The 57,671-nt window shown below is 46.2% G+C and carries 50 protein-coding genes and 1 tRNA gene (2 of these 51 cut by a window edge); 11 read left to right on the top strand and 40 right to left on the bottom strand.

From position 1 onward, the window contains the following. The 22 genes from NYE35_RS06985 to NYE35_RS06880 form a co-directional block, all read right to left on the bottom strand. A protein-coding gene (locus NYE35_RS06985; RefSeq protein ID WP_036680123.1) for an IDEAL domain-containing protein crosses the window boundary here: on the bottom strand, positions 1–28 show its beginning. It extends 425 nt beyond the left edge of the window; 28 of the gene's 453 nt are visible here — the first part of the coding sequence; it begins with the start codon at positions 26–28; its stop codon lies beyond the left edge, outside the window. Positions 29–386: 358 nt separating this feature from the next. Further along, on the bottom strand, positions 387–2,204 hold the full coding sequence (locus NYE35_RS06980) for an adenine deaminase (RefSeq protein ID WP_341122427.1): 1,818 nt from the start codon (positions 2,202–2,204) through the stop codon (positions 387–389). 234 nt (positions 2,205–2,438) lie between these two features. Next, the gene (locus NYE35_RS06975; protein ID WP_036680013.1) at positions 2,439–3,671 is read right to left on the bottom strand and encodes a pyridoxal-phosphate-dependent aminotransferase family protein; all 1,233 of its coding nucleotides are present in this window, start codon (positions 3,669–3,671) and stop codon (positions 2,439–2,441) included. Between the two features lie 34 nt (positions 3,672–3,705). Next, on the bottom strand, positions 3,706–4,962 hold the full coding sequence (locus tag NYE35_RS06970) for a Zn-dependent hydrolase (protein ID WP_341120490.1): 1,257 nt from the start codon (positions 4,960–4,962) through the stop codon (positions 3,706–3,708). Then, positions 4,959–6,353 carry an allantoinase gene (locus tag NYE35_RS06965; RefSeq protein WP_341120489.1) on the bottom strand — a complete coding sequence of 465 codons (1,395 nt, stop codon included), beginning with the start codon at positions 6,351–6,353 and terminating at the stop codon, positions 4,959–4,961. The genes NYE35_RS06970 and NYE35_RS06965 overlap by 4 nt, the downstream gene beginning before the upstream one ends. Positions 6,354–6,386: 33 nt before the next feature. After that, entirely contained in the window at positions 6,387–6,791 is a 405-nt protein-coding gene (gene uraH / locus NYE35_RS06960) for a hydroxyisourate hydrolase (protein WP_076107235.1), read from the bottom strand. Continuing rightward, complete coding sequence (gene pucL / locus NYE35_RS06955; RefSeq protein ID WP_076316704.1) at positions 6,791–7,741, bottom strand: factor-independent urate hydroxylase; 951 nt, start codon at positions 7,739–7,741, stop codon at positions 6,791–6,793. Before pucL ends, uraH begins: the two co-directional genes overlap by 1 nt. 39 nt (positions 7,742–7,780) lie before the next feature. Continuing rightward, positions 7,781–8,293: a 2-oxo-4-hydroxy-4-carboxy-5-ureidoimidazoline decarboxylase gene (gene uraD / locus NYE35_RS06950; RefSeq protein ID WP_341120487.1), complete on the bottom strand. Its 513-nt coding sequence runs from the start codon at positions 8,291–8,293 to the stop codon at positions 7,781–7,783. A 4-nt stretch (positions 8,294–8,297) separates the two neighbouring features. After that, on the bottom strand, positions 8,298–8,834 hold the full coding sequence (locus NYE35_RS06945; protein WP_341120484.1) for a (2Fe-2S)-binding protein: 537 nt from the start codon (positions 8,832–8,834) through the stop codon (positions 8,298–8,300). Continuing rightward, entirely contained in the window at positions 8,821–11,115 is a 2,295-nt protein-coding gene (gene pucD, locus NYE35_RS06940) for a xanthine dehydrogenase subunit D (RefSeq protein ID WP_341120482.1), read from the bottom strand. The genes NYE35_RS06945 and pucD overlap by 14 nt, the downstream gene beginning before the upstream one ends. After that, positions 11,102–12,049 (bottom strand): FAD binding domain-containing protein, encoded by a 948-nt coding sequence (locus NYE35_RS06935; protein ID WP_341120480.1) that lies wholly within the window; start codon positions 12,047–12,049, stop codon positions 11,102–11,104. The genes pucD and NYE35_RS06935 overlap by 14 nt, the downstream gene beginning before the upstream one ends. A 57-nt stretch (positions 12,050–12,106) precedes the next feature. After that, positions 12,107–13,036 carry an ABC transporter permease gene (locus NYE35_RS06930; RefSeq protein WP_341120479.1) on the bottom strand — a complete coding sequence of 310 codons (930 nt, stop codon included), beginning with the start codon at positions 13,034–13,036 and terminating at the stop codon, positions 12,107–12,109. Between the two features lie 3 nt (positions 13,037–13,039). Beyond that, entirely contained in the window at positions 13,040–14,182 is a 1,143-nt protein-coding gene (locus NYE35_RS06925) for an ABC transporter permease (RefSeq protein ID WP_341120477.1), read from the bottom strand. Beyond that, positions 14,179–15,711, bottom strand: coding sequence for an ABC transporter ATP-binding protein (locus NYE35_RS06920; RefSeq protein WP_341120475.1), 1,533 nt, complete (start codon positions 15,709–15,711; stop codon positions 14,179–14,181). The genes NYE35_RS06925 and NYE35_RS06920 overlap by 4 nt, the downstream gene beginning before the upstream one ends. Positions 15,712–15,820: 109 nt before the next feature. Then, positions 15,821–16,981: a BMP family ABC transporter substrate-binding protein gene (locus NYE35_RS06915; RefSeq protein WP_341120473.1), complete on the bottom strand. Its 1,161-nt coding sequence runs from the start codon at positions 16,979–16,981 to the stop codon at positions 15,821–15,823. A 242-nt stretch (positions 16,982–17,223) separates the two neighbouring features. Then, positions 17,224–17,796, bottom strand: coding sequence for an NTP transferase domain-containing protein (locus NYE35_RS06910; protein ID WP_341120471.1), 573 nt, complete (start codon positions 17,794–17,796; stop codon positions 17,224–17,226). Beyond that, a complete protein-coding gene (locus tag NYE35_RS06905) occupies positions 17,738–18,862 on the bottom strand; it encodes an XdhC family protein (RefSeq protein WP_341120469.1) in 1,125 nt (374 codons plus the stop codon). Before NYE35_RS06905 ends, NYE35_RS06910 begins: the two co-directional genes overlap by 59 nt. A gap of 67 nt (positions 18,863–18,929) precedes the next feature. Next, a complete protein-coding gene (locus tag NYE35_RS06900) occupies positions 18,930–20,504 on the bottom strand; it encodes a PucR family transcriptional regulator (RefSeq protein ID WP_036680042.1) in 1,575 nt (524 codons plus the stop codon). A gap of 372 nt (positions 20,505–20,876) precedes the next feature. Then, the gene (locus NYE35_RS06895) at positions 20,877–21,536 is read right to left on the bottom strand and encodes a hypothetical protein (RefSeq protein ID WP_341120466.1); all 660 of its coding nucleotides are present in this window, start codon (positions 21,534–21,536) and stop codon (positions 20,877–20,879) included. Between the two features lie 703 nt (positions 21,537–22,239). Further along, a complete protein-coding gene (locus NYE35_RS06890) occupies positions 22,240–23,670 on the bottom strand; it encodes an amidase family protein (RefSeq protein ID WP_425311688.1) in 1,431 nt (476 codons plus the stop codon). 324 nt (positions 23,671–23,994) lie between these two features. Beyond that, entirely contained in the window at positions 23,995–25,572 is a 1,578-nt protein-coding gene (gene ggt / locus NYE35_RS06885) for a gamma-glutamyltransferase (protein WP_341120465.1), read from the bottom strand. Between the two features lie 689 nt (positions 25,573–26,261). Further along, positions 26,262–26,639 (bottom strand): PH domain-containing protein, encoded by a 378-nt coding sequence (locus NYE35_RS06880; protein WP_036680049.1) that lies wholly within the window; start codon positions 26,637–26,639, stop codon positions 26,262–26,264. A gap of 466 nt (positions 26,640–27,105) precedes the next feature. Here NYE35_RS06880 and NYE35_RS06875 point away from each other — a divergent pair, with 466 nt between their 5' ends. Both NYE35_RS06875 and NYE35_RS06870 read left to right on the top strand, forming a co-directional pair. Beyond that, a complete protein-coding gene (locus NYE35_RS06875) occupies positions 27,106–29,067 on the top strand; it encodes an ABC-F family ATP-binding cassette domain-containing protein (protein WP_038569239.1) in 1,962 nt (653 codons plus the stop codon). A 29-nt stretch (positions 29,068–29,096) separates the two neighbouring features. After that, positions 29,097–29,564, top strand: coding sequence for an ASCH domain-containing protein (locus NYE35_RS06870; protein WP_038569238.1), 468 nt, complete (start codon positions 29,097–29,099; stop codon positions 29,562–29,564). A 101-nt stretch (positions 29,565–29,665) separates the two neighbouring features. Here NYE35_RS06870 and NYE35_RS06865 read toward each other — a convergent pair whose 3' ends face one another. From NYE35_RS06865 to NYE35_RS06850, 4 genes are all read right to left on the bottom strand, one after another. Beyond that, positions 29,666–29,818, bottom strand: coding sequence for a hypothetical protein (locus tag NYE35_RS06865; protein ID WP_155288093.1), 153 nt, complete (start codon positions 29,816–29,818; stop codon positions 29,666–29,668). 202 nt (positions 29,819–30,020) lie between these two features. Further along, on the bottom strand, positions 30,021–30,638 hold the full coding sequence (locus NYE35_RS06860) for an NUDIX hydrolase (RefSeq protein WP_036680055.1): 618 nt from the start codon (positions 30,636–30,638) through the stop codon (positions 30,021–30,023). Positions 30,639–30,671: 33 nt separating this feature from the next. Then, entirely contained in the window at positions 30,672–31,625 is a 954-nt protein-coding gene (locus NYE35_RS06855) for a TRM11 family SAM-dependent methyltransferase (protein ID WP_076107259.1), read from the bottom strand. Between the two features lie 42 nt (positions 31,626–31,667). After that, complete coding sequence (locus NYE35_RS06850) at positions 31,668–32,063, bottom strand: winged helix-turn-helix transcriptional regulator (RefSeq protein WP_244886429.1); 396 nt, start codon at positions 32,061–32,063, stop codon at positions 31,668–31,670. 115 nt (positions 32,064–32,178) lie between these two features. On the opposite strand from NYE35_RS06850, the gene NYE35_RS06845 reads away from it, so the two are divergent. Together NYE35_RS06845 and NYE35_RS06840 are read left to right on the top strand one after the other, a co-directional pair. Next, positions 32,179–32,862, top strand: a complete 684-nt coding sequence (locus NYE35_RS06845; protein ID WP_038569235.1) for an SDR family NAD(P)-dependent oxidoreductase — start codon at positions 32,179–32,181, stop codon at positions 32,860–32,862. A 158-nt stretch (positions 32,863–33,020) separates the two neighbouring features. After that, positions 33,021–34,376, top strand: a complete 1,356-nt coding sequence (locus NYE35_RS06840) for a dipeptidase (RefSeq protein WP_036680069.1) — start codon at positions 33,021–33,023, stop codon at positions 34,374–34,376. Between the two features lie 302 nt (positions 34,377–34,678). Here the strand turns inward: NYE35_RS06840 and NYE35_RS06835 are convergent, their stop codons facing one another. The 4 genes from NYE35_RS06835 to NYE35_RS06820 form a co-directional block, all read right to left on the bottom strand. Continuing rightward, positions 34,679–35,569, bottom strand: coding sequence for a cation diffusion facilitator family transporter (locus NYE35_RS06835; RefSeq protein WP_038569233.1), 891 nt, complete (start codon positions 35,567–35,569; stop codon positions 34,679–34,681). Between the two features lie 148 nt (positions 35,570–35,717). Next, a tRNA-Gly gene (locus NYE35_RS06830) sits at positions 35,718–35,791 on the bottom strand. Between the two features lie 64 nt (positions 35,792–35,855). After that, positions 35,856–37,982 (bottom strand): putative bifunctional diguanylate cyclase/phosphodiesterase, encoded by a 2,127-nt coding sequence (locus tag NYE35_RS06825; RefSeq protein WP_340900364.1) that lies wholly within the window; start codon positions 37,980–37,982, stop codon positions 35,856–35,858. Positions 37,983–38,226: 244 nt separating this feature from the next. Further along, positions 38,227–39,186 (bottom strand): aldolase catalytic domain-containing protein, encoded by a 960-nt coding sequence (locus NYE35_RS06820; RefSeq protein WP_170914180.1) that lies wholly within the window; start codon positions 39,184–39,186, stop codon positions 38,227–38,229. Positions 39,187–39,424: 238 nt separating this feature from the next. Between NYE35_RS06820 and NYE35_RS06815 the strand changes: the two genes are divergently transcribed. From NYE35_RS06815 to NYE35_RS06800, 4 genes are all read left to right on the top strand, one after another. Continuing rightward, on the top strand, positions 39,425–39,667 hold the full coding sequence (locus NYE35_RS06815) for a FeoA family protein (RefSeq protein WP_036680093.1): 243 nt from the start codon (positions 39,425–39,427) through the stop codon (positions 39,665–39,667). Next, complete coding sequence (gene feoB, locus NYE35_RS06810; RefSeq protein ID WP_036680095.1) at positions 39,664–41,676, top strand: ferrous iron transport protein B; 2,013 nt, start codon at positions 39,664–39,666, stop codon at positions 41,674–41,676. The genes NYE35_RS06815 and feoB overlap by 4 nt, the downstream gene beginning before the upstream one ends. A 44-nt stretch (positions 41,677–41,720) precedes the next feature. After that, positions 41,721–41,900, top strand: a complete 180-nt coding sequence (locus NYE35_RS06805) for a FeoB-associated Cys-rich membrane protein (RefSeq protein ID WP_038569228.1) — start codon at positions 41,721–41,723, stop codon at positions 41,898–41,900. A 103-nt stretch (positions 41,901–42,003) separates the two neighbouring features. Next, complete coding sequence (locus NYE35_RS06800) at positions 42,004–42,150, top strand: hypothetical protein (RefSeq protein ID WP_169744741.1); 147 nt, start codon at positions 42,004–42,006, stop codon at positions 42,148–42,150. A 98-nt stretch (positions 42,151–42,248) separates the two neighbouring features. Here NYE35_RS06800 and NYE35_RS06795 read toward each other — a convergent pair whose 3' ends face one another. From NYE35_RS06795 to leuB, 5 genes are all read right to left on the bottom strand, one after another. After that, the gene (locus NYE35_RS06795; RefSeq protein WP_340900363.1) at positions 42,249–43,754 is read right to left on the bottom strand and encodes a leucyl aminopeptidase; all 1,506 of its coding nucleotides are present in this window, start codon (positions 43,752–43,754) and stop codon (positions 42,249–42,251) included. A 106-nt stretch (positions 43,755–43,860) separates the two neighbouring features. After that, positions 43,861–44,964, bottom strand: a complete 1,104-nt coding sequence (locus tag NYE35_RS06790) for an ATP-binding protein (RefSeq protein ID WP_076100434.1) — start codon at positions 44,962–44,964, stop codon at positions 43,861–43,863. A gap of 391 nt (positions 44,965–45,355) precedes the next feature. Next, complete coding sequence (locus NYE35_RS06785) at positions 45,356–45,763, bottom strand: hypothetical protein (protein ID WP_036680100.1); 408 nt, start codon at positions 45,761–45,763, stop codon at positions 45,356–45,358. Positions 45,764–45,988: 225 nt separating this feature from the next. Continuing rightward, complete coding sequence (locus tag NYE35_RS06780; protein ID WP_076136214.1) at positions 45,989–46,528, bottom strand: peroxiredoxin; 540 nt, start codon at positions 46,526–46,528, stop codon at positions 45,989–45,991. Positions 46,529–46,699: 171 nt separating this feature from the next. Beyond that, positions 46,700–47,782, bottom strand: coding sequence for a 3-isopropylmalate dehydrogenase (gene leuB / locus NYE35_RS06775; RefSeq protein WP_036680106.1), 1,083 nt, complete (start codon positions 47,780–47,782; stop codon positions 46,700–46,702). A gap of 226 nt (positions 47,783–48,008) precedes the next feature. Here leuB and NYE35_RS06770 point away from each other — a divergent pair, with 226 nt between their 5' ends. Then, positions 48,009–48,989: an aldo/keto reductase gene (locus NYE35_RS06770; protein ID WP_036680109.1), complete on the top strand. Its 981-nt coding sequence runs from the start codon at positions 48,009–48,011 to the stop codon at positions 48,987–48,989. Between the two features lie 74 nt (positions 48,990–49,063). On the opposite strand, the gene NYE35_RS06765 is transcribed toward NYE35_RS06770, so the two are convergent. The 4 genes from NYE35_RS06765 to NYE35_RS06750 all read right to left on the bottom strand — a co-directional run bounded on the left by NYE35_RS06765 (position 49,064) and on the right by NYE35_RS06750 (position 51,761). Then, positions 49,064–50,155 (bottom strand): DUF4097 family beta strand repeat-containing protein, encoded by a 1,092-nt coding sequence (locus NYE35_RS06765; protein ID WP_036680112.1) that lies wholly within the window; start codon positions 50,153–50,155, stop codon positions 49,064–49,066. Positions 50,156–50,172: 17 nt separating this feature from the next. Then, positions 50,173–50,670, bottom strand: coding sequence for a hypothetical protein (locus NYE35_RS06760; protein ID WP_036680114.1), 498 nt, complete (start codon positions 50,668–50,670; stop codon positions 50,173–50,175). Positions 50,671–50,745: 75 nt separating this feature from the next. Next, positions 50,746–51,198 (bottom strand): anti-sigma factor family protein, encoded by a 453-nt coding sequence (locus tag NYE35_RS06755; RefSeq protein WP_038569222.1) that lies wholly within the window; start codon positions 51,196–51,198, stop codon positions 50,746–50,748. Next, positions 51,195–51,761: an RNA polymerase sigma factor gene (locus NYE35_RS06750; protein WP_051491104.1), complete on the bottom strand. Its 567-nt coding sequence runs from the start codon at positions 51,759–51,761 to the stop codon at positions 51,195–51,197. The genes NYE35_RS06755 and NYE35_RS06750 overlap by 4 nt, the downstream gene beginning before the upstream one ends. A 118-nt stretch (positions 51,762–51,879) precedes the next feature. On the opposite strand from NYE35_RS06750, the gene NYE35_RS06745 reads away from it, so the two are divergent. Both NYE35_RS06745 and NYE35_RS06740 read left to right on the top strand, forming a co-directional pair. Continuing rightward, a complete protein-coding gene (locus NYE35_RS06745) occupies positions 51,880–54,984 on the top strand; it encodes a hybrid sensor histidine kinase/response regulator (protein ID WP_341120460.1) in 3,105 nt (1,034 codons plus the stop codon). A gap of 84 nt (positions 54,985–55,068) precedes the next feature. Then, entirely contained in the window at positions 55,069–56,214 is a 1,146-nt protein-coding gene (locus tag NYE35_RS06740; RefSeq protein ID WP_051491105.1) for a response regulator, read from the top strand. Between the two features lie 67 nt (positions 56,215–56,281). On the opposite strand, the gene NYE35_RS06735 is transcribed toward NYE35_RS06740, so the two are convergent. Further along, positions 56,282–57,671: the end of a collagen binding domain-containing protein gene (locus tag NYE35_RS06735; RefSeq protein WP_341120458.1), read on the bottom strand. Its footprint extends 2,591 nt past the window's final position; only the last 1,390 of its 3,981 coding nucleotides appear in the window; its start codon lies beyond the right edge, outside the window; it ends in the stop codon at positions 56,282–56,284.

The raw sequence follows: 57,671 nt of genomic DNA, 5'->3' as shown, positions 1-57,671 counted from the left end.
AAATATCTTGCGTTTCTAGTCTGATCATCTCTCCATGCACCTCGTCCCTCTTAGTTGGGTTATTCGAAACCTGCCATTATCTATAATTCTTTATATGCCATTATTGTAAAATTAACTCCATTAATTCACTTTAATTTTATCTAATTTAACATTATTATCGTCACCTGACTATGCTTTATTTATATTTTTTTAGGATTTCGCTCAGAAAAATGTTTCATTCTCTAAAAATCTGTTTAATATTATTGTTCATTACAATAAGATGTATAAAGATTACGCATCATGTGAAGCTTTTGCTTTCTTATATTTAAACAAAAAAAACTGTTCTGAATGGTCATTACGACCTCAGAACAGTTTTTCGCATTAGGATTATACTTCGGTTAATTTACTTAAACAAACAGTGGCACTAACTGTATTCCCTCAGGTGAAATCCGCACGAGTCCTTTATCGGTGATACGTAACGTTGGGATAACCGCCAGAGCAAGCAGCGATAAAGTCATAAACGCGTAATTCAAAGTACAGCCGGCATCATACAACGCTTTGCTGATCGCAGCTGATTTCTCAGCAGCAATTTCAAATGGCTCTGTAGACATTAGGCCTGCAATGGCCAACGGGAATAACGTTTCTCCACTAGAAGTAATTACGGCAACCCCACCTTGAGCGTCCGCCACCGCATTCGCAGCTTTGGCCATTAACTCATTATCATTGCCGATGACGAGTACATTATGACTATCATGAGCAACAGTCATTGCGATAGCAGCCGGCTCTTTAAAACCGATGCCTTCCACAACAGCCACTGATTTATTTCCTGTTTCTTTATGCCGTTCGAGCACAGCGATTTTACACAGACCCTCCACAGCATTTACATCCAGCTGCCCTGCCACTACAGGTACCGAAACTATACGTTCAATGGTCTCTACATGATTTTCTCTTACTTTAATAACTCTTGCAGTAAGTTCACCTGTTTCAATTGGAGCCGCGATTATGAAATCTTCGGCGGTAGGACGCTGTGGCAAATGAACCGAAGCCAAAACTTCCTCTGGATAAGTGAATTTAGCAAGCTCTGCCGTCATCACACCATTTTCGGCAACTACCACACCCGCGGCAATCGTAAGTACCACACGAACATCGGCCAAATTCCCGTCCAGCAGAATAATATCCGCAAAAGAACCTGGAGTAATAGATCCGATATCCTGAGACAACCCAAAACGCTCTGCTGTATTAATAGTTGCCATTTGGAAGGCTGTTACTGGTTTCACGCCTTGAGCAATCGCATGGCGAACAACGAAATCCATATGACCTTCATCGCGTAAAGATTCCGAGCTGCGGTCGTCAGTTACCAGCATCATGCGGCGCGGATCAAGTCCACGCTCTGTATGAGCGGTGATGGTCTTGGCAACATCATGCCAAGCCGAGCCCCGGCGCATTTTGGCATACATCCCCAGTCGAACGCGCTCAATCACATCGTCTGCTGTAACACACTCATGATCACCAGTTACCCCTGCCGCAGCATACACTGGCAGTCTCCAGTCGCTGGAAGGCCATGTGAAATGACCGTCAACAAATCTGCCTGCCCGCAGCGTAGCTTGAATCTCTCCAAGCATTTTCTCATCGCCGTAAACAACGCCAGGGAAATTCATCACTTCGCCCAGAGCAATCACATCTTTGCCCCAAGTAAAAGCTTCGGCAACTTCTTCAGGACCCATTGAGGCACCCGTTGTCTCGAATTCCGCACCTGCCGCAGGCACACAAGAAGCCACCTGCATGTAAGCAGCTAACGGCGTACCCCGCATCTCATCCAGCATCAATTGAATACCCTTCAGCCCGAATACATTAGCAATCTCATGCGCATCAAAGAAACCACCTGTTGTGCCAAGCGGCAGAACAGCGCGGGAAAATTCAGTAACGGTTAGCTGGGTGCTCTCAATATGGCAGTGGCCATCGAGCAATCCCGGAGCTATATACTTGCCGTTCGCATCAATAACTTGCGTTCCTTCGCCAATCATATGTGTCACATCTTTACCAACATAAGCAATTCGTCCACCTTGAACACCAACAGACATTCCTTCTAGAATTTCACCAGAGCATACGTTGACCAGCTTTCCACCTGTAATTACCAGTGTTGCCGGTTTATCGCCTCTTGCCGTAGCCACAAGCTCAGGTACACAATCTGCTAAAGGCTTTCTTGTAAAAGTTGTCATCTTCATCTCTCCCCCGTTAGTATCCAAGTGTTGTCTTGATGTAGTGAATAGATCCGTAATCATAGAGGATTGCCTAACTATTAAGCCTAGGATAATATAGTTGCGCAGGTCTGTATTTGTAAGAAAAAACGGCTCAATCATCCCTGTAGATAATAGCCGTTTACTTATCCCCAAAGATTGTCCAAACCATCCGGACATGCCCCTGTTTTTACTCTCCCGCCATCCGCTCTATTCCAACGATTATCTTACTTTTGCCTCATATACGTCAAGTGCTGCCTGAACCCCAAACCCGCAGGGCCCCTTAAATCCATGACGCTGTAATGCGGCTTCCAGCGCTCCAAGCAGCCGCAACACGTTATTCTCACGACAGCTAAAACCCATCGTACCGATGCGCCAGATCCTTCCCTTTAACGGTCCAAAAGAACTGGCAATTTCAATTCCGAACCGCCCCAGCAGCAGCGAACGGACAGCTTCCCCATCTATCCCCTCAGGGATCAGCACACAGGTAACAACAGTAAGCTTGCAGGAAGGATCCCCGTATAGTTCTAAACCCATAGCTGTTAATCCAGCTACAAGTGCTTTTTCATGGAGGATATGTCTGGCGAATCTGGCATCCAGCCCTTCTTCAAGGGTAAGCCGCAAGCCCTCCCGCAGTGCATAAAGCATTGAGGTCATCTCTGTATGATGATTGAGACGTTGTGGACTCCAGTAATCCTGAAGCATGCCGAGATCGAAATAATTGCTGCGGACAAAAGATAAGTCACCTGGCTGGACATCACTTGTTCTAATCCCGCGTTCTACTCGTTTTCGGGTCATGAGCTTAGCTTCAGCACGATCATTATACGTTATCGGTGCCATTCCGGAAGGGACGGCCAGGCATTTCTGTGTACCGCCAACGACGGCATCCAACATCCAAGCATCTGTCTCGACAGGAAGGCCCCCAATGGTTGCAACTGCATCAACTATGAATAAAGCATCCATCCCGCGGCAAGCTCTACCGATTTCCGCGAGTGGCTGCACACGTCCTGTAGAGGTCTCCCCATGAACCATTGCCACCACATGTGGCTTAAAAGTCTCCATAGCTGCTATCACTTCATCCGGCTCAAACACACTCCCCCATGGCTTTTCCAGCACGAACACCTCAGCGCCACATCTTTCAGCAATCTCATGCAATAGATGTCCGAAGCGGCCAAAGATCGGAATCAGCACACGCTCACCCGGCAGGATCAAACTAACCATCACGGCTTCAATTCCAGAACGGGAGGTACCATCGATAGGGTAAGCCCATGAATTACGAGTAGCGAACAGCTCCCGCAGCATTTCCATCGTTTCATTCATAATAGAGGTGAACTCTGGATCAAACTGACCCAGCACCGGAAAAGACATCGCCCGCAGTACACGCGGATCTACCTCGACCGGACCCGGAGTCATAATACAGCGTTGGGACGGCGACAAATCTTCGTAACGCTTCATGATGATCCTCCCTTAAAAGTTCGGCGAACTCTTTTTAATAAGCTAACTCATATAACATCGCAGTCAGAACCTCAAGCCCAGCCGCGAGCTGCTCAGGGGAGGTATACTCTTCCGGAGAATGGCTGATGCCAGCTCGGCTTGGCACAAATATCATCGCAGTAGGGCAACGCGGCGCCAATAGCTGGGCATCATGTCCCGCTCCACTTACCATCGTGCGGTACGTCTTCCCCTGTAGGCGGCAGATATTTTCCAGCATTGCAGATAGCTTCATATCCATAGGCGCAGGGACTGTGTGGAGCACGGATGTAGCCTCCAGAGTTACCCCACGTTTAACGGCAATTTCATTACATTCCGCAAGAAGCTTCTCACAGAAACGTTCCAATTCGTCCTCTTCACTATGGCGGATATCTAATGTAAAAAGAACCTCACCCGGGATCACATTTGGCGTATTCGGATACACCTCAAGCTTACCCGAGGTTGCTACAAGAGGTTCACCAGCCGTTTTAGCAGAACTTTCAAGCACGTACAGCATTTCAACCGCACTAGCCAGTGCATCCTGCCGCATAAACATCGGTGTCGTGCCCGCATGATTAGCAATACCCCTGACCTTGACCACATATCGTCTCTGGCCAACAATCCCCTGAACAACGCCTATCTGAGTGTCTGTTTTCTCCAGAATAATCCCCTGCTCGATGTGCAGTTCTACAAAAGCACCAATATCATTTCTGACACCATTCCGCTTAGAAGCTTTCTCCTCCGTTATGTCCTGTAAGAAGCTGGATTGTGCCATTGCTGCTTTTAACGTCACGCCCTCTGCATCCATACAGGTCTCGGCCTCGCTTCCGTCATACCTTTCCGTGACATGGCCCGAACCCCAATAAGCAAGCGGAAATCGGCTCCCCTCTTCTTCACAAAAAGATACGACCTCAAGCGTCCGCTGAGGCTGGCCAAAGTTCTTCTGCAACTCTTGAAGCGCAATCATAGCCGCAGCGATCCCATAGGCACCATCATATTTTCCGCCATTGACTACAGTATCGATATGCGATCCGGTTAAAATAACCTTTTGCTGCGGATTGCATCCACTCAATCGTCCATATACATTGCCAACCTTGTCTATGGAAACTTCTAAGCCGAGCCCAGCCATTTTTTCCTGCAAAAAAATCTGCGCCCGGCTCCATTCCTCCGTATATAGCAGTCTAGTAACTCCTGGCCCAGCTGTGCTGAATGCCGCCAGCTCCTCCAGCAGGTCCAGCAGTTTCTGAGTCGATGCTTCAACTCTGGAATCATTCATAGGCTGTACTGCTCCTTCCTAATTCGCAGCCACTGTCCACCTCCCTCACTGATCACTCCTTCTTCAGAGGTATAGACCACATTCCCGCGGCAGATCGTAGCAACTACCTTGCAGGATAAAGTTCTTCCGATGTAGGGGCTGTGCTTGTGGCGATACAATAAATCCTCCGCAGTCAGCGTATAGGTTGTGCTTGGATTAAGCAGAACTAGATCGGCATCTAGACCTAGAGCTATAGCGCCTTTGCGATGCTCTATTCCAAAACGTTTTGCGGGTTGCCCTGCGAGTAGACTAGAAATTAATGTAACAGCCAACCCCCGCACATTCACGCCTTCATGGAACATAAGCTCCAGACTGCTCTGCGCACCCGAGATCCCACCCCACGCTGCAAAAAAAGACAAGTCCGGCTTCACCTTCAATTCCGTTGGACAGGGGGAATGATCCGAAGCAATCAAATCGATTTTGCCTTGGGCCAGCATCTCCCATAACTTCTCCTGCTCCACCGCACTTCGCAGCGGAGGCGCACACTTCGCCACAGGACCTAAAGCCTTCATATCATTTTCAGTGAGGACCAGATAATGTGGACAGGTTTCTGCCGAAACGTCCAGACCTCGAAGCTTAGCTTCATAGATTTTCTCAATGGCGGCGGCCGTGCTGATATGAACAAAATGCAACCGGCAGCCCGTTCGTTCACTGTACAGCAGCGCCCTGGACACTGCCTCCAGCTCTGCTTCAGCAGGGCGGCAAGCCGCAAAATCACTTGCGCTGGTTCTGCCATTTCGCACTGCATCTGCGGTCAACACCGCCGTGATAGCCTCACTTTCTGCATGCAGCGCCAAAATCCCGCCCAGAGAAGCGATTCGCAGCATCCCTTGATAGAGTGTATCCTCATCCACTTCACGGAATCTGCCTTCGCCCTCCCCTCCAGGATTGGAGAGAAAGGCTTTAAACCCAGTGACACCAGAGGCTGCCAAAACTTCTAAATCATCCAGATTGCCAGGAACGAGCCCACCCCACAGCACATAATCAACGGCAGAGTTTCCAGCCGCAGCATCCACCTTTTGACGAAGTGCAGCCTCGTTCACAGTAGGTGGATTGCCGTTAAGCGGCATATCTGCATAGGTTGTGCAGCCGCCAGCTGCCAGCGCCGCAGAACCGCTGCGAAAGCCTTCCCAACGTCCAAACGTTGGTTCATTAAAGTGGACATGCATATCAATCATACCGGGGAGCACATAAAACCCATCTGCGTCGATGACTTTGGTTAGCGGCGCAAGCGAAAGTTCCTCTCCAAGTTCGACAATCTTACCCTCTGATACTGCAATATCCAGCTTGAGTACCTGATCGGGCAGCACTACATTCCCGTTCTTAATCACAAGTTCATAGGATTCCTTCATGAGCTGCCACCTCCTCCGGTCGTCAACTTTCTCTTAACTTCCCCGATACGTACTATATCCACCAGGAGCTACTAGCAAAGGTACATGGTAGTGTTGCATGGAGCTCTCTATATGAAAGCGAATAGGTATCTGTTCTAGAAAAAAAGACATCTCACGTTGAGTGTCTACTGCGCTTTTTGTTACTCCTATGTCAGCTGCTGACGCTTTGGCATCAGCTCTACGGTAGTAATCGCCAACCATAAACAGCAGCTCGTAACATCCAGCCTCCATTTCGTTTCCCTCCAGCAGCGGAGCATCCAGCCTCCCGTCACTATTCGTGACTTCTTCACACAGAAGCTTGCTCATCCCATCCGTAAGCTTCCAGAGCTGAAGCGTCAGACCTGTAGCAGGAATCCCCCGCGACAGATCCAGCACATGGGTGGTAAGACGCCCGCTCATTACGCTGTCTCTCCGGCCAGATCTGCACGGCTGACAGAAAAGCCCTGAAAACCATAGGGTGGACGAGGTTCGGTGAAGACTCCACCTTTAGTTTCTTCAGGCTCAACAATGGTTTCCCAAGTCCGGTTATTGGACTCAAATGAAACGGTAGCCAGCTGTGGAAAACGGGACAATACGCGCAGCCCAATTTGATAAATCAACGATTGGATTGATGGACTGTTCAGCTCATGAAAAGCGCTATGGGCGATATCGCGAACCTGCTCCGCAGCCACATATTGGCCTAGATCTCCATCCAGAGCATGCTCAACACCACTGTAGGTCCAGTTAATATTCAGAAAAATATAAAGCGGACGGTCAAAGCTCTCGGGCAATGTTGTGTACTCATCACGGACAAATCCATAAAACGAGCTTCCACTCACTTTTATCAGCTGTAAATCCTTCAATCGGCATTCATGAGCGATAACCTCAGTCCCATTCTCTCCACGTTTTATAGTTAACGAAGCCGAATAAGATTCATTATTGGAGTGACGCAGTACTAAATGACTCTGTTTAAGCCCGTCAACCCCGGGCACCATCACCTGTTCAAAAGGTAACCGGTCTGCGGAAACTGAAACTGCGGTGACATGATCGTATTTATCGAGAAAACGGCTGCTTAGAAGCTGCAGTAGCCCCTCCGTTGTGCTTCCAGTGTAGTCCGCGGTATTGCGCAGGATAAAATTTTTCATAGAATCGGTAGCAACGACCATGGAATTATCCCCCTCTGAAAAAGAAGGAAGAAACGCTTCGCCCGTGACTGCGAATGTAATATTATGTGCGAATATAATGTTGTCGCAGCCCGTGAAGGAAGATTCGGGAACGGGGGTAACGGCCAGCGGTTTAGCGTAGGTACGATAAGTTAGCACATCACTTTTTCCATAAAACATTGTACGTCCGTTAATTGGTTCCAGCATGGCTGACACCCTCCCCGTTTATGATGAATGAATGAATAATTAAATAACTAAATCACTTAGGCGAAATCTCGTAATTGTACCGACTTCAGAAAAGGCTTGAACCCATTCCTCCTGAGGGGAACGCTCTACTCGCACTCCAATGGCGCTGATGATGTCATCTTTGTTTTTGCCACGAACAGCTAGAATAAAAGGAAAATGAAATTTGTCCGTATACTTTCGATTCAGATCATTTAATAGATTGAACTCTTCCGTTGTTAGCCGATCCAGTCCAGCTCCCTGCTGCTCCGAGGCAGACAAAGCCGTAACTTGAAGCCTAGTCGCCAAATCTGGGTGAGCTTTTAATAGTCCCTCCATTCGGCTCCGGTCAGCACTCAGTACGGTCTGCATCATTGTGCTATGCAAATGCTCTAAAGAATGGAACGGAATCTGCTTATAAATCTCCTCTGCTACCCACGGTGAATGTTCAAAAATGCCGCCTAGATGCTTCACAAAATCCGTTATACTCATGGCATTTATCTCTTCCAACGTAAACCTGCCTTCAGAAACGACCATCCACTCAACCTCCAATAGCTTTGTTAACAGCTCGTAAAATGCCACCGTACCCCGTACAGCGACAAATATTACCCGATAAAGCTTCTTCCACTTCAGCCGGAGTAGGATGCGGGTTCTCTTCCAGCAGAGCAACTACCGAGATAACCATCCCTGGTGTACAATAACCGCATTGGAACCCCCCCTCTTCTAAAAAAGCCCGCTGAACGGGATGTAAGCCTACTTCACTAAGACCCTCAATTGTTGTAATTTCCGCACCTGAGCATTGATAGGCCATAACCAGACATGAATTCACTGGACGTCCATCCACCAGCACCATACATGCCCCGCAGCGGCCAATCTCACAAGAACGTTTTGTGCCGGTCAGCTCCAAATCTTCACGTATGACATTTAAAAGCCGGCGGGAGGGTGGAATCTCCGTGGATATCGCTTTCCCATTAATATTGCAATTAAAGGTGAACCTCTCTTCTGCAAAAGCTTCCTCAGACGATAAGGGGTCAAGGTTATCTTCATCTAGATTGGGATCTGAATTATGGCTCGGCATGGATGTTCACCACCTTTTGTGGAATAAACGGTGTAGACTGCAGCCATTCGGGATCAATGGGCAGCTTGGTTACCCGCTTCCCTACAGCCTGAAATATGGCGGACACGACTGCCGGAGCTAAATTGACGGAACCCACCTCTCCAATGCCGCGAGGACCGTACGTGTCATGATCCGGTAAATCCTCTATCGGCTGCACCTGAATGCTGCCATTCATGTCGGCAATGGTCGGCACCAAATAGGTGTCTAAATTTTTGGTGACATAGCTGCCGCCTGACATCACAGCATCCTCTGACAAAGTGAAGCCGACCGCCATACTGCTGCCACCTTCGATCTGCCCGAGATAACCTTGCGGATTAGCCACCGGTCCCGCCGCTACCGCATGATATTGGTCCAGTACACGGACACGTCCAGTAAGCAGATTAACTTCCACGCGGACTGCGATTGCAGAATAGGTGTATAGGAAATGTGCCCCCACTCTTTTAAAGGGTGTGGTTGGATAAGTAAACTTTGTATTACAGACAATGGGTTCTGAAATACGCTGTGCCAAGTCCTTGTAAGTCAGAAGCAGACCGCCGTCTTTTAGCCAAATGCCGCCAGGGCCGAGCTTCATTTCATAGTTATCCAGCTCTGGCTTTATCATCGCAGCTGCCTGCAGCACTCGAGCGGTGAAGTCTGGACGCAGCCGTTTCAAGGCCATCCACATCATGCTGGTTGATCGGGAAGCCGTACTAGATCCGCTATCAGGCACAACATCCGTATCGCCAATGACGATGCTTAGATCCTCTGCCGCCAAGCCAAACTGTTCAATCAGCATTTGTTCCATTGTTGCGATTAACCCCTGACCAAACTCCTCGTAACCAAACACCGCCTCAATCTTGCCCTCTAGCGTCAAAGAGAGCCTGCCACCCGCCGGATCGGGAATACCATAACCAAGTCCTGCACCATGCATAGCTATAGCAGCACCCGTTCCAGTTACGATCCAAGGTTCCACAACACCTGAATCACTGTCTGTAGATGCGGCCTCAGTCATAAGAGGCGAACCCGCCAGCGCTTCCCACACCTGAAAGGCACCATCGGTCTGAGCAATTTCCTGACCCAGTGGCCCCAGATCTCCATATTTACGCAAATTGCGGCGGCGCATTTCCCACGGATCGATCTGCAATCGCTCAGCCAACCGATCGATTTGTCCCTCCAAAGCGAAAATCGCCTGATTGCCGCCAAACCCGCGAAATTCACCAGATACACCGTTATTGGTATATACAGCAAAACCCTTCACATCCACATGATCGATGATATAGGGGCCCATCACATGTTCTGTCGCAAAGTTGAGCACCTCCGCCCCCAGTGTTGCGTAAGCTCCCGTATCCGAAATAATTCTGACCTGATGTGCCCTGATGATTCCTTCGGGGTCGCAGCCAGTCTTCATGGTGATTTTCATGGGATGGCGTTTTAGTCCTGCACGTACCGATTCAGCTCTCGAATTATGCAGTCTTACCGGACGGAGTGTCCGCAAGGCGAGCAGCGCTCCATACGGCTGTACATTCAGCTCGTCTTTTCCTCCAAAGGACCCGCCGATAGGACTCGAGATGACGCGAATATCTTCTTGAGGAATAGCCAGAATTCTGGATAGCTGCAGGCGATCCATCAACCCATGTTGTGTAGCTGAATATACGGTAAGCCGTCCGTTATCCTCTGGGATAAACAGTCCACCTTCAGTCTCCATATAGGTGTGCATTTGGCGTGGTGTATAGTAAGTCTCCTCTACCACATGACAGCAATCCGTAAATACCGTTTCCGGCTCCCCTTTCCGATATTCCGTATGATGAAGCACGTTTCCCTCGGCATGCAGCAAAATTGCGTCCTTTTTCATCGCCTCTTCCGGATTCTCCAGCAAGGGTAGAAGCTCATAATCCACTTCGATAAGAGATAAGGCGTATTCCGCAATTTCGTCCGTCTCAGCCGCAACTGCCGCAATCGCATCGCCAGTGTAACGCACACGGTCACTGCAAAATACCGGTTGATGCGGCAAAGCTATGCCAAAGCCGTTAAGTCCGGGCACATCCTCATGAGTGATTACAGCGTATATACCAGGGACTTCAACGGCCTTCTCAATGCGTATGGACAAAATACGAGCATGTGCCTGCTCACTGCGGAGCACGCGGCCGATCAACATTCCTTCTGCCCTCATGTCGGTCAAATACTGCAGCTTACCGGATACCTTGCCCTCTCCATCAGGTCGTGTACGCCAGCGGCTACCGCTGGATTCCTTATTCAGCAGCATTTCCCCTCTCTCCTTTCGTCGGGTTATTCACCTCTAAACTCCGTATATTCATAGCCTTCCACAGCTCAGATACAACCAAATTCCCAGCAGTCTTTTTCTTGTAAAGTTCTGTTGCAAAGGGATCACTATACGTCTCAAAGCTGTTCTCAACCCCTTCATATAAAGAAGCCAACAGCTCATCTGTATACCTCACACCTTCAAGCATAACTTCAGCCCTACTTAGTCGCTGTGGCCGACCAGAGCCCCCACCTGCGGCGATACGCACCTCACGGAAACGGTGTTCCTCATCGATTGATGCTGAGATTGCTACCGTTACAAGTGAAGGGGTGAACGCTTCCCTGCGGCCAACCTTACGAAAAATTTCTAGCCTATCCGTTAACGGACTCTCTAAGCGAGTAGGTGAGATGCGAATCTCAGCCACAAGATCCGCCGCAGGTTTTATCCCGCTCCAGTGATTGTTTAGCCACTCTATCAAAGGTAGTGCCGTCATAAATTTGCCGTCAAAGGAGATTAACTCCGCGTCATAGACCAGTAACGCAGGTAGAATATCTCCGAAGCCAGAAGCGATATTGCCCCCGAGCGTGGCAAGATTACGCACCGACGGAGCCGCTATGCAACGTGCAGCCTCTTGCAGCGCAGGAGCTACGGCCTGCAAATGCTCATTACTGCGGCACTGGGAGAGTGGAACAAGAGCGCCCAGAGATAAGTGAAATTCCGTTAAGGTAATGTCGCCGAGATTTGTAATTTGCCGAAGATCAATCAGTTGTTTGGGCATATGAGTCGTTCCATTTTCCCACCCTGTTCTCAGCAGTGTTCCTCCTGCGACATATCGGGCACTGTCTCCAAACGCCGTTTTTCTCTCCCAAGCTTCGTGCAGGCTGCGGGGTTGAATTACATCAGGTAGCCTTCCATCCTCTTCCCGTAAAACTCCCATACACTCCGCCTCCTTTTTGAGTACCAGATTGCTGCTTCCCTTCTCGTATAGCCTGCCTTAAAACCTTTGTTCCCGAATATAAGGAACTCCAAGCGCCTCCGGTGTGCCGGATGGTTTGTTGCGATTGCGGTACCCCAGGTACATCAGGACCAGAATGGTCACAAGGTACGGAATCATTTTGAGAAAATAGGGCGGAACTGCACTGCCCAGCAATTGAATACGGAAGCCAAGTGAATCCAATGCCCCAAAAAAGTAGGCGCAGAACAAGGCACGCAGCGGATTCCATCTGGCGAAAATCACCAGCCCTACCGCAATCCAGCCCCGGCCGGCTGTCAGCCCTTCATTCCAGGTTGACGCGTAGGCCAATACCATATCCGCTCCGGCCAGGCCGATGAGAGCAGCACCGGTGATCACATAGCTGTAGCGGATAAGCTGTACACGGATCCCCATCACATCTGCGGTAGCCGGACTGTCTCCGACTGCCCGCAAATGCAGGCCCCATGAAGTGCGGTGAATTAGCAGATGCAGAGCAAGCACTAGCAGCAGGCTGAACCAGGTTAGGTAGTCCATGTTGCCGAATATTTTTCCGATGAACGGTACATTTTCCAGCCAAGCCAGATGCAGCTTAGGGGAGGTTCCCGGCAAAGGAATGCCGCTGATCGGTTTACCAAGATAAGCGCTCAACCCACTGCCAAACAGGGTCATCGCAAGACCGGACATCGTTTGATTCGCCCGCAAGGTCACACAGAGAAAAGAATGCAGCAAACCAAGTACAGCCGTTATAGCTACGGTAGCCAACAGAGCGAGCAGCAGGTTTCCGGAGCGAATATACACGATACAAGTGATGACCGCTCCCATCAGCATCAGACCTTCAGCCCCAAGCTGTATAATGCCGGCTCGTTCATTTAGAATGCCTCCCAGCGTAGCCAGCAGCAGCGGGGTCCCTGCGGAAATAGCGGCAATAAGTAGCTGTGTTGTAAAATCCATTTCCTATCTCCCCCCTTTCAGCTGAACCCGGCTACGGCGAATGCGGAAACGATAGATCATATCGCCAGCAATCAAGAAAAACAGGATGGAGCCCTGCAGCATTTCTGATATCGATGAGGGCAGCCCGATGGTTTGAACACTATATCCGCCAACAATTAAGCCACCGAATAAAATAGAAGTAACGATTAGACCGAGTGGATTCAATTTGGCCAGCCAAGCTACAATAATGGCGGTGTATCCATAACCCGGTGAAATGCCCTGCATCAGCTTGTGTGTAACACCGGAGACCTCCGCCATGCCAGCGATCCCGGCGAGCCCCCCACTGATCAGCATGGCGATAATAATATGGCGCTTGATAGGAATCCCCGCGTATCTGGCTGCAACAGGATTGGCCCCAATCAGCCGGAGCTCGTAACCCCACTTGGTAAAACGAATCATTAAGTAATAAATCACAACGGCGATAAGTCCAAATAACAATCCAATATGCAATCTTGTACTTCCGAGAACAGGCAGCGACTGAGCCGCAGTAAACATAGGTGATCCCGGGAAATTAAATCCTTTAGGATCTTTCCAAGGTCCGAATACCACGTAATCGAGCGCCAATAGGGCAACATAATTCAGCATTAATGAAGTGATTAGCTCATTCACTCCAAAATGTGTCCGCGGAATAGCAGTCAGCAATCCCCAAAGCGCACCCGCGGCAATCCCGAACAGCAGCATTAAGCTCAGGGACCAGAATGAAGGTAAGTCAGGAAAATAAATCGTGACCGCTGTGGCCGCCATAGCCCCAACAGTTAGCTGACCTTCTGCTCCAATATTCCATACCGAAATGCGGTAAGCCACAGCAATCCCAAGCCCACATAGAAGAAGCGGGATCGCTTTAACCATCGTTTCCGTGAGCCCATACGCAGTGCCAAATGCGCCACGAAACATTTTTTCATAGACCAGCACCGGATTCATGCCATTCGCCGCAATAAATAGGGCACACAACAATAGCGCTAAAATTATAGATACAATAGGTGTCCACCAAGGAGAACGGATGCGGCTGGCATCGTATTCGAAACGTAGAGAGAATCGTTTTCCGGAGTGGGAGGGGAGGGGTTCCAGTACAGCTGCTGCGGTATTTCTTCCATTCTCCAGACTCATACGGCGCTCTCCTCTCTATTATCAATACCAGCCATTAGTAGTCCGATGCTCTCTCGATTCGCTTCCTCATGTGTACTCTCACCAATAATTGAGCCGTTATAGATCACTAGAATCCGGTCGGACAACTGAAGCAATTCATCTAAATCCTCCGAAATTAACAACACGCCACTACCTGAACCACGCAGCTCCATAAGAAGGTCGTGAACACCAGCCGTGGCACCTACATCCAGCCCTTGTGTCGGATGAACGGCGACCATCAGCTTCGGCCGATGACTGATCTCACGTGCAAAGAGCAGCTTCTGCTGATTACCACCTGACAACTGTTGTACTGGCGTCTCCAGCTCAGGTGTTTTGACATTAAAGCGCTGGACCAGCTCCTGTGACCACAAACGGTTCTTCGCGGACTTCAAGAAACCAAATTTGGAGTGCTCCTCTGAGCGGTAAGACTTAAACAAAAGATTATCCACCGATCCGAGGCGTCCAGCTAAACCGCTCTTCATCCGGTTCTCCGGCACGTGGGAGATTCCTGAATCAATTGCCCCTCTAACCGAAGCGGATTTCACCGTCTTTCCATCAAACGTGATTTCACCACTTTTCCAGCCTCTAAGACCAGTTAACACTTCAGCCAGTTCCTTTTGCCCATTGCCAGCTACCCCAGCTACGCCTACAATCTCTCCTTTACATACGTTCAGAGAGAAGTGATCCAGTGCTTTTCGCCCGTGATCGGCATATACGTCCACATCTTTCACTTCTAATAAAGAATCCCCTTCAGTGGCTTCCCGTTCTTGACGGGTGATGGTTACTTCCTTGCCCACCATCAGACGAGCCAGCTCCAGTTCATCTGTATCTGCTGTGGTCAGCGTGGCGATCATTTTTCCTTTGCGCATGACGGAAATCCGATCGGAGGACGCCATAACCTCTTTCATTTTATGAGTAGTCATAATGACCGTTTTTCCTGCCTGCTTCATGACCCGCAGCGTTTCAAATAGCTGTTCCACCTCTCCCGGGGTCAGTACAGAGGTTGGTTCATCCAGAATAATAATGTCAGCCCCGCGATACAGCGTCTTAACGATTTCAACACGCTGCTGCTCACCCACGGACAACTGCCAGATCGGGCGATCCACCGGGAAATTCAGTCCAAACCGTTCCGCTAATGCCTCGATCTCCTTGTGTTTCTTCTTCATCCACTTACGGCCGCGCCAGAAAGACGACTTTTCGCCAAGCACGATATTTTCTGCTGCTGTGAGGCTTTGCACCAGCCTAAAGTTCTGAAACACCATACCTACACCCAGCTGCGCAGCATCTTTAGGAGAACGGATCTGAGTACCTTTCCCATGAATGAAAATTTCTCCTTCGTCTGCTCTATACACCCCTGACAGCATGCTCATCACCGTGCTCTTTCCGGCCCCATTCTCCCCAAGCAACGCATGAATCTCACCCGCATTTGCCGAAAAGTCGACTTGATCACTGGCGGTTACCGAGCCGAATTTTTTCACAATCCCCCGCATTTCAACTGAAGTTCCCCGCATGGCCTGAACCCCTCCTTCCTTCAAGTTGTAGTACGGGTGGGGAAGTTTCCGCTTAACGGAACCCGCCCCACCCATAGATTGTGCACATTTTATTCCCTATTTTTAAACATTATTGCGGGATAGTTCCTTCCACACCTTTTACGAGCCAGTTCATGCCCAGCACTTCCTCCAAGGTCAGCTTCTGACCCTCCTGAACCTTCACATTCCCTTGATTATCTGAGATCGGACCTGTGAAAACCTCGAGCTCACCACTGATAATTTTGGCTTTGGCGTCTTCGACAAGCTTTTTCACATCATCTGGGATCTTGTTCCCGAAAGGAGCCAGCTCCACCATACCGTCAGCCATATCACCAGAATATTGCTCGCTCTTCCAGGTTCCATCCATAACTGCCTGCACAGCTTTTACGTAATACGGCCCCCAATTCCATACCAGGTTCGTCAAATAATTGTCCGGAGCGTATTTGCTCATATCCGAGTCATTTCCCCCGGCAAAAGCCCCTCGTTCAGCAGCAGCCTGCAGTGTTGCAGGTGAATCCTGATAGGCCAAAAGCACATCCGCACCCTTATCCAGCAAGCTGATTGCCGCTTGACGTTCAGTCGTCGGGTCATACCATGTATTCGTCCATACCACATTCACCTTTACATCAGGATTGACACTTTGCGCTCCAAGGGTAAAAGCATTCAAGTTATAGATCACTTCGCTGATCGGAAAAGCGCCCACATAACCAAGCTGATTGTTTTTGGTCATTTTTCCTGCCGCTATGCCGCTCAGATAGCTGGCCTGATAGTTTTTCCCGAAGTAGGTTCCCATGTTCTCTGCGGTTTTGTAACCTGAAGCATGCAGGAACTTCACGTTGGGGAATTTGCCCGCTACATTTAATGTAAAATCCATATATCCGAAGCTCGTTGTAAACACGATGTCGTGTGATTGTGCAAGCTCGGTGATGATTCGTTCGGCGTCAGCACTTTCAGGGACATTTTCTACAAAGTCAGCTTTAATCCCCAGCTCCTTCTCCATATACAGCCGTCCTTGATCATGTTGGTACGTGTAGCCGCCATCCCCTGGAGGTCCGATATAAACAAAAGCAACCGTCGGTTTCTTTGCAGCCGGTTCTGTTGTTGCAGTTGCCTCTGTTGCCGCTGTAGTTGTCGCTGGTGCCTCCGTTGCATTTGTAGAAGTATTATTATTGCTGCCACACCCCACCAAAGCCACCGTCATTAGAACCATTAATGCAAGACAAGATGTTATGAACTGACCCCTTTTTTTCATAATTCTCCTCCTCCAAATCATCTCTCATCATGGCTGCAACCATTAATGTACTTCTACTATACTTAGAGGTGGCCTTGGCGTAAATTTATATAACATACGTTTGTATATGAATATAAGAATCAGAACTTTTTTTGTGTGTAATGCACTAATTGGTTTTGGTATGGTGAGTTTCGTGTCATATTATATGACCAAAGGTGGAAAAGGAACACTGTTTCAGATTACTTTTCAGACTATTCTTTACTTCACTTTCCATTTCTCAGAATCCATTGCTCCTGAATCTCACCAAAATCCGCTTTTGTATCTGCGTCCATGAAATAATGGGCAGACTCAGATTCCAGAACAATCCCCTTATAATCAGGTGAACGCAATATCCCCGCCGCTCCTCGATCTCCATCTAATCCCTGTAGTGCTGGAAACAACGTCTTCGAGAACAAAGCCGGGGGCATAGCCGACCCATTGCTGACGCTAGCGACATAATCCATCTCCGGAGATTGTTCAAACGTTTGTATTAGACGGTTCACTAATGCTGTAGTAATAAATGGCTGATCCGCAAGCGCCACAACTACTGCATCGGGCTGTAAAGGTAATACCGCATTAAGGCCACAGCGCAGTGAAAAAGACAATCCTAGATGTGCGGTTAAGCAAGTTTCGGTACGTCTGGATGCTTGCGGTTCAATCGCGGGTGGCAGCCATTCCAAGTTGTCATCCGCACGCACTACCACGATTAGCGGTTCTAGATTGCAACGATCCAATTCACTAAGCGCGACGCTCCCGAGTGAGACCTCCTGCGACAATCTCAGTGAAACCTTGGACACGCCCATCCGCCTGCTCTGCCCCGCTGCCAAATATATTCCTGCTACCTTCAATACTATCCGCTCCTTTGGGCAGCTCTCGTGAGCCCACCCTTCTAATTTGAATAATTTCCGCTATAATACTGACCGCAATCTCCTCCGGACCTTCTCCTCCAATTGGCAACCCTACAGGTGCATGCAAAGATGCAGGAGCCTCAAGCCCTTCCAGTAAAAGAGATATCCGCGCCTTCGAACCGATAATCCCTATATATAGAGGAGCAAGCGGAATCACACTCTCCAGAAACTGTCTATCCCGCCCAAGTTGATGACTGCAAATCAATACATAATCCTCCCGGGCTACGCCCAATCGCTGAACAACCTCCATAGGGGAACAAATTACTTGTTCAGCTCGAGGAAACTTATTGTGCAAGCTTCCTTCACGCCAATCCGCAACCGCTACCCGAAAGCCAACTCTGTCAGCAAGTTTCGCAATAGGAACCACATCACGTCCCCCGCCAAAAATCACAAGCCGCGGTTTGGGCACGAAAGACGTATGGAATGCTGTCAATTCTGCTGGAGCGGCCATAAAGCGACCTGCCGCCAGGCTTTCTTTTGCCGAGTGGGATAATTTCGGATGTTTCTTGCTCTGCGGCAGTACAATGTCTGGATCCAGCTCCAGCTTATAGATAAAACCTTTCTCCACTGCTTCGCGGAACAAAATTAGCTTTTCTCCCCTAGCCAATCTGTCACTCGCCTGCACTAAAAGCTTGTAGAGCTGACCCTGCACGGGTTCTAGCACTACTTTGATTTTGCCTCCACAGCCGATAACCTCACCCCAGGACAGATCATCCGGAGACAGCATGTTGTATTCCACAATTTCGGGCAGCCCTCGTTCCCAGATCTCAGAAGTTCGCAGCTGCAGATCGTTTTCCAGACAACCTGGACTCAGGCTCCCAATCGTACCTTCTTCAAAAAACAACATCACCGCTCCGGCTTTACGATACGAGTGTCCCTCCACCTCTATCAGCGTTGCCAGCACCGCAGGCGCCTGATGGGTTTGAATATGCATTGCGATTTCATGTGTATTCACGAGGTTCCCCTCCTCCGTGTTTGCATTTCAACCCAGAACTTAGAACTTAGAACTTAGACCTTAGAACTTAGTCCCTTCCGAGCATCCTCCGAAACATGAATACTAACTTCAACCTCATTAGATCATTTATTTTTTTAAAATCGACGTCCAGCAGCTCACTAAGCTTCTCGATCCGGTAGGTAGCCGTGTTTCGATGAATAAACAGTTTCTTAGCCGTCTCATTAACATGACCATCGTTCTCTAGATAAACTTCCAGCGTCCGCAGCATTTCCCTGACATACTCCGGTTCTCGGTTAAGCAACCCTCTAAGACTTCCATTACAATATTTCTCCATAACCTCTGCCGGAATTTGCCCGAGTAGCAGGTTAAGCTCAAGCTGCCGGTAATGCACAACATTCCCTTTTACTCCCCCGCCCTGAAGCATTCCCATACAATCCTTTACCTCCGCAAAAGCCTCCTTCAGCCCCTCCGGCTTCGCTTTACAACTGCTTATCGCAGCTCGCGGATAATATCCCTTATCAAACTTCATGTTGTTAAAACAAACCTGGATTATATCCCGGAATTGTTCAGGACGCTGACGATCTCCCGGATATATAGACAAAAGTCCTTGATCTATGATCACATGAATTCCCTTTACTTCCCGTAGCCCGGGATGTTCAAGATATTCTTCTTTTAGTCTGAGCAGCTCACCTTGGCGTTCTTCCCCAGTCGCAGCTGTATCGGTCAATAAGAGAAAAAATGGTGATTGAAGCAGCTCAATCTCCAAGTCGAGAGCAGCCTGCGCCAAATCTGTGTAAGATAAATTACCGCTCAAACAACGTCTCAGCAATCCGCTAAACTCCCTGTGTTCTGCCTGTTCAAAATAATCTTCGTATCCTGAATGAATATGATATGAAATAAGTTCAGCTCCCTGAACGAACAAACTTTCTTCCATTGGGAGCAATAAAGGGTCGATGGCACAAAACAATAGATATCCGGAGCACTTCTCTCCTTGCAAAAGTGGTGTACGGTAGCCCACATGATCTCCAACACGAAAGCGCTGATTCCGTTTCTGCCACGGCCACCCCTCCAGCAGCTGTGAAGGATAGTATTCAGAGTTGTTGTAGATCACATCCCCCCGTGCGCTAACCACCACAAGTGAATGGCCAATCACTTCAGACACCGAATCAAACAACGGACGGCTGCGGACAGATCTTAGGGCGAATTGCATCAGCTTTTTCTGCTTCTCCATAATGTTCTGCAGAACGTGAGTGCTGCGGCTAAGCTCGGCGCGAAACAGACCATTCATCTGATCCGAAAAAGTAAACTCGAAAGGCAGCTGGATAAGCGGGAAGTTAAGACTCTCCGCTTCTGCAACCAGTTGCTCTGGTACTTCATCCCAAAATCGCCCCAGCTTAATGCCCAAGGCCGAAGATCCCCGGCGATTCAAAGTCTGCAGCAAGGCAGAGGCTTCCTCCATATTGTCCTTTATCAAATAGGCTGTCGTCAGCAGCATCTCGCCTTCTTTGATCCAATCCGAGATATCGGGGGCGTCCATCACATTAATTGACTTCACAATTCGATGTTTCCCTTTAGACCCAGCGATAAGCTTCGCCTCGGACAAAGGATAAATGGACAACGCTTCTTCAACCGTAAGATGCATGCCACCCCTCCTTATTAGGATCAATAGAACCATTTCTGATTTATAATGTTATTTTATGTAACATTATAATTAAAATGAACCGTGTTGAATAGAGGGAAGTTAAATTTTCATGATTTATATGTTAATAAACTTAACACAAAATGAACATGGAACATGAATGATGAATGATGAATGATGAATTATGAATTATGAATTATGAATTATGAATTATGAATTATTGAACTTTAGCTCATATCGTTCATGTGAACTGTATAAGGGGATTGGAAAATAGTAGGTGGAGTTGAGGGAGGGCTTTCGAGTAAAAACAAGTTTTTACGGGTTCACGCGGGAATCTGAATAGGGAGTCGGAATAGGTGGCAGGGTATTCTCAGGCTATTCGAATTGGCCATCAAGATCGAAGTCGCAGGCACACCAGCGCTGCAAGACGGGGAATTGAGCAGTGTAGAAGATCCGTACGAGCAGAGATAATACCACCCCACTATAGCTGTGGCGGAGGTACAAGCTCTTATAGATCCACTGCTGCCGGTAGAGGTGAAAGGCACTTTTGCCCTTCTTTTTGGCTATTCGGCCGGAATTGCCGGGATGAAGGGCCTTTTTTCCCTTCTTTTTGACTACATAGGCGTCTTCGCCACATTCTGCGGGATTTATACCGTTCTTTTTAGCTACTTGGGCCACTTTCCCAGATTCTGCGGGATTTATACCGTTCTTTTTAGCTACTTGAGCCATTTCCCCGGATTCTGCGGGATTTATACTGTACTTTTTAGCTGCTTGAGCCATTTCCCCGGATTCTACGGGATTTATACTGTACTTTTTAGTTACTTGAGCCATTTCCCCAGATTCTGCGGGATTTATACTGTACTTTTTAGTTACTTGAGCCATTTCCCCGGATTCTGCGGGATTTATACCGTTCTTTTTAGCTACTTGGGCCACTTTCCCAGATTCTGCGGGATTTATACCGTTCTTTTTAGCTACTTGGACCACTTTCCCAGATTCTGCGGGATTTATACCGTTCTTTTTAGCTACTTGTGCCACTTTTCTGGATTTTGCGGGAGTTATATCGTTCTTTTTAGTTACTTAAGCACTTCCCACGATTTCTGCGGGATTTATACCGTTCTTTTTAGTTACTTAAGCTATTTCCCTGATTTCTGCGGGATTTATACCGTTCTTTTTAGTTACTTAAGCCATTTCCCTGATTTCTGCGGGATTTATACCGTTCTTTTTAGTTACTTAAGCACTTCCCCCGATTTCTGTGGGATTTATACCGTTCTTTTCTCTCCAGCGACGTATTCACTTAAATCTACTGGTCTTATACCACACAATCGAGCGCTGAATTTATCTTTTTCACTCTACCACTCCACTATTGAGCCAACTTAAGCTACCTTAGTTTTTAAAGCAACTCCACTGGGCTCCCCGGTGTAAATAAAACTAAGAGTAGGCGGGAATGACATGTGTATTTCGTTAATTTGTGAATCAATAAGTGAGTGTGGCGTTAGAGTGTATTGCTAGAATGTAATCCTAGAGTGTAATCCTATAGTGTATTCCCAGAGTGAATTTCTAGAGTGTAATCCTAAAGCGTCTTCCTAGAATGTATTTCTAGAGTGTATTCCAAGAGAGTAATGGAGGAGTATCGGTTAACAGTAACTAGAAATGTAACTAGAAAAGTGTCAAGATATGTTGTTCGTAGCTACGGTCTGTTTAGTATCGCTGCTTTTTCAAGACCACTGCACTCAGCCTCTCAAGACTGCTGCCACACTTCATTCACCCAAGAGAGTAACCGGAGATCCTGACCATGTCCGGCAATAACGGATAATCCCAGTGGCAATCTACTTGTGGAGAGCATAGGTAATGTTACCTGAGGCAAACCTGCCAACCCAGCTATGCAACTCAACATCATCGCACCACTACGATTCACCTCCAATTGGCGCAAATCCCCTCCACGCAGCGGCGCTGGTCCCGGAACTGTCGGAATCACAAGACAATTGTCCTCTCCTAGCAGCAAGCGCAAATGATTAGAAATCTCTTTTTGCTTACATTGTGCAACGCTATGATCCTCTTCCGCCAAACTGGCAGCCCACGAGAATCGCGCTGCAATATCAGGTCCAAAGACTGGTTTCTCGTTCTCAATCCAAACGCCATGAGTTTCCCAAATTTCATTACCCTGCAATTCTCTAAAAACATCCATCCAGACCTTTAACCCCTCCAAAGCAATCTCTATCTCCATGAGATGATCTGCCCCGGATCGCAAACACCTTAATCCCTCCGATAAAATAGCTGCATTCTCCAGATTAACCAAAGCCCAGCAGTCAGTAGCAACAAATAAAGTACCCATTTTATTTTTGTCTTCCATATTCTTTTTTACCTTGTTTTCCGGGCCAATCTCTAAAATTTTCTCCGTACTCTTCTCAGTACTCTTCTCAATACGTTTCTCCAAAATCGTTTCTAAACTTTCCTTCTGGCTCTTTTCTAAATTATTTTTATCAGTCTTCACCATGTCTCCCTCTAAGTTGTTCTCTAAATTTTCCAATACATTCTTCTCTATGCTCTTCCCTACAGTTTCTTCTAGACTACTTCCTATTTTCTTCGACGTCTTTACAGATGTACTCCCAGCCACAAGTAACACTTCCCCTACCTTCTGGAGCACATCCAAGCGATCCGACACCCAGCCAACTGTATCAAAAGCCGGAGATAATGGAATAACACCTTGAAAATCCACAGCTCCATGCGTTGGCCGGAAGCCATATACTCCGCAATAAGAGGAAGGTACTCGAATTGAGCCACCGGTATCTGTTCCGAGCGCAAAATCAACACTACCAGAAGCTACCGCTACTGCCGAACCACTTGAAGATCCGCCTGGGATACGACCTACAGCACGCGGATTAATCGGCGTTCCATAATGATGGTTCTCGCCGCCCAGACTGTACATCAGCTCATCCGTATGGGCAGCACCACGAAGTGTAGCACCCGACAACAGTAAACGATGTACAGCCACCGCATGCTCCGTGGACGGATGATGGCTACGCAGCCAATCAGGATTACCTGCAGAAGAGCTGTGTCCAGCTACAGCAAATACATCTTTTACTGCAAAGGTCAGTCCATCCAATATCCCGCTTCCTAAACTCTCAACCGTAAGCTCAGGATCTATAAACGCACCATACCGATTATCCAAAACCATAATTCCCCCTCCTCCCTAGACCATTACTTTTACCCTTCCATCAGCCTTTCGGATCCCACGCTTCTCCTACGATTCCTCCAGCGTTCCTTCCAATTCCTCATCTTTCCTCCTACGACCCATCAGCAGCTTTTCCATCCATCATTCCACCTACGATTCTTCCATCAGCCTTTCGGATCCCACACCATCCCGCCTTCGATTCCTCCAGCAGTCCTTCCAATTCTCCATCTTTCCTCCTACGACCCCATCAGCAGCTTTTCCATCCATCATTCCACCTACGATTCCTTCAGAGTCCTTCCAATCCTTCCATCACACCTATACCTACCACCCAATCGCCGCACCATCGCAGCGTCGGTCCGTTCCCCCACTGCGGTATCCATTGTCATCTATCGAAATCATGTGAGCGTGACCCATAATCCCATCATAGTCATCTACTTTCCGGACAATATGACCGGCTGCGGCCAAATCTGCCAGCACCTCATCAGCTACCCTGCTCTCCACCTTTAGCTCTTGCGTAGGCTCCCCCCACGTTCTCCCCCACACAAAACGCGGCTCATTCACAGCCGTTTGTGGATTCATGCCATAATGCAGCATCCGTGTGAGCAGCAGGGTTTGAGTCTGTGGTTGACCTTCGCCACCTTGCGTCCCGTACAGAATCGCAGGTTTGCCCTCGCGGCAGGCCATCGCTGGCATCAGTGTGTGGAAGCTGCGCTTATGCGGCTCAAGCGTATTGATGTGCCCGGGGTCCAGCGAAAAAAACGAACCTCGATTCTGCAGCAGAATCCCAGTATCCCCAGCGGCCACGCCCGAACCAAATTCAAAATACAGACTCTGAATAAAAGAGACCGCATTCCCGTCCTCATCCACAACCGCAGCATAAGCTGTATCACTGCCGATAGGCTGACTTGTCAGTTGTGCAGCTTTTTGCATCGAGATGGTAGGCGCTAATTGTCCTGCATAACGTTTATCCAGCAGCTGCTCCAAAGGAATAGCACTAAAATCCGGATCTGTAAGCACCCTATCCCGATCGCGGAAGCTTAGCTTCAACGCTTCAACAAGCAGGTGATAATATTCATACGAACCATGCCCGATTGCTTCAAAATTGTAATGTTCCAATAAATTAAGACTCATTAGTCCAGTGAAACCTTGAGAATTAGGCGGCACTTGATATACCGTATGCCCGTGATAATCCGTATGAATCGGCTCGACCCAATCCCCCTGATGATCCGCAAAGTCATCCCGAGTCAAATACCCGCCAGTTGCCAGCATATAGTCACAGATGTCCTCCGCAATCTTCCCCTTATAAAAAGCATCCCGCCCACCCGCCGCCAATGTCCGCAGGGTGGCCGCCAGCTGTTTTTGCTGGAATCGCGATCCAGCACAAGGAATCACGCCGCCTGGCGTGTAAATCGCTGCCGCCTCCGGCGACAGCGCAGAGCCCGCAACAGCCGTGTTATTCCGCTGATCCGGCGACAGCGGAAATCCCTCCAAAGCATAACCAATGGCAGGCTCCAGTACCTCCGCCAGCATAAAGCGGCCATACTTACTCAGTATGGCATCCCAACTGTCCGCCATCCCCGGCACCGTAATGGCGCTGCGAATCCCCCGCCGCGGGATGAAAGCTTCCCCGGCATAGCTGCTTCTGCGGACTCCGTACCCGGAGCGCCCGCTTCCGTTATAGGCCCGAACACGCGCCTCTTGCGTGTTATAGGTCAACCAAAAGGAATCTCCGCCTAGCCCCGTCATATGCGGATATACAACAGCTAGTGTCGCACTGATCGCCACCGCTGCATCAAAGGCATTACCCCCTTTTTCCAACATACGTGCACCAGCAGCCGAGGCTAAATAATGGGGGCTAACTACCATAGTTTTTGTGCCTATTACGGGTTTCTCCGCCATGTTCCGTCCCCCTATCTTTTACGGGTTTCTCCGCTCCGCCATGCCCTTCCCTCTATGTTTTTCGGGTTTCTTCCCCATGCCATTCCTCTACGTTTTACGGGTTTCTCCCCTCCACCATGCCCATCCCCTATGTTTTACGGGTTTTTCCGCCATGTCCCAACTCCTTATTTTTTGCGGCGGGTTTCTTCAACATATTCAATCTTCCTATCTTTTGCGGCAGGTTCCTCTGCGAGCCCCCTATAACTTCTGACTTAATTAGTGTCATTTAACATTACACGAAAATCCTTTGTCAATCGGTTACGCTGAAACGCAAAATAAACCTCTTCTTTTTGTGAGCTATGCACAAATAAGAGGTCATCTTTGTTTAACCTTGTAGATTCACGCCTACGAATATTATAAAATCATTTTAATTACAGGGAGCCGCATACTGCCATGGCGTACTACCGTCACCTTTTGCCGCCATATGGCTGTCTATCTCGGTTATGTCTCTAACCTATTTCCTCCAATAGCTACCTATCCCGAATATGTCTAGTCACCTTTTGCACCCAATGACTACCCATCTCGAATATGTTTAGTGACCTTTTGCCACCAATGGCTACCTATCTCAAATATGTATAGCTGCATCTAACCTTAGTAATCTTAGCCACTTTTAGAGGGGGGCTTGTGCTTTGAAACACCGAATAAACAATTTATTTTAAAATATATTGCGATAACACGGCCTGCACCTCGTAAATATTTACGGATTTATTGAAGGTCTTCTTCACCGGAAGCGTGCTGCTGGAAATGTAGATACATAGCTCCGCATCCAGGTCAAAATGCCCTGCCGTCTCCACGGAATAATGCGAGATGCTTTTGTAAGGGATCGAATGATATTCTGTTTTCTTGCCCGTCAGACCTTGTTTATCCACCAGAATAAGCCGCTTGTCCGTAAAAATGAACATATCTCTAATCAGCTTATAGGCGCGTTCGATTTTCTCCTGAGGAGCAAGAATTTGTGCGTATTCCCGCTGGACCTCCGTAAGATTTACTTGTGATGCATTGCCCATTAATCCGTCAAAAAGTGCCATATCTCTTCCTCTTTTCATCCGTTAAATTTAGCCACTTGCCCCCCACTACAGAACCATATTATTCTATTTTTCATATTCTATGCTGTGTAAAAATACTCTCTGACATCTTTTTACTTGCTTATTTTCTGATTTTTGATTACACTGTCATTAAATTTACTAAGAGAGGGGTGTGGAAGGAATGGATCACAATTGGACCAACAGTGTTATGAGTCGGCTACCTAAAGCGATAGCTGGCATTGCTCATGTAAATGGTGATAACGGGAGAAGTCTGTCCATTTGTATGAATTTAATAACACTACACAATTGTGAAATGCCTTTCCTGCCATCACCCGGACGGATCAGTTAACCGGAGAATGATAAGGCCGTGGGGAAATTTCCCTACGGTCTTTTTTTATGGTTTTTTACAGGATTTCGAAGCCATTTAGGGTACTGGCGGTGCGAAGGGCATTCTTAAAGGAGAATATATATGATCATCCAATGCCAAAATGTTCAAAAATACCACGGGGCACAACTCGTGCTGAATAGCATTACCTTCGATATCCGCCAAGGGGAAAAAATCGGCCTGATCGGCCGCAACGGCTGTGGCAAAACGACACTATTCCACCTGCTGAACGGGGAGGAACGCCCCGATGAAGGGCAAATCTCAATACGCAAAGGCAGCGTAGTAGGTCTGTTAGCTCAAATTCAAGAAGTTAACGAAAAAGAAACCGTATATGATGTTCTGCAGCGCAGCTTTGCCGAACCTTTGCAATGGCAGCACCGCCTGCGGGAGCTTGAGCTGAAAATGTCCAGCTTTAACAGCGGAACGGATGAAACCCTCTGGAATCGGCTGCTGAAAGAATATGGCAGCTTGCAGGATAAGTTCGAGGCCGCCGGAGGTTACGAGATCGAATCCTCTATTCAGCGCGTAGCCTCGGGTCTCGGGATTGGAACCGGACAATACAGCCGATTGTTCGCCTCTCTTTCAGGAGGAGAAAAAACAAAAGTCGGACTTGCGGAGCTGCTGCTGCGCCGTCCAGACATCCTTCTATTGGATGAACCAACCAATCATCTCGATATGAGCGCCATTGAATGGTTGGAGCAATTTTTACAGAGTTATGATGGAACAGTGCTTGCGATCTCCCATGACCGTTACTTTCTGGACGCTGTAGTCAAGAAAGTGATCGAGATTGAGGATGGCGAGGCCTTTACCTTCCATACCAACTACAGCGGCTACCAAGTGGAGAAGGAAACACAACTTCTTCAACAATTTGCCGATTATCAAGAGCAGCAGAAAAAAATAAAACAAATGCAGGAAAGCATCAAACGTCTCATTGAATTTGGCAATCGCGGGACACCTCCTAACCCTTCCTTTTACCGGAGAGCAGCATCCATGCAAAAAGCACTGGATCGTATGGTGAAGGTTAAACGTCCTATTCTGGAGCGCAAATCGATGGATTTGCAGCTACAGCAAAATGACCGTTCCGGTAATCAGGTTGTCATATTGGAGGATATCGGAAAAGCATATGGTCAGCGAAGCCTTTTCGCAGAGGCAAACGAAGTGCTTCGCTACGGAGAGACTACGGCACTCATCGGCGGTAACGGAGCAGGTAAAAGTACACTTTTAAGAATTATTTTAGGGCAGGAAACCCCGGACAGCGGAAGCTGTACACTCGGCTCAAGAACTGTGGTCGGCTACCTCGCACAAGAGGCTGTTCCTGAAAATAACAAACAGTCTGTACTCCGCTACTTCCGCGAAGAAGCTGGACTTGAAGAAGGTGAAGCACGCAGGCAGCTTGCACGTTTCCTATTTTATGGTCCCGATGTATTCAAAGACATTACGAATCTGTCCGGTGGTGAATGGACCCGCCTGCGTTTCGCTGTACTAATGCATCGCAAGCCAAATCTGCTGATTCTGGATGAGCCGACCAATCATCTGGACATAGATTCTCGTGAAGCACTCGAAGAAGCATTAGAGGAATTTCCAGGCACGGTTCTGGCGGTATCTCATGACCGTTATTTCATCAATCGCCTATTTCACAAACTATGGTCCATTGAAGACGGGCGGTTTGGAGTGTTCAACGGAAACTATGAATATTACAAGGAAAAACAAGCTGAAAAAGCATTACTAGCTCCCTCTTTTGCGGATCAAGCTAAACCTGTCTCTGCAGAACGAACAAGTTCACGCCCTGATAAGCCTCAATCTAACGATTCAGGGAAAGAAACCAACGCTAAATCCACCAGTTCCCGTAGGAAAAACGCCACCTTCGACTGGGAAACGGCCATTGCAGAGGTAGAGGAACGCCTTGGCGTGATCGATGCTAAGATGTTAGATCCCCTGATCAGCAGCGATGCAGCTGAACTTGCTGAGCTGCAACAAGAACGTGATGCGATACAGGAACAGTTGGATGAGCTCTATACAGGATGGATGGAGACAACTGGTCTATAGAATAGATTGATCTATAAGGAGATGAGCATATGAGCAACAAAGAGAAGATTAAGTTATTGTGGAAAGAATACACCCAGCTTCATCCACAAGCAGCGGATAACTATGACGCCTGGGCCTTTGGTGACAGTCCCCAGATGGCCGATGAGCTGCTCGATCTGGTGATTCGTGGGATCAAGACAGGAACTGCTTCGAATTATGATATATTTGAAACTTGTGACGAGACGTTTCCGCAAGTTGGCGGTCACAGTATCGTGCTGGATGGATCTGGTGATCCGCGGGCAATAATTGTTACTACAGATGTACAAATTATACCTTTTGATGAGGTTAGCGCTGAGTTTGCCTATACTGAAGGAGAAGGTGACCGGACGCTTAAGTCATGGCGTCATGATCATGAGCAGTTCTTCACCAGAGAATCCTTAAAATTCTTAAACAAACCCTTTGATCCAAAGATGAAAGTTGTTTGTGAGAACTTTAGAGTGGTATATACAAAAGACTAAGATCTTCAGAAAACGCAAAAGGCTGTCTCTTCCACAAGGAAGGGACAGCCTTTTGTGTATACTATAAAATCAACAGAATTAGATCCTCATTAATTTATGGTTTAGTGCCAAAATCCCAAAATCCAGCCAATAACAGAGATCCATAACGGAATGCTGATTAAAATACCCCAAACCAGCCCAGTGGCAATATTGCCTTCTGCAGGACGCACCACATTTTCCTGTTTCAATGGAATGCTCAATTCTTCTTGTTCCATGCGATCCCCTCCTAAAATATCTTATCGTCACAGTAGAGGAAAAAATGTAGACCGCTCGACCCAAAAAATTAAAATTTTGAATTTTGGTAGATATAAAGGCTCAGCGGCCAAACCGTTGTAAGTGCTTACATATTAGTTATTAACCAAATTTTGAATAATTAAAAACTTAAATTTGCGGAAGTCATACAGTATATGCAGATTCTTAGTCCAATATTACTACTTTTTCCGGATTTCGTAAATATTCAAACATCGTCCGAATCTGTGCCTCTGTATTCCGCTCCGCTGAAAGCTCAGGCAGCTTATCTTCAGCAAAAAACGAAACTTCGCTTGTCTCTACCCCTTCCATTGCCTCTCCGCCCACGATGCGGCATAAAATAAAGAACTTGTACACGTGATAAGGCTCCGGCGGATGGCTATGAAATTTCTTATCCAGTACAGCCAGTAAGCGAACTGCTTCTGCCTCAAAACCCGATTCCTCTTTGATTTCTTTCACAACAACTTCGCTCGGCGACAGTCCAATGTCCCCCCAGCCACCAGGAAGCGCCCAATTCCCGTCCAACTTCTCGCGAACAAGTAGAATTTTATCCTCCCGGAATACAACACCACGGACATCAACTTTTGGGGTAGCATAACCCCCTTCACCCGCAAAGGAGAGTCTAATTCTCTCCTTGCTTTCGAAGGTATAATTAGCGAGGATATCTACACTGAGCTCACGCAAAGCTTGATACCGTTCTATATCATAAACATCCTTAGCATAAGTTAATCCAGTCTGTGCGATGGCCTGAATTTCTTTGGCCCACGTTAACCATTTCTGCTCCATTGCTGCACCCCTTTTTCGGTACCTTGATTAGGATTACTGGCAAAGCATTAAATGACGCGAGAAGGCTCCTTTTTTAGCTTCACAACGGTCTATGATTGTAAATCCAGCTTCAGTGATCATCTCGTCCATCGGTTCAATCGCAACGATAACCACCCGATCTGCAATCCGGCGCGCATTCACTAGAATCGCGAACTGCTCCTCAGGTGTAATACTAGAATATAGATTATATGGCATATCTACAATGGCTACATCGTAATGATCAGTGATATCCGCAATATCCCCGAGCGTAACCTCACTGGTGAATCCAAAATGGGCAATATTTGTTCTCGCACCGATAGCAATCATAGGGTTAATATCACGTCCAACCATATCGATTCCCATTGACAAGGCTTCTACCATTACAGTTCCAATACCGCAGCAAGGATCTATAGCACGTATACCTTCAGGATTCGGAATAGCCATATTAACCGCGGCACGGGCAACACGTGTACTAAGCGCGATAGAATAGCTGCGTGGCTTCTTCATTTGGCGGAACCAAGTTGCCTTGTTTTTATGATAAGATCCGAAGTACCAGCGTCCACCCAGCGTAACAATGCCGTATACCAGCTCCGGATGGTTAACATCCGCTTCTCCTTCAATCCGCAACCCAATTTCCCGCTCGATCACTCTGCGCTCATCATACTCTATTTTGTCTGAAGGGCCCAGATCGTTGGTCTTCACAAAAATAACCTTAAACGTCTTGCCGCCAAGCTCCACCTGCTCCGTTTGATCATAAATCTCAGGCAGACTGTCCCCTTCATACATTACATCTATCCGCTCTTTAATGAAGGGACTGCGGCTGACATCCACCTCAACCTCACTCTTAAAAAGAACAGTCGGCACCTGCTCACCAAAAAGACATCGCAGCTCCATCTGACACAGCGATAACTCGTCCTCTGAACAGGTGTAAGTATAAATAAATGTGTTTGTTCCACTTTCCTTATGCAATATAATCCATCCTCTATCCCAGTGAATTGTTCTGCTGTCTTGTTACTCCTGTGTGTCGTGCTGGTGGTCATAATCTATACGCGCTTTGGCGATCTTCCCATTGTTTTTGTTGACCCAGTCCACAAGCGAGGTTAAAGGTCCCAACAATGATTCTCCTATGCTCGTCAGACCGTATTCCACAGTCAATGGGACTGTAGGCGTCGCTTTACGCCAAACTAATCCATCCCGTTCCAAATGGCGCAGGGTCTGGGTCAGCATCCGTTGTGATATCCCTCCAGAGCGCCTTTGCAACTCTTTGAACCGCAAAGCTTCAGCACCTAAATTGACTATGATCAGTACACTCCATTTATCTCCGACCCTGTCCAGAATCTGGCGGGTAATGGAGCAATCCTCCAGCATCGGCATGAACCGGGTGGGTTCTTCCTTTGAATGTTCCAACTGTGGTTACCTCCATGTAACTTAAGCATGTAATAGTGCCTTCTTGTCCCTCAAGCCTATTCAGCTTATCATGGTTACTGTTAGTAATCAACAACCGGAAAGGAACTAATAAATCATGAAAAAGACCATTGCCATCATAGGTGCTGGACCCGGCTTAGGACTCTCAATCGCCAAAAAATTCGGAGCCAACGGATTTCAAGTGGCATTAATCTCTCGAAATGAAGAGAAGCTGAACACCCTTGTTCAGGAACTGCAAGCACTGAATATCGAGGCTGCTGCTTTTCCTGCCGACGTATACAATAAAGAACAAGTAGCCACAGCCTTCGATAATATCAAGAAAAAATACGGCTTTATCGATGTGCTCGAGTTCAGCCCGACAAGTGGAAATTACCCTCCTACTCCTGCTTCACAAGTAACAGAAGAAAATGCACAGGATGCCTTTCAGGCACTGGTTGTAGCCGCTATCCGCAGCGTAGCACAGGTCTTGCCTGAGATGCTGGAGAAACGCAGCGGCGCACTGCTGTTCACAACCGGATTGTCCTCCATCTATCCCATGCAGATGATGGGTAATGTAGGCATTGCGCTTAGCGGATTAAGAAACTACGCACTTAACCTGCATGCAGATTTGGCTCCACAAGGAATCTATGTAGGTCATTTAGCACTTGGTGTATTCATTAAACCCGGCACCGCTACAGATCCAGGACTCATCGCTGATGTTTGGTATGAGATGTATATGAACAAAAGCAAAGCTGAGGATACTTTTCCCCAAGGTGTGACACCGGCTACAATCATCTGGTGAGAGGTTTGCCCCATCGCTTTTGATCCATAGTGAGTTCTCCAGTATAATGGTTCCTATAGAATGCTAAACAAGACGGTCACGCATGGCCAATAAGCTTATGCCCAGGCGCTTACAAAGCCGGTTTTGCGCAGCAAAACTTAAGGAGGTACATACTCACTATGTCATACGAAACGTATTTTTCAACCCACCGGGATGAACATCTCGAAGAACTAAAACAATGGCTCAGAATTCCAAGTATTTCTGCCTTATCTGAACATAAGGACGATGTACTGAAGGCAGCCCATTGGCTGACAGACACCCTGAAAAAAGCCGGACTTGAGAACATTGAGTTGCATCCGACAGCGGGACATCCCGTTATATATGCCGATTATCTTCATGCTCCAGGCAAACCAACTATTCTCGTGTATGGTCACTACGATGTACAACCAGTAGATCCATTAAACCTATGGACCACACCTCCATTTGAACCAGAGATTCGTGATGGCAAGCTTTATGCACGCGGAGCAACAGATGACAAAGGACAAGTATTCGTTCACCTCAAAGCCATTGAGGCGATCCTGAAACAAGAAGGTACTCTTCCTGTGAATCTCAAGCTTTGCATCGAAGGTGAAGAAGAAATCGGCAGTGTGAATCTGCCTCCGTTCCTTGAAGCCAATAAAGAAAAGCTCGCTGCGGATGCGGTGTTAGTCTCCGATACATCCCTATTGGAACGCGGTCGTCCTGCCATCTGCACTGGGCTACGTGGTCTAGCTTCCCTTGAAGTTGATGTAACTACCGCTTTGACAGACCTGCACTCTGGTTCTTACGGCGGTGGCGTTCCGAATGCATTGCATGCCCTAGTATCTTTGCTAAGCTCGCTTCATGACGACAAAGGACGCGTATCTGTAGACGGATTCTATGATGGCGTTCCTGAACTTTCCCCAATGCTGCGGGAAGAATTCGTGAAGCAAGGTGTGAATGAAGATAAAATCCGCGAAGGTCTTGGATTGGAATCGTTATACGGAGAAGAAGGTTATTCCTTTGTAGAACGGATTGGCGCTCGTCCTACGCTTGAGCTTAACGGCGTATACGGCGGTTTCCAAGGGGAAGGCAGTAAGACGGTTATCCCTAAAGAAGCACATGCGAAAATTACCTGCCGCTTAGTTGGCGATCAGGATCCACAGCATATCCTCGATGCCGTTGAAGCACATCTGAAGGCTAATATTCAGACCGGAGCGAAAGTGCATGTTAAGCAAATGGAGAAGGCACGTGCCTTTAACATCGATCCGTCGAATCCTATTCTGCAAACTGCAGCAGACGCATATGGCAAAGTATATGGAACCCGTGCCCTCTTCACCAAAGACGGCGGCTCCATTCCGATCATGGAGAGCTTCTCCCGTGTGCTGGAAGCACCTGTCGTTCTGATGGGCTTTGGTCTCGATGATGAGAACCTGCATGCACCGGATGAGCATTTCAACCTGGAGAACTTCGACAAGGGATTACTCACCATTGTTGAGTTCCTAAAGACTGTTTAAGATACACAAGCTACAAACAAATAAAGCCAGGTTCCCTAAGTTGGGAGCCTGGCTTTTTAGTATGCGGCCAAACAAAAGAGCATCATTGCTTAGTCCATTTATAAAACCACCATACCATTGCTATCACCATTATTATTAAAAGAAAAATCAGGCTTTTAACTGAGCTACTTATTATTAAAGGTCTTAAATAAGCGATCATTATCCGTCCCCCATATAGAATGAATATAAAAGAGATATAATCACCATATCACTTAATACAAAATATTGAAATAGCAGAGAAACTCTGTGAGTAATCACCAATATTATCCTTCATGTAATATAGGTTTGTTAGCTAACTGTTCATGTTCGGGTTCAATGTGAATCAACACCTGGGCACGTTCAAATATGCCTTGAATGGCTAGTTCAATTTCGTCGCATAATTGATGCGCAGTAGCAACACTCATTTTAGAAGGAATCACAAGATGAAAGTCGACATACTCTTCTGGACCAGATCGGCGGGTACGAAAATCATGAAATTCAATATATCGCCCTTGAAATAACTTTATGACATGTAATATTTCATTTTCTTCTGCCTCAGTTAATCGTGCATCCAACAGCGGAGGAAATGACTCCTTTAGAAGCTTATAGGCTTCACCCATAATATACAGAGCCAACACAATCCCAATGACAGGGTCGAGTATCGTCCATCCAGTGAGGGTGACCAATAATAAACTGAATGCAACCCCCAAAGAGGTGAAAACATCCGTAAGCAAATGCAGAGCATTCGATTTCATAGCCACAGAGTGAAGTTCGTCTGCCTTCTTTTTAACCTTGCGTGAAACCATATAATTGATCCCCGCTCCGACCACCATCACAATAATGCCCAAAAAGGGAAGTTCGATCGCGGTTGGATTCATTATTTTATGAACACACTCATTTATAATCCAGAATCCAGCTACAAAAATAAGCAACGTTTCAATCGTCCCTGAGATATTCTCCACTTTGCCATGACCATAAGGATGAGCTTTATCCGCAGAGCGACTCGACCATCGGACCGAGAAAAAAGCAATCAACGAAGCAACTAAATCTAAGGAGGAGTGGATCGCTTCCGAGATAATTGCTACTGAACCTGTAAGTACTCCGACCATAAGCTTTAAAGAAACGATAAATGTATTGCTAAGTACAGATAGGAACGCAATCTTTGCACCATTCAAAATTTTCACAACCTTTTCTTAAAAGTACGCTATATTAAAGTTTTTCCATTAGGCAAATAGTATAAACAAAAAAAATCCCACCAACCAATATAGGCTGATGGGATATAAAAAAAACCCTTGCATCGCAAGGATTTGGAAGTTTGAATTATGGAGCGGGTGATGGGAATCGAACCCACGCTATCAGCTTGGAAGGCTGAAGTTCTACCATTGAACTACACCCGCACTAGAAAGTGAATACAAGAGTTATTGTATCATCTCTACAAGTAAAAATCAACATTTTTTTAGTTTACAGGGAAGCGCCGAGGGGTGCCTTTTTTAAAAATATCGCCTCAAACTCTGCTGGTTGAATAGGTTTGCTGAACAGAAATCCTTGAGCTTCATGACAATGCTGCTCACGCAGAAACTGCAGCTGCTCCTTGTTCTCAACACCCTCAGCTGTAACCTTCAGCTTCAAATGATGCGCCATAGAAGTGATTGTAGAGACTATAGCAGCATTGTTGCTGTCCTCCATAACCTCTGATACGAACGACCTGTCGATTTTCAATCTGTCGATCGGCATGTTCTTTAGATAATGCAGGGAGCTGTAGCCTGTACCAAAATCATCAATACTGATGAAGACACCAAGCTCTTTCAGACGTTTCAGCTGATCAAAGGCTGTTTCTTTATCCAAGGTCATACTCTCAGTAATCTCAAGGTCGACATAACACGGATCTAATCCAATGTCGGTTAAGATGGTATGAATCCTCCCTGCTAGATTAGGCTGAAGGAATTGCCGCATAGATAGGTTGATGGAGACGCAAATCGGCACATAGCCGGCCAGCTGCCATTTTTTATTCTGCAGACAAGCTGTTTTGAGAACCCATTCCCCAATCGGAACAATGAGGCCACTCTCCTCAGCTAACGGGATAAATTCCGCAGGAGAGACCAGACCACGCTTCGGATGATTCCAGCGGAGCAGGGCTTCCATTCCTACGATCTCTTCCGTCTCAAGCAAAACCTTTGGCTGATACACCAGAAAGAATTCATTGCGTTCAAGCGCTCTGCGGAGGTCATTTTCCAGCTTTAGACGTTCCTTTGCTTTCATCTGCATAGCTGGGATATACCGGCGAATCTCCACTCCCTGTTCCTTGGCATTATGTACAGCCGTATCAGCATTCTGAATTAGATGTTCCGCAGTTTCACCGTCACCGGGATAAATACTTAAACCCATACTAAGCGAAATATGGTACTCCCCCGACTCTAAAGCAATAGGTATCTCAAATAATCGATGCAGCTCCGTAGCTCGAACTAAACATTCTCCAAGACTTGCTCTCTCCATCATAAGAAAAGCGAACTCATCTGCCCCCATACTATAAAGCTCTTCAGTAGATTTGGCCTCATTCACAAGCCGCTCAGACACCAGCTTCAATAAATGGTCTCCGGCAAAATGGCCCAGGGAGTCATTTATATTCTTGAAATGATTAATATTCATAATAGCTAACGCTGAGAATTTATCGCTCGTTTTCTTCTCTCCAGCAATAATCATCTCTTCTACACGCTGCGTCAGACGACGTCTATTGGGAAGTCCCGTTAAATCATCATGATAGGCTAAATAATTGATCCGTTCCTCAGCCAACTGCTTTTCGTAAAAGGGTTCTTCAATCGTCAGACGATATACTCCGGTAAGCAGCAAGTAGTAAGCAACTCCGCTACACACCATTCCAAAAAGATCATCTATATTGCCACTACTGAATGGACTCATAAAAAAGGCTTGGCCCAAAGAGAAAAAGATAAGTGCTCGAATAATAATAAGCAGTGAGGCTGACTTTTCACTTTTTTCAGGAAATACAATAACTGCAACACCTGCCAAGTAAACAAAAAGAACTGCTAAATCAGCAATCTGCTTCAAAGGATTCATCCAAGGCTTAGTTAATAACTGAGGCAACGCCGAGTGGCTGAGAATAAACAAAACAATGGAAAGCACAATCAGCATGAAGGCTATTCTAAACAATTTTCTTTTTTCAGAGACAGACACGGGCTTATCTTCCCTGCTAAAAATAAACAACATTCCTAAACCGCTGATTAGTCGTGAGAGGGTTCGCAGCCACAACGATTCTTCAAAAGTTATGAATGATGAAATCAACGGGATGCCCACAAAACCCAGTGTATGCAAAAAATCAATAATACATATTCCACCAAAAAGAGCAGCGGCATATAATCTTCCTTTAGATAATCTGCTAGAGAAGAATAACCAGCCCTGTGCAAATATTGCAAATCCAAAAGCAACATTACAGCAGCCGACAATGAGATAGAGAGAAGAAATAATATCCCAATCGTCCAATCGGTTAAGCGATGTATGGAAAATTTGAATTAAAAGGAACAGCAAGGCGCCTACAGCAGCTGCTTGAATTGTCTTTTTCTCTTCTTGTCTCATAAGTCCCTCGCGTCTGAAAATAATATCTATTAATTAACATTCAAGTATAGTTATGTCCTACGTATAAATATCGGCGGGATAGGACTTTTAAGTTACATTTCTTTTATCGGCATTCAAATGGAAGGCGCGTTTATAAGTTATATATTCATAAATCTTGCATAAATATAAACCATTTTCTGCTAGCAGGCAACCAAAAAAGCACTTCCCCCTACGAAAGGGTTCAGTGCTTCTAAGAAACTCAGGTTTATTTGTCACCAAAGGTTACTTCTGGTGTTGTAAGCTTATCAAAAAAATCAACGGATTTATCCTTGTCTGCAGATGCACGAAGTGCCATTGCTGAACGTGGATGCTCATCAAGTGTACCTGTGATCATATAAGGAATGATATAGCCCCACTCCTCTTTCTCACGCAAAGGAATCATCAGGCGTTCAATAATATCAAGCACAGGGCGCAAGGAGTAACGTGTATTCTTCAAATGAGTTACTAACAGCTCTGTAGGGCAATTTCCTGCAGCTCGTCCCATCCCATAACAAGAAGCATCCAGTAACTCTACACCATTCTCAGCAGCAATCAACGTGTTGGAGAACGCCAACTGAAGATTATTGTGAGTATGTACGCCTAGACGTTTGTTTGGCAGATGTGTCTTGAACTTCTCAACCAGATAATTCATGTCATTGTGATCCAAGCTGCCGTATGAATCTACAATATATACCACATCAACAACGCTCTCACGGATCATTTCAAAAGCTTCCAACAATTCATTCTCCATAACATTAGACAAAGCCATAATGTTGATCGTTGTCTCATAGCCTAGATCATGGAAAGTTTGTACCAATTGGAGGGCTTTTTCTACATCTTTGCTGTAGCATGCCACACGAATCAAATCCAGCATACTTTCGCTGCGGGGCAAAATATCATTCTCATCCACGCGGCCGATATCAACCAAAGCAGATAGCTTGGTGTGACCTTTTTGCGGAATCACTTTACGCAGGAAATCATCGTCCAGAAAACGCCATGGTCCGGCACCCTCTGCTCCTTTGAGCAATTTTGGTGAATTTTTATAACCGATTTCCATATAATCAACACCAGCTTCATTCAAGCCGGCATATAAGTTTTGTACAAATTCCACACTAAAATCCCAGTTGTTCACTAGGCCCCCATCTCGGATGGTGCAGTCAACAATCTTACATTGATTAGTCTTCATAATTATCTCCCTTCAACTATTGCAATCATTATAACCGCGAATATAGCTTTACTATGCAATTTATATCGTATAATCATACTTTAATGAAGAATAAAATGTAAAGGAATTTCATCTTCTTCTCCTTAATGCTATTACCACAACGTGTCAGCGACAATGATCACAGTAAATAAGCCCTAAAAATGCTACATTACAAGAAAATCATTGAGATTGATTATCAGTCTCTTTTGGAGGGATAAAAATGGCTTCTACCTCTTGCTCATTGCTGCGACTACAACCGGGTTCGACCGGATATATTCATAAAATAGAAGGAATCAATCCTATCCTACGCCGTCGTCTGGCTGATCTTGGAGTGTCCGAGGGTGTGAGCATTCGCCTGAAAGGAAAAGGACCTTTTTTAGGACCTATTACCTTAGAGTGCAATGGACAACTGTTCGCCATCCGCCGGAAGGAAGCTTCATTGATTGAGGTGAACGTGTCTTGAGTTCAATAGCTCTTGTAGGTAACCCCAATACAGGTAAAACCTCTCTTTTCAATACGTTAACCTCCTCATACGAATATGTTGGTAACTGGTCAGGGGTAACTGTAGAAAAGAAGATCGGCAGCCTGAAGAACGGCGCTGGCAAGCTCATTGATTTGCCGGGCATCTATTCCTTGCATCCACTCTCACGCGATGAGGGGGTTGCTGCCCAGTATCTAATAGAAGAATCTCCAGAAGCCTTAATTAATATCGTGGATGCTTCACAGCTGGAACGAAATCTGCTGCTCACGCTTCAATTACTTGAGTATGGCAAACCTACCTTACTCGGACTGAATATGATTGACGTCGCCAATGCACGTGGAATTCGCATCAATCATGAAGTCTTACAATCACGACTGGGTATAACTGTCCTCCCGCTTGTTGCAAGAACGGGAAAAGGCTGCGCACAAGTCCTCAGTATTTTAGAGAAATCCTCTGCGATTCCCGCTGTAAAGTTCAAGTTGAACTACGGTGAGATTGTAGAGCATGCGATATCTTCTATAGAAAAGGAATTACTTCCTATCAAGGACTTACCAAATCACCGCTGGATTGCTCTACAGCTTATGGAGCAGAATCCGGTTATTCTTCATTTTCTAAAGACACGTATGGACACCACCCGCCTGCTAAACATCTGTGAATCCTGTCAGAGTGAGCTACAGATCAAAAAGCTGGCCCTGACGCTCCCCCAATGGATTCGCTCACAGCGGATGGATTATATCCACTCCATTTGTGAGGTTGTACTTGATACAACAACGCAGAAACCTCATAACTTAACAGAAAGATTAGATTCCATATTGACGCATCGTTTTCTAGGACTGCCCTTATTTATCTTCTTTATGTATGCTCTCTTTAAGACCACATTTGACTGGGTCGGCGGACCTCTATCAGATCTCCTCGATGGCCTGATCTCCGGACCGATTAGTGATGGAGCCAATTCCCTGCTTCAGACGCTTGGAGCATCCAGCTTCACGCATGCCCTGATTGTCGATGGATTAATTAGCGGTGTAGGGGGCGTCCTCGTCTTTGTCCCGCAAATCTTCATTCTCTTCCTGATCATTTCCTTCTTGGAGGATTCAGGATACATGGCTCGGGTTTGCTTATTAATGGACAGCACCATGGAACGTATGGGACTAAACGGAAAAGCATTTATTCCATTCATCATTGGCTTCGGCTGCAATGTACCTGCCATAATGGCGGCGCGCAGCATCGAACAGCCCAAAGACCGCATGCTGACCACCTTGCTAATGCCGCTGATGTCCTGTTCTGCGAGACTGCCTGTTTACGCTTTATTCGCAGCTGTGTTTTTTCCGGCGCAAGAGGCCGTAGCAGTTCTGTCCATGTATGTGATGGGTATTGTGTTTGCTCTGATTCTTTGTAAGGTATTCTCTAAATATTTATTCAAAAATGAATCCTCAGTTTTCATGATCGAGCTTCCACCTTATCGTATGCCGCAGATCAAGACCTTATCGCGCAGCACTTGGGAAAAGGGCAAGGGTTTCCTGCGAAAAGCTGGAACTATTATTCTTGCAGGCTCAGCAATTATTTGGTTTATGTCTTATGCCGGTCCTGGCGGGTTTGATGTGGACATGGATCACAGCTTCCTGGCTAAGTTTGGGGGTATGATCGCACCGCTACTGGCACCGCTTGGTTTCGGAACATGGCAGGCTGGCTCTACGTTGGTTCCGGGATTTTTGGCAAAAGAGGTCGTAGTCTCTACCATGAATATCATCTATCATGCACCAGATGCTGCTGGTTTAGAAAATCAAATCTCTCAAGTCTTCACACCGCTAAGTTCGATCAGCTTCATGGCCTTTATCCTGCTTTATATTCCTTGTTTGGCTACTGTAGGGGTAATCAAAAAAGAAACAGCGTCTTGGAAATGGACCTTCTTCTCCATGGGGTATTCTCTCGTTCTGGCGTATATCGTATCTTTAATTATTTTTCAAGGCGGACGGTTATTAGGATGGTCGTAAACTTGTAAATTATAAGATTCTCATGATGAAAGTGGGGTACCATTATGATAAATGTTGTGATTGTCGCCTTAATTTTCGGTTATTCTGGCTGGACCATCTATCGACATGTGCAAAAGGGAAAGCAGGGCGCTTGTGCAGGCTGTGATAAAGGAAAAAGCTGCTCGGCAGCATCGATGGATTCCCCGCTTTCTTGTTGTTCAACACCGGTTAACAACAAGAAGTAGGCTTGTAAAATGGGCAATAAATAGTGATTTATCGTTTAGCCTCCTTAACTAACGGGTATGTTTGTTATAAGCAACTACAGACAATACCAAGGAGGTAATTCCTATGAATACCAAAAAGACATTATTTACAACGGTCGCATTGGGAGCAGCATATTTACTGAAGAATAAGGGAACTCGCGATAAAATTATGAACGGCATTCAATCTTACACTTCCCAATCGAAGGCCAAAAAATCCAGTCGTACTGTTTAAGCTTCTGCTCTTGGATTTCAATAAAGGGGTGTTCCCTAAACCAGACTCTGGTTTAGGGAACACCCCTTGTTGTTTAGAACGGACAGCTCCCCGGATGTTTAGATCTCGCTTTCGCTCAGCAGCCACTGAATGATAGAACGAACCATGACACCTGTTGCTCCCTTAGGATTAACTCCACGTTCTTTAGATACATATGCAGTGCCAGCAATATCTAGATGAATCCATGGCAAGCCCTCAGCAAACTCACCTACAAATAATCCGCCTGTAGTGGCTCCACCATATCTTCCAGCAGTGTTACGGATATCGGCAACCTCGCTCTTTAGCATCTCACGAAATTCCGGGTATGCCGGAAGCTGCCAGACCTTTTCCCCTGAATAGCTTGAAGCGGCCAGAAATCGCTCCAGAAACGCTTCATCATTAGTTACAGCACCTGTTGCTATATCTCCCAAAGTGGACAACACAGCGCCTGTCAGTGTAGCTACATCGATAATATGTTTCGCTCCCCATTCCCGAGCATAAGTCAGCGCATCTCCCAGGACAATTCTGCCTTCAGCGTCGGTATTCAACACTTCTATCGTTCGTCCGCTCATGGAGGTAATAACATCTCCAGGCTTAAAAGCATTGGCCGATGGCATATTCTCCGCAGATGGAATAACCATAACGACATTAATTCGTGGACGTAAGCGGCCAAGCGCCTCCATTACTCCGAGTACAGCCGCTGCCCCACCCATATCACTAATCAGCTCTTCCATGCCTGGTGCTCTTTTTAAGGAAATCCCGCCGGTGTCAAAGGTAACTCCCTTCCCTACAAGCCCCACTACCTTATCCCAATTCCCTGTCCCCTGATAACGGATGACGATCATTCGTGGAGGGTTTACACTTCCTTTTCCGACTGCGAGCAATCCGCCCATTCCTTTTTGCTCAATTTCCCGTTCATCCAGCACCTCAGAAGGAAAGCCATATCGCTCAGCAACCTCTATAGCGGCCACAGCAAGGTCTGAGGGGGTCAATAGATTACCAGGCATGTTGGTCAAGCTCCGCGCCAAATTCGTGGCCTCACCGAAAGCTAGCCCCTTCTGAATGCCTTGAGTCCAATCCCGTCCGGCATTACCCTCTAATTTCTCTTTTATAGTGAAAACAACTGCTGTTGGGCCTGTATAAAAAGACTGCACCTGCTTATAGGTAGCCCGACGATAGGAACCTAGCATTAGCCCCTCCGTCAGCGCATAAGCAGTAGAAGTCACATCCTTCTCTACGGTAAGCTCCTGCAAGGTGTCCGGTACTTCAAATACCAGCTTGAGCGCCTTCAAACGAAGCGCTGCACGAGCTGTCTGAGCCCCCATTTGCCTTAGATCCTCAGTCGTGAGAAGTTGGTCCCCCCTGCCAACCAAAATAACAACAGGACAACCAGATGAATTCTCAGCAGGTAGTACATAAGTCTGATTAAGCTTGCCTTTAAATAAACCCGTCTTTCCCAATAGGCGAATTCTGTCATCCCATCCTTCGGAAAAGCCTCCATTCTCGACCTCAGACTCAGAAATAATAAGGATAAGGGCATCACCCTGCACATTGTTGGCAACACCACTGTTGTATTCTATATTCATTGTGATTACCTCCATTTGTTTCCCAAAACCAACACCCATTGTAACATAACAAAGGCTGATCTCCGCATCTGTATTATCCGCAGGGATCAGCCTCTTATTACTTATTCTAATGGATTAATGGCAAAGAGATCACAAAATGAGTACCCTCGTTAACTCTGCTGCTAACAGAAATGCATCCGCCATGATTTTTGATGATGCGGTCACTTACGGAAAGACCCAATCCTGTACCATTCTCTTTGGTAGTAAAGAAAGGATTAAATAACCTGTCCAGTGTACGAATATCCATTCCTTTACCGTTGTCAGATATGAAAATACGGACCTCAGAGCCTTCTCTGCGGGCACCAACCTCGATTTTCCCCATGGAATCATCTTCTCGATCCGCTACAGCCTCCATTGCATTTCTAATCATATTAAGCACGACTTGCTTCATCTGTTTGACATCGCCAGAAATCACCATGTCCTCTTGAAGAGGATGAAGATTGATCTGGCAGCCTTTCATTAAAGCTTCGCTCTCTGTAAGGAGAACAACCTCCTTGAGCAATGCGGACACGGGTATCATCCCCACCTGCGGAACTGACGGCTTAGAGGAGGACAGAAATTCATGGATAATATCGTTCGCACGATCGATCTCGGCCAATATAATTTTGGCATATTCCTCTTTCCCCAGCTGATGCAAGTATGGATGAAGCAGTTGAATAAATCCCCGGATCGCGGTCAACGGATTCCGGATTTCATGGGCAATAGATGCGGATAATTTGCCTAGCATAGCTAAGCTATCGTTCTGGTAAGCCGTTTGTTCGATTAACTTATAATCCGAGATTTCCTTGACAGTGAACAAATAACAGCCTTTCATTTGCTCTCCGCAGCATAAAGTAACCTTCCAGTAACGGCCATACTCGTCTAGAAACTCATAATTTGATTTTCCTTTGTATACCATCTCTCTGTAGCTCTGCAGTACTTGTTTTTTCTTGGAACGGCTCAGTCGAACATTAGACAGCAGATGGGAAAATGTGCAGCCCACAAGAGAGTGACGGGTAAGTTCAAGCATCCCGTACATTTGCTTATTTACAAAACTTATAACTCCCTCTTCATCAAAAAGCATGATTCCGCTGTCAATATTCTCTAGAACATCCTCGTATGTAGTATCCACAGGTCCAGTTTGATAGGTTCTTCCCGGTAATAGAAGACTTTCTTGATATTGGCTAATCACGATACGAAGTTCCCCCTTTTACTGCATTTGACGAAGACGCTTAAGCGACATCAAATTACTATGTATTTGAGTGTATGACGAAGCCGCCAGAACATTCGGTAATCGTTGCACTTTTTCCAACCGGTTCAATTATATTCCAATCATATCCAAGAGAACTAGACAACGCAATCGGAGAAACTGTCGAATGGTAAAAAAATTCATAAAATGATTCCAAAGACATATGAAACATCACATCAAATTATATTTATCGCTATTTATTCGCCTAAATGATTTAAAAAAATCTAAAAAGGATCACGAAAAACTAAAAAGGATTATAAAAAGCTAAAAAGCCCCCGCGATTGCGGAGGCTTACATGGAAAAATGGGGCATGCCAAAAAAATTAGTAATAAACTTATGCCTTTTGTTGCAGGCGTAGACGGCGCTGACTCATCACAGCTAACCTTTTTTTCAATTCCCGTTCCCACTTGGTATCCTCAATCTGTTTGGCTACAGCTAGCAGATCAAGCGCCATATCGATTTGATTGCGTACAACGGCTAGAGGATCTTCACTCTCGACGTTAATGACGTTCTCGAAAATTGCAGTTTCGTCTTCCATGACATAGTCCTGAAAGTCCACGTCGGTAACACCATCTCCATGTGCATATTCCGCTAAGATCTCATATTCATTCTCGACCTTGTAGTGAACCTCCACACGATGACATACCGGACAAAAAAGCAGGGGAACATTATGGACTTGCGTGCGATAATGTTTTAGGGTCCCCTTTGTTCCTACCATACTCGCTCCACAGCAAAAGCTCATATTTGTTCGCCCTCCTTAGAAATAACCCTTTGATTGTTTATTATTGTATTACATTACCCCAATGGAGATTCCTCCACTCGAGGACATAATATAACTTTTCGCGCCTATTTTCAAATCTATTTAGATATACAAGATCTTTTGGTGCAAAAAACCCCCTTACAGAAAATTTTCTGCAAGGAGGTAGAAATCAGAATATCAAAGATCACTATGATAACGGTCTAAAATTTACAGATTCTTATCGCCCGGCTTCCAGTTCATTGGGCATAAACCACCAGATTGCAAGGCTTGCAGAACACGAAGAGTTTCTTCCACACTGCGGCCTACATCATTGTGGTTAACGACTTGATATTTCAATTCGCCTTCAGGATCGATAATGAACAAGCCACGCAATGCGATACCTTCTTCTTCAATCAAAATGCCATAGTCTTTAGAGACTTGTTTCGTAATATCAGCTGCAAGCGGGAAATTCAAACGACCAAGGCCGTTGGAATCCTTAGGGGTATTAATCCAAGCTTTGTGGCTGTGGATCGAATCGATGCTTGCGCCGAGAATCGCTGTATCAAGTGCTTCAAACTGCGCTGCTGCGTCACTGAGAGCTGTGATTTCAGTTGGACATACAAATGTGAAATCAAGCGGATAGAAGAAGAATACGAGCCATCTGCCACGATAATCAGACAAGCTTACTTTACCAAAATCCTTACCATCACCAGATACGGTTTCCATAGTAAAATCGGGAGCCGGTCTACCTACTAAACGTTCCGCCATTGCTAGAATCCTCCCTCTGATTATGTAAGAAAAAATACCATTTGTATCTCTCAATATACTGAAAAATGCTGAAATAGATAATATCTTGTCTACTTAACAAATGGTATCATCGCACAAAATCAAAGTCAAGATTAGATCAATTATTTATTTATAATTATTATAAATAGAAGATTAGGCTTTGCGGATTGCTGCAACAATCAGGTCGCCCATTTCAGTTGTACTGATCGCTTTGCTCTTATCCACGGCGATATCACTTGTACGGTGTCCTGCATCCAATACTGCAGCAACTGCCGCTTCGATTGCAGCAGCAGCATCCTCATAACCAAAGGTTAAGCGGAACATCAGGGCCAGCGACAAGATTGTTGCGATCGGGTTCGCAAGCCCTTGTCCGGCAATATCAGGAGCAGAGCCGTGAACGGGCTCGTAGAGACCATAGTTGCCGTCACCCATCGAAGCTGAAGCAAGCATACCGATAGAACCTGTCAGCATAGCAGCCTCGTCGCTCAAGATATCACCAAACATGTTCTCAGTAACGATAACGTCAAAGCTAGATGGACGGCGCAGCAGCTGCATTGCGCAGTTATCAACCAGTACATGCTCTACCTCTACCTCCGGATATTCTGGAGCAATCTTATTCACAACCTCACGCCACAAACGTGAAGTTTCAAGTACATTCGCTTTATCAACACTCGCCAGTTTATTACGGCGCTTGCCGGCAATCTCAAAAGCTTGGCGGACAATTCGTTCTACTTCCATTACGTTATACACACAGGTGTCCACAGCTTCTTCACCATGTTCTCCTTGACGGCGCAATTTATCTCCGAAGTAAATCCCGCCAGTCAGTTCGCGAACTACCATAAGATCTGTGCCTTCCAGGACTTCAGGCTTCAAAGTCGAAGCATCCTTAAGACAGTCAAATACGACAGCTGGACGCAGGTTGGAGAACAACCCCAGTGCTTTGCGAATTCCAAGTAGTCCGGTTTCGGGACGAAGCTCCTTTGGATTATTATCCCATTTTGGTCCACCAACAGCACCCAATAACACAGCATCTGCGCTACGACAGATTTCAAGTGTATCTTCCGGCAGCGGAGTGCCCTTCTCGTCTATTGCGATACCGCCAAATAATGCGTGCTCTGTTTCAAAAGCATAACCGAATACTTCTTCTGTTACTTTTAATACTTTTTCCGCTTCTGCTACAACTTCTGGTCCAATACCGTCCCCTGCGATTACGGCGATTTTTTTAACTTCACTCATCTCAGTCACTCCTCAAGTTTTCTGCTCTAACAGACATAGTTCTTCTTTATATTGTTGTATCATACCCAGTCGTAAAGGACAAAGATATAGATTCTATTGAGCTGATAGGTATAGCCTATAAATAGAGAGGATCAGACCACTACCGTCAATGCTGAGCATATTTGCTCTTAGTTCTGAAGATGTTTACAATTAATATGAAGTCATCTATCAAAGGAGTGAATGCGAAGTGCAATATGCAAAGCTTGGCAAATCCGGCATGAAGGTCAGTCGCCTATGTCTAGGAACGATGAATTTTGGCCCGCAGACGGATGAAAAAGAAGCCTTCCGCATCATGGACGCTGCACTGGATGCAGGTGTTAATTTTTTTGATACCGCTAACATTTACGGCTGGGGCGAAAATTCTGGCCTGACTGAAACCATTATCGGACGCTGGTTTAAACAAGGCGGCGGACGGCGGGAAAAGGTTGTACTAGCCACCAAAGTTTATGGAGCCATGAATGATAACCTTGATGGTCCTAATGATGAAGAAGGATTATCCTCATATATCATTCGCCGCCATCTTGAAGGGTCCCTGCAGCGTCTTCAGACCGATCATATTGAATTGTACCAGATGCATCATATAGACCGCAGTACGTCCTGGGAAGAGCTCTGGGGGGCTTTCGAGCTGGCTGTGAGTCAAGGCAAGATTGGTTATGTCGGTTCCAGTAACTTTGCAGGCTGGGATATCGCCATAGCTCAACAAGAAGCAAAGGCTCGTGGTTTTCTTGGACTAGTCTCAGAGCAGCATAAATACAGCCTGACCTGTCGGCTTCCTGAACTTGAAGTTTTGCCAGCCGCTCGCCATCTGGGGCTAGGTATTATTCCTTGGAGCCCACTCGATGGAGGTCTGCTCGGAAGAAATGCACTCAAAAAAATAGAGGGCAGCCGGAGTGGCGGAAATGCAGATCGTGTAGAGCAGCACAAGAGCCAGCTTGAGGCTTTTGCCAGCTTATGTATGGAGCTGGGAGAACCACAGGATAATGTCGCTCTTGCTTGGTTACTGGCTAATCCTGCTGTAACTGCTCCAATTATCGGCCCCCGCACCCTGGAGCAATTTGAGAGTGCGCTGCGCAGTCTTGAGATTGTGCTAGATGAAGCTGTGCTTAAACGACTAGATGAAATATTCCCTGGACCCGGCGGTGAAGCCCCTAAAGCGTATGCTTGGTAGGTAAGTTCTATCACAAAGGAGCTGAGGCCTCAGCAGAATCAATACGCTGAAGCCCAGCTCCCTTTTATTCATTCTTATTCAGCTGTGTCCACGGTCACACTTCCATTACTCGTGCTTAAGTCCACAGTATAAGTGGCTTTACCAAGCACAGCGGTACCATAGCTATCGCCGTCCCGATCCCAGGGTACATTCCCCTTCAGCGAGCCATTGCTTGTATCTGCAATAATCTTCGCATCCGACACGGCCGGCAAGCCCACTATAATCTTCCCGTTACTGGATGTACATTTCCAGTTTCCGGTCACTGCTGAGTTTATAGTAATTTTGCCGTTGCTGCTCTTGGCTGACAACGCCCCATCAATGTTATCCAATACTATGGCTCCATTAGAGCTCACGAGTTCAACTTCACCTTGGATATTCTGTACGGATAGTGACCCATTGCTGGTATGCGCATCCACTTCGCCGACAATATCATGAATATTTAATGCACCATTACTTGTCTCAACCTCTATACCTGACTTTAGATTCCAGGCTTCTATAGAGCCATCACTTGTCTCAACCTCAACAGCAAGGTTATTGGGTGCACTTACATTTAGATAAGGACTTTTGGTATTGAATCCAAACTGAATGTTAGAGAACCAATTATGATCGGTATCAAGCTCCATAATCAGTGTATCTCCTTCAGTACTAACCTTCCATTTCTTTTCTAGTGCACTTTCAGCATCACTTTGCGATTTTCCAGGCAGCAGTAAACTTCCCTCATAATCCAAAGAGCTTCCAGCTACACCCTCAACCTTTACTTTTCCACTTGGAAGTACAATTTTGAGCGTCGTAATATTCTCTTTCACTTCCACATTCCCACTAAGCGGAGTTAGATGTGTATTACCGATCAGATTGCTGAGTGAACCTCCGGCCATTACTGTCTGAGCACCACTTGCTCCGATCAGCACAATAATTAACAGGATGGCCCAGCCGCTTACACGGCTTTTGACATCGGATTTGATAAAAAGTCTAATCAACATCTCAAGTCCGAATAAGACCAACAACGCCGGCCATAAAAAACCAAGCACCTCATAGCTGATCATATCATACTGAGCCATCACGATAATGACACCAAGGGCAATGCAGCCCAAGGCTGCTGTGAAACTTCCTATTTTCCATCTCCCCATAGTTAAATCCCCGTTTCTTATGCTCTCGTATTGTTCCTTAACATCTTCAGTCCGTACGCAATCAGACCCACTGATAATAAGATCGTGCCGATGTTGATCTCAGTCAGCATATCCCAAAGGGTAGGGAAAGCTGTGATTACCAACATGAGGAATCCAGCAACAACACAGCCGATTCCCACCCAAGCTGGATTGATCTCTTCATGCGGATATCCAGGCATAGAGGACATCCCCATGGTCCAAGGGGCTCCGAAGCTGTCTGGATGAAACATCATTCGTTCGTGTTCAGCAGCAGTTATTTTCATCCAAGCCGCCTTCTGCAGGGCATCAAACAATTGATAAAACCACAGCGCCGCCAGGGCAAACGGGAAGATCAAGGGCTCGGACGGAATAAACATTATACATAAGGACGCCCCGATCATAAACTGTAAACCCTGCTTTTTAAAGCCTAAGTACAAATGACCTACTCCAGGTACCATAGCCAGCATAAAAGTGAGCCAACGTCTCTTCTTAATCATAATACATCCTCCTAAAATTTGGGTAGCAAAACTTTAGCCAATTTAAACATCTATTAATGATCAATTATTTTATTTCTATCTCCCAAAGCCACCAAACCACTGGGTTACTGAATTCGACATATGGCCGTTTATTTCGGTAATGCCATAGGCCAAATTCTCAAATACCCCAAACTGCAACAATAACAAACTGAGGCAAGCAGCCACTCCATAATGAATCCATGAGGTTTTTGGGGCAGAACGACGTCTTACATTTGTCGCCTTAGTCGCTCGTGATCTGCGCCCTGTTTCGAGCTGCTCAATATGTGTCATAACATCTGCTGCGAGATCCGGGAAGTCCATCTGCGCCTGCAGCTGTTCTCTGTCAGCATCCATTTCCGACCACAGCTCCGACATTGCTTTGGCTTCCTCCAGCCACTCTGCGCAATCAGGACATGACTCTATGTGCAATCGGATACTCAGCTCCATCTCTGGAGACAGTAGGCCGTCTATATAATGTGGCATCCATTCCTTCACTATTGCACAATTCATCGCCATTCCTCCCTTTGTTTACGCATCATCTGTCTGGCTCGATAAAGCTGCGATTCGATTGTTTTCACGGAAACTCCCTTTTGCTCTGCAATCTCTTGGTAGGAATTCCGCTGAAAATAGTACAGCTGGACGACCGACCGGTACGGTTCCGCCAGACTGTTCACATTCTCTCCTAATTCAGCTGATGTTTCCTGCTCAAGTACCTCATGCTCCGGAGTTTGAGACGTTACCCAATCATTTTCTGTGTAATCAGCTGCACTTCGGTACTTCCACTCCCTATCGTTGGCCCGTTTCCAGTCCAGACAGGTGCGGTAGGCAATCCGATACAGCCATGTCGAGAAGGAGGACTGTCCTCTGAAAGAGGGGAGCGCTTTATATGCTTTTATAAAAACCTCCTGGGCCATATCTTTGGCCGATTCGGCTTCCCCTGTGATTTTGACGCATACTCTGTATACCATGCCTTGGTAACGTGTCACCAAATGCCCAAAGGCTTGATGTTGACCGTTCAGCACAGCAGCAATCCATTCTGCCTCTTCCAGCTTTCTCCCCTCCTTCACCTTCATAACGTTAGACGCCAGACAATCCTTCCCCCCTGCAACCTATGCATAAATTTTTTTGAATTTTTTGAAATAGGCCGAAGAGAGGAATATATAGTTTGTTGTCGAATAATGTTTAACTACTATGACTAAAAGAAAACTCTTCTTAATTATCGCATTGTTTCTTATTATACTCACTGGATTTCGTATCCTATGGGTAATGATTTCTCCACACACCACACAACCACCATTGATCAATGGGGTGTTGGATTTACGGGATCAAAATTTGAATCCGGACAAACTTCTTATTTTAGATGGGCAGTGGGAGTTCTACCCGGGTATGCTGCTTCCTTCATTCAACGAACAATCTCTAACTTCTGCTCCTACAAAATATATACAAGTCCCGGGGAACTGGAAAGATGCACTTAGCGATAGCGATAGTGATAAATCTGCTTATGGCTACGGCTCCTATCGACTACGTGTGCTTACAGATAATAATAAGAAGCAATCTTATAGTCTTCTCATTTCCGGAGCTCGCTCTTCTTCAGAAGTGTATATCAATGGTGAACGGCTGGGCAGCTCTGGCACTCCTGCTGAGAATAAAGAGCACTATATCCCATACATACTGCCTTATTCAGTATCCTTTACAACCGATAAAAATGAGATTGAAATTGTGATCCATGTAGCCAACTATTCCTTCTCCCAAACGGGGGGAATTTCTAAAACGATTGTATTTGGCAGCGAAAAAGCTTTAACACAGGAAAGACTGCTATCTATTAGCCTACAGTTGCTATTATGTGTTGTACTGCTGCTGCACGCTGTATATGCTGTTATTTTATATATAATTGGGCTGCGGCAAAAGATGTTGATCTATTTTTTTCTGCTGGTAATATCCGCTATAACTACTGTACTTATAGATGATGACAGGCTTTTATTGCACGTACTTCCCTTGAACTATCAATGGAATTTCAAACTATTTTTTATCTCTTATATTGCTGTATTTATTTTTATCCTGCAGACAAGCAAACATCTTTTGTTCGCGGATTTAAAAATAAAAAGTATTCGTATCCTAACCATCCTGTCCATAGTAGACATCCTGTTCATATTATTTGGACCCGTTGTTCACTATTATGAATTTCACACACTGATTTTCGGCATAAATTTATTAGTTTTAGCATTAGGTGTCGTAATTCTTTTTCTGAGATCTATTGTTAAAAATTACGAAGGCTCTATTTTCCTGTTGTTATCCATGCTTGCCATCGTTAACAGCACACTTTGGGGAATGTTCAAGAATTATAACTGGGTCAACGTTACCTATTATCCTTTTGATCTAATTATCGCCTTTTTGTGCTTTGCGACTTTTGGATTTAAGCGATATCACTGGAATACTAAGGAGACAGAAAAACTGGCGCACAGCCTGCAGAGAAGTGTTACGCAAAAGGATGTTTTTTTGGCTAACACCTCACATGAATTAAAAAATCCGCTGTACAGTATCATTAACATTGCCGAAACTGTTCTGGACAGCGAGCGTGACACTGTAACGCATCAAAATGCTGAGAATTTAAAACTGCTCATTACCGTTGGAAGACGTATGTCCCTTCTGGTAGACGATCTGCTGGATCAATCCCAGCTCCGTGAAAGCAATATACAATTGCAGCTCAGAGAACTTAAGATTCAATCCTTCGCAGTGGGTGTGCTTGATATGTTCAAATTCTTAACAGAAGGGAAATCTTTAACCTTAATCTCAGAAATACCAGATTCATTCCCTTCTATTGTGGCTGATGAAAAAAGACTCATTCAGATCTTGTTCAATCTGCTTCAAAATGCTGTTAAATATACGACTGTAGGCACGATAAGAATCCATGCAGATATTCATAAAAAATCGGCGCAGATTCATATTACGGATACTGGTCTTGGCATGAACGAGGAGACGTTGCTCAGAGCTTTCCAGCCCTATGAACAGGGCGACTCCAGCATGAACGAAGTTAGCGGTGGCATCGGGCTTGGATTAAGCACCAGCAAGCAGTTAGTTGAACTTCACGGCGGGAAAATAAGTGTAGTCTCTACACTTGGAGAAGGTACTACCTTCACATTCACAATGCCGTTATACGATTCAACCAGCCGGGTATTGAATTCAGAACTGCCCTCTATGACTGAATTCTCGGACACGCCATCTATGATCACTTTATCCAAATTAACCGCGCCGGGTATCGTTTCATCAGCCCATGGCAGGAGACCCAAGCTTCTGGCTGTAGATGATGATCCGGTTAATCTAAAAATACTTACCAACGTACTTTCCATCAAGGACTATGAAATCGTTACGGTGACCAGCGGAAACGATGCTTTACTATTGCTGGATACCGCTCAGTGGGATTTAATTATTACAGATGTAATGATGCCACAAATGTCCGGGTATGAACTGGCGCATAGAATTCGTGAACGTTACACCATTGCTGAGCTTCCCATTTTGCTTCTGACGGCACGAAACCAACCAGAAGATATTTATACCGGATTCATTTCAGGTGCAAATGACTATGTAATGAAGCCTATGAATGCAATAGAGCTGAAGGCCCGTGTACGCTCCTTAACAGATCTAAAACAGTCCGTAAACGAACGGCTTCGTGTGGAAGCTGCCTATCTTCAAGCGCAAATACAACCGCATTTCTTATTTAACACATTAAATTCAATATCCGCGCTGGCCTCTTTTGATATTAATAGAATGAGTCACCTTGTGGATGCCTTCAGCTCTTATTTGCGTTTAAGCTTCAATTTCCTGAATGCTGAGCCTATGATACCGATTGAACGAGAGCTTGAGCTTGTTCGTGCCTACCTCTACATAGAGAAGGAGCGCTTTGAAGATAGGATGACCATTCATTGGGATTATGAGGAAAGCTTGCATTTTCAGCTGCCGCCTCTGACTATACAGCCACTGGTTGAAAATGCTGTCCGGCACGGTATTTTGAGTCGCTCCCAAGGAGGAACGGTGTCCATAACCATCAAGGAACAAGCTGGCGATATTGAAATCACGATATCAGACAATGGCCAAGGCATGAAAAACGAACAACTCCAGCAGTTGCTCAGCAATCCGTCTAATGATGTACGAGGAATCGGATTTTTAAATACACATAAACGGCTGTTGCGGGTCTACGGAAAAGGGCTGCAGATTAAAAGCTCCGAAGGGAAAGGAACTTCTGTGAGTTTTATTATTCCTTCTGACAAAAAAAATCCGATTCGAAAACTTTCTGATTAACAGACAAACTATTGTGAACCCAAATATCAAGTAAGGATTCGACGTATTTTTGGCTAAAATACTATATCTGAGTGGTGATTAATAATGATTCAGGCAATATTAGTTGACGATGAACGGCTTGCCCTTGTGAAATTAGAGTTTATGTTAAAAAAAATACCATCCATACATATAGCCGCTTCCTATACGGACCCCTCGCAGGCCATTCAAGAGGCTCCGTCTTATCATCCTGACGTTATTTTTATTGATATTGAAATGCCTGAAATTAATGGTCTTCAAGCTGCCGAGATGCTCCAAGAGACCTGTCCAAACGCAAATATTATCTTTGTTACCGCGTATAACCATTATGCTGTGGAAGCCTTTGAGATCAATGCGCTCGATTATATTTTGAAGCCTGTGCGAAATGACCGACTACTGAAGGCCGTCCAACGGTTAGAAGAAAGATTGTCACTTGCCCCAAAACTCATCATTGCAACAGAAGAGGTAACCATTCGTTGTCTTCAATCGCTTCGTTTTGAACGAGGTGGACAATCTCTGAATAATCTGCGTTGGAGAACCTCTAAGGCCCAAGAGTTATTTGCTTTTTTGCTCCATAATCGCAACCGCTTTGTAAGTAAAGACATGCTGATTGAACTGCTGTGGCCTGACTTTAATCTGAAAAAGGCTTCTACCCATCTCTATACAACAATTTATCAAGTCCGGCAATGCTTAAAGCAGAATGAAGTCGACCTGCATATCAGCAACCTTAGCGGGGGGGAAGGCTATACCCTTGAAACCGGATCAATGTTGATCGATGTAGATAAGTGGGAACAGGGGATTCTGGCTCTGGAAACCATTAGTGAAGTTAATTGTGCGGAGCATCAAGTTTTATTCGAGCTTTATTCTGGAGATTACTTTGACGATTATGATTATTTATGGGCCGAAAGTGAGCGGCAACGCCTTCGTACCATTTGGCTGCACCATGCAATGGGCATTGCCCAATTTTATATAGAAAGCAACAGAATTGCCGAAGCCGTTACTGTCTATCAACGAGTAGTGCAGCTGCAGCCTTATTTTGAACAAGGGCATTTAGGATTAATGAAGGTCTACGACAGTATTGGAGAACGTTCCGCTGTGGAAGAGCAGTACAAGCTGCTCAAGGATTTGTTCCAAAAGGAACTTAACCTTGGCCTTCCAGCCAGCGTTGAGCACTGGTACGAGCAATGGGAACAGTTTAACCATAGAGTGCGATGAGCTAAATACCCTATCAAGACATAATAAAGACACCCGGTTTTATCCGGGTGTCTTTATTATTACCTTCCTAGTTATTACGTTTGAATCGTCTTGTTAATACAAACCCTAGTAGTACCAGACTTCCACCTACCAAGTAGATCGGAAATGCGCTGTCTTCTCCCGTTTTCGGAAGCTGAGTCGGTTTATTGCTGTTATTTCCTGGCTTAGTAACTGTACCCTTTGGTACTTCCTCCACATCAATCTCTATAAGGATTTCTTCTTCATTTCCATTCTCATCTGTAACAATAATGGTGAACTTATCTTTACCAATATAGCCCGGATCAGGTGTGTAGACCCATTTGCCATCCTTAGTAATAATTACTTTACCATGTCCCGGCTCATCTCCCAGGCTTGGCACTCCCCCAAGTGGAATTTCACCTTCAATAGGAACATCTTCATTGGTAATCTCTTTCTGCACAGGTGGAGTTACCTGCGGAACAACAGGCGTACTAGTTGCCACAGGCTGGCTTGGAGTAGCTGTGGGCGTAACCGTTGGCGTTGCTGTCGACACTGGCGTTACCATCGGTGTTGGTGAAGGTGTTGCCACCACAACTGGTGTTGCTGTTGGCGTAGAAGTAACGACTACTTCCGGAGTCGGTGATGGTGTCCAGATAGGACCTGTCGGTTCCTCTGGCGTCGACGTTGGTGTTGCTGTCGGCGTCGACGTTGGTGTTGCTGTCGGCGTCGACGTTGGTGTTGCTGTCGGCGTCGACGTTGGTGTTGCTGTTGGCGTCGACGTTGGTGTTGCTGTTGGCGTCGACGTTGGTGTTGCTGTTGGCGTCGACGTTGGTGTTGCTGTTGGCGTCGACGTTGGTGTTACTATCGGCGTCGACGTTGGTGTTGCTGTTGGCGTCGACGTTGGTGTTACTGTTGGCGTCGACGTTGGTGTTACTGTCGGCGTCGACGTTGGCGTTGCTGTCGGCGTCGACGTTGGTGTTGGTGTTGCTGTTGGCGCTGGCGTTGGTGTTACCGTTGGTGCTGGCGTTACGGTCGGTATAGGCGTTGCTGTTGGTGTCGGAACTTTGTTTTTTACCTCAAGGCTTATCCCTGTCGTCGAAGAAATAGTCACTTCATGTGGTGTTTGATCAAGAACATAACCAGCAGGCGCTGTTTTCTCAATTAATACATATTTCCCACCTGTCAGTTTAGTAAATTCAAGTATCCCGTTGGTATCCGTAGTGCCTTCCTTAATCCAGATCTTATCGGCATCAACTACGCGATACAGATCAAAAACGGCCCCACTTAACACCTTACTCGTATTCCCGTCTTCTACTTTGGTAATCGTCAACGGTCCTCTTACGCCGCTTCCTGTACCGGAGCCGCTAGAGAGCTTAACGATAATTTCTTCGGTACTTACACCTGGAACTACCTTGATGTTTTTACCATCGAAACTAACCTGATTGGTTACTTTATCATTG

The sequence above is a fragment of the Paenibacillus sp. FSL L8-0494 genome (genome assembly GCF_038003695.1).
In the GTDB taxonomy this organism is placed as follows: domain Bacteria; phylum Bacillota; class Bacilli; order Paenibacillales; family Paenibacillaceae; genus Paenibacillus_AQ; species Paenibacillus_AQ odorifer.
This window is presented reverse-complemented; position numbering and strand designations above follow the sequence as displayed.

Bases quoted from the DNA above. Each gene is read 5' to 3' on its own strand.
- NYE35_RS06860 (WP_036680055.1), bottom strand. From the start codon at position 30,638: ATGGAGCAGAAATGGTTAACGTGGGCCAAAGAAATTCAGGCCATCGCA.
- ggt (WP_341120465.1), bottom strand. From the start codon at position 25,572: ATGGCGGAGAAACCCGTAATAGGCACAAAAACTATGGTAGTTAGCCCC.
- NYE35_RS06740 (WP_051491105.1), top strand. From the start codon at position 55,069: ATGATTCAGGCAATATTAGTTGACGATGAACGGCTTGCCCTTGTGAAA.
- NYE35_RS06805 (WP_038569228.1), top strand. From the start codon at position 41,721: ATGATAAATGTTGTGATTGTCGCCTTAATTTTCGGTTATTCTGGCTGG.
- uraD (WP_341120487.1), bottom strand. From the start codon at position 8,293: ATGGTCGTTTCTGAAGGCAGGTTTACGTTGGAAGAGATAAATGCCATG.
- pucL (WP_076316704.1), bottom strand. From the start codon at position 7,741: ATGCTGGAACCAATTAACGGACGTACAATGTTTTATGGAAAAAGTGAT.
- pucD (WP_341120482.1), bottom strand. From the start codon at position 11,115: ATGCTGCTGAATAAGGAATCCAGCGGTAGCCGCTGGCGTACACGACCT.
- NYE35_RS06900 (WP_036680042.1), bottom strand. From the start codon at position 20,504: ATGCATCTTACGGTTGAAGAAGCGTTGTCCATTTATCCTTTGTCCGAG.
- NYE35_RS06820 (WP_170914180.1), bottom strand. From the start codon at position 39,186: ATGAAGACTAATCAATGTAAGATTGTTGACTGCACCATCCGAGATGGG.
- NYE35_RS06925 (WP_341120477.1), bottom strand. From the start codon at position 14,182: ATGAGTCTGGAGAATGGAAGAAATACCGCAGCAGCTGTACTGGAACCC.
- NYE35_RS06785 (WP_036680100.1), bottom strand. From the start codon at position 45,763: ATGAGCTTTTGCTGTGGAGCGAGTATGGTAGGAACAAAGGGGACCCTA.
- NYE35_RS06765 (WP_036680112.1), bottom strand. From the start codon at position 50,155: ATGGGGAGATGGAAAATAGGAAGTTTCACAGCAGCCTTGGGCTGCATT.
- NYE35_RS06745 (WP_341120460.1), top strand. From the start codon at position 51,880: ATGACTAAAAGAAAACTCTTCTTAATTATCGCATTGTTTCTTATTATA.
- NYE35_RS06975 (WP_036680013.1), bottom strand. From the start codon at position 3,671: ATGAAGCGTTACGAAGATTTGTCGCCGTCCCAACGCTGTATTATGACT.
- NYE35_RS06980 (WP_341122427.1), bottom strand. From the start codon at position 2,204: ATGAAGATGACAACTTTTACAAGAAAGCCTTTAGCAGATTGTGTACCT.
- NYE35_RS06935 (WP_341120480.1), bottom strand. From the start codon at position 12,049: ATGGGAGTTTTACGGGAAGAGGATGGAAGGCTACCTGATGTAATTCAA.
- NYE35_RS06930 (WP_341120479.1), bottom strand. From the start codon at position 13,036: ATGGATTTTACAACACAGCTACTTATTGCCGCTATTTCCGCAGGGACC.
- NYE35_RS06865 (WP_155288093.1), bottom strand. From the start codon at position 29,818: ATGGAACAAGAAGAATTGAGCATTCCATTGAAACAGGAAAATGTGGTG.
- NYE35_RS06945 (WP_341120484.1), bottom strand. From the start codon at position 8,834: ATGCCGAGCCATAATTCAGATCCCAATCTAGATGAAGATAACCTTGAC.
- NYE35_RS06815 (WP_036680093.1), top strand. From the start codon at position 39,425: ATGGCTTCTACCTCTTGCTCATTGCTGCGACTACAACCGGGTTCGACC.
- NYE35_RS06915 (WP_341120473.1), bottom strand. From the start codon at position 16,981: ATGAAAAAAAGGGGTCAGTTCATAACATCTTGTCTTGCATTAATGGTT.
- NYE35_RS06880 (WP_036680049.1), bottom strand. From the start codon at position 26,639: ATGGCACTTTTTGACGGATTAATGGGCAATGCATCACAAGTAAATCTT.
- NYE35_RS06750 (WP_051491104.1), bottom strand. From the start codon at position 51,761: ATGAAGGTGAAGGAGGGGAGAAAGCTGGAAGAGGCAGAATGGATTGCT.
- NYE35_RS06800 (WP_169744741.1), top strand. From the start codon at position 42,004: ATGAATACCAAAAAGACATTATTTACAACGGTCGCATTGGGAGCAGCA.
- NYE35_RS06840 (WP_036680069.1), top strand. From the start codon at position 33,021: ATGTCATACGAAACGTATTTTTCAACCCACCGGGATGAACATCTCGAA.
- NYE35_RS06845 (WP_038569235.1), top strand. From the start codon at position 32,179: ATGAAAAAGACCATTGCCATCATAGGTGCTGGACCCGGCTTAGGACTC.
- NYE35_RS06825 (WP_340900364.1), bottom strand. From the start codon at position 37,982: ATGAGACAAGAAGAGAAAAAGACAATTCAAGCAGCTGCTGTAGGCGCC.
- NYE35_RS06780 (WP_076136214.1), bottom strand. From the start codon at position 46,528: ATGGCGGAACGTTTAGTAGGTAGACCGGCTCCCGATTTTACTATGGAA.
- leuB (WP_036680106.1), bottom strand. From the start codon at position 47,782: ATGAGTGAAGTTAAAAAAATCGCCGTAATCGCAGGGGACGGTATTGGA.
- NYE35_RS06965 (WP_341120489.1), bottom strand. From the start codon at position 6,353: ATGAAGGAATCCTATGAACTTGTGATTAAGAACGGGAATGTAGTGCTG.
- NYE35_RS06795 (WP_340900363.1), bottom strand. From the start codon at position 43,754: ATGAATATAGAATACAACAGTGGTGTTGCCAACAATGTGCAGGGTGAT.
- NYE35_RS06920 (WP_341120475.1), bottom strand. From the start codon at position 15,711: ATGCGGGGAACTTCAGTTGAAATGCGGGGGATTGTGAAAAAATTCGGC.
- NYE35_RS06755 (WP_038569222.1), bottom strand. From the start codon at position 51,198: ATGAATTGTGCAATAGTGAAGGAATGGATGCCACATTATATAGACGGC.
- NYE35_RS06760 (WP_036680114.1), bottom strand. From the start codon at position 50,670: ATGATTAAGAAGAGACGTTGGCTCACTTTTATGCTGGCTATGGTACCT.
- uraH (WP_076107235.1), bottom strand. From the start codon at position 6,791: ATGAGCGGGCGTCTTACCACCCATGTGCTGGATCTGTCGCGGGGGATT.
- NYE35_RS06875 (WP_038569239.1), top strand. From the start codon at position 27,106: ATGATCATCCAATGCCAAAATGTTCAAAAATACCACGGGGCACAACTC.
- NYE35_RS06870 (WP_038569238.1), top strand. From the start codon at position 29,097: ATGAGCAACAAAGAGAAGATTAAGTTATTGTGGAAAGAATACACCCAG.
- NYE35_RS06970 (WP_341120490.1), bottom strand. From the start codon at position 4,962: ATGAATGATTCCAGAGTTGAAGCATCGACTCAGAAACTGCTGGACCTG.